The following is a 57,671-nucleotide window of genomic DNA, read 5'->3' as shown; positions in this document are numbered from 1 at the left end:
TGATCGAAAAACTCAAGGCGTATTACCCTTCGTCCCAAATTGATCTCTTGATCCGCAAGGGCCAAGGCCGTATCCTCAAAGGCCATCCACATATTCATCAATTGCTAGAGCTAGATCGCAGCAATAAATGGCGCTCTATTCGGCAACTTTTGGCCCATATTCGGCCCCAAAACTACGATCTGGTCGTCAATTGCCACCGGCATTTTACTGCTGGCCTCTTAGCCAGCCTCTCTAAAGGGAAAAAAGTAGTAGGCTTTAAGAAAAATCCTTTTTCTTGGGCCTTTAACCAAGCAGAGGAGCATATTTGGGCCGAACAAGAGGTCTATAGAAACCATCGTCTAATTGCCGCTTTTACCGATAAAGAAGCCGCCATGCCCAAGCTCTACCCCAGCGCAGAAGATTGGGATTTTGTAGCAGAAAATTATGGGCAAAAGCCTTATATTACGATTTCGCCAGCCTCTTTGTGGGAGACCAAACGCCTGCCTTTAGCCGTTTGGGCCGAATTGATTCAACAATTGCCCAAATCACTCTATGTTTATATTTTAGGTGGCCCAGCCGATCGGGAACATGCTCAGGCTTTGGTCCAATTGGCCAGTCGCCCCAATTTGCACAATTTGGCGGGGCAGCACAGCTTTTTGCAAGATGTGGCCTTAATGAAAGGCGCAAAACTCAATTATGTATTAGATTCTGCGCCCTTGCACATTTGTTCGGCCATAGATGCGCCCGTAGCGGCTGTTTTTTGCTCTACCTCGCCCAGCTATGGTTTTGGCCCTTTGTCCAAAACGCAATTTATTATTCATCAGCAACCGGCTCCGGCCTGCTGGCCTTGTGGCTCGCATGGCTATACCGCCTGTCCCAAAGCCCATTTCAACTGTGGCCAAATTGCAGCAATGCCCCTCTTGGCTCCACTAAAACAGCTAGCCCATGAGTTATTTTAAGCCTTTTCCGATGCTCCAAAACGACCAACTACTTTTGCGTTATATGGAGGAAGAAGATGCCAGAGCGCTGTTTCAGTTGCGCTCCGATGCCGAGCAAATGCGCTATGTCAATCGGCCTTTGCATCAATCTGAAGCCGAAAGCTTGGCCCATATTGAAATGCTCCAAGAGCATATTGAAACGGGAAAAAGTATTAGTTGGGCCATTTCTTTGCCTGGGCACCCCAGAATGCTGGGGGCTATTTGCCTATTTAGCTTTTCGGATGACCGCAAAGAAGCAGAAGTCGGCTATGAACTACACCCCAACGTACAGCGACAAGGCCTAATGAAAGCCGCCTTAAAATTGGTCCTTGAATATGCCAATGAGCAATTGGGCTTGCGCTATGTTCATGCCCACACGCATCGAGATAATGAAGCCTCAAAGCGCTTGCTGGCCCATTATCAGTTTAGAATATTAGGCGCCTCTCCTATTGAGCAAGATAGCTTTTGGTACCGTAAGCAGTTGTAGCTGGCTGGCCTAGCGATGTGCAGCAGTGGCCCGCAGGGCCAGACCGAGCCGCTAAAAGCGGCGAAGGGCCGAGCGAATAGCGAGCTGCGGAACGTAGCGCCTGCCGCAGGCAGGAGGCCCCAAGAAATCAAAAAAAGAGCAAGAGATGAGCTATCAAGTATTAAAATTACCTCCTAGAGAAGAGCTAGAGACTATTCCCTTATTGAAAAAAGCCATTGAGGCCAACCGTGTATTAGCGGAACTAAAGGGAGTAACTGGAACACTGCCCAATGCTAGCATTCTAGTAGATAGTTTGATTTTAACAGAGGCCAAAGAAAGCTCTGCCGTGGAGAATATTGTTACCACTCATGATGCGCTTTATTCGGCTCGTTCTACACAAGAAGTAGCTAATTTGAGCACCAAAGAAGTATTAAATTATGCTTCGGCTCTAAAAATGGGTTTTGCTTTAATACAAGAGCAGGGTTTATTACTCAACCGTCACATCCTACAAATTCAGGAAGAATTGGAAGCCAATAATGCTGGGTTTCGGACACAGGCGGGCACTAGTTTGCGAGATGCTTACGGCAATTTAATCTACATGCCCCCTCAAGATGCAAAAGAGATAAAGGACCTGATGTCTAACTTAGAGGCCTATATCAATGAGCCCGAAATGGATCATTTAGACCCTTTAATAAAGATGGCCGTGATTCACTTTCAGTTTGAAAGTATTCATCCTTTTTATGATGGTAATGGGAGGACTGGGCGGATTATTAACATTTTATATCTATGTACCCAAGGACTTTTAGACTATCCTATTCTTTATCTCAGTAAATATATTATTGCTACAAAAGCTGCTTACTATGAACGCATACAAGCTGTTCGGGATCATGGTGACTGGGATTCTTGGGTGCTTTATATCTTAGAAGGTGTTATTCAAACCGCTAGAAGTACAATCCAAAATATTCAAGCCATATTAGGGCTAATGAAAGACTATAAAAATCAAGTTCAGGCTGCACTACCTAGAATATATAGCAAAGATCTGTTAGAGCATTTGTTTAAACATGTTTATACTAAGGTAGAACATTTACAATTAGCTATTGGAAAAAGTGAATCTACTGCTCGCAGGTACTTAGAGCAACTATTTGAGCTAGGCTTCCTGGAAAAAAGAGAGTATGCAAATAGTCATATTTATATTAACCCTAGACTTTTTAGTCTACTCACTAAGATTTAAACCTTATTTTCAGCCCCCTTCCTTCAAAAAGAGCGTTTTTTGACGGAAGAACAGCCCCCCTCCGTCAAAAAAGGCGTTTTTTGACGGAAGAACAGCCTCTACTTTTCAAAAAGAGCGTTTTTTGAAAGGGCCTATTATATTGACCTCTTAAAGCCGAATGAAATTGGCCAAGTCTAGTAAAAAGACCAAAGTGACGCCTTTAATGGCGCAATACAATGATTTTAAGCAAAAATATCCTGATGCGGTGCTGCTCTTTCGAGTAGGTGATTTTTATGAAACTTTTGGCAGCGATGCAGTGCTTGCCGCCAAAGTTTTGGGCATTACGCTGACGGCAAGGAACAATGGCTCTTCGAAGATTGAGCTAGCGGGTTTTCCGCATCATTCCTTAGATACTTATTTGCCCAAATTGGTGCGGGCAGGTTATCGGGTGGCGGTTTGCGACCAGCTGGAAAAGCCCTCTAAGCAAAATAAGATTGTAAAGCGGGGAGTTGTGGAGCTGGTTACGCCTGGTATTACCACCAACGATAATATTCTGGACCACAAAAGCAACAACTTTTTGGCGGCCCTGCACATTGGGCGCAAAGATCAGTTGGGTTTGGCTCTGCTCGATATTTCTACTGCTGAGTTTTTGGTGGTAGAGGGAAATACGAGCAGTATAGAGAAACTGCTGCAAAATTTTCAGCCCGCCGAGCTCATTTATGCCAAAAACCAGAAGAAAGAACTTTTGGAGCGTTTTGGCGAGCGTTATTATACTTATGGTATAGAAGATTGGGTATTTATGCCTGATTATAGCCGAGAAAAACTGCTGGAGCAATTTGAGGTAAGCTCCTTAAAAGGCTTTGGGATTGAGCAATTGGAAATGGCCCAAATTGCCGCGGGGGCTATTTTGCATTATGTACAAACCACCGAGAACAAAAATCTCAAGCATATTGTGCAGATTGCTCGGATTCCCACCGATCGCTATGTATGGATGGATAGTTTCACCATTCGCAACTTAGAGTTGGTGGGCAGCGCCTATAGTTCTGGCGTAAGTTTATTGGATGTCATGGACAAAACCATTTCGCCGATGGGGAGCCGTTTGCTCCGCAAATGGGTCTTGATGCCTCGTAAAGATATCAAGGCGGTGCAAAGTCGGCATGAGGTGGTCCAAGCCTTTATCGATCAGCCCAACTTGGCCCTAGTGATTGCGGAACAATTGCAGCAACTAGGCGATTTAGAACGCTTGGTGGCCAAAATTCCCCTAGGAAAAATCAACCCTAGAGAGGTACGCCAATTGCAGCGCTCTATTCTTGCTTTGGCCCCAATTAAAGAGGTTTTGGCCCAAGAACAACAGCCCCAATTGCAATCTATTGCCGAGCGCATGCAGCTTTGTCCCCTACTCTGCCAAAGAGTAGAGAATTGGCTAAAAGAAGATCCTGCGGTCAAAACGGATAAGGGCGGTTTTATTAGCCAGGGCGTGTCGGAAGAGCTAGATGAATTGCGCGATCTGATCGCCAATAGCCGCGAACACTTAGAACGCATTCGGGTGAAAGAAGCCAAAGAAACGGGCATCGATAAGCTCAAAATTGGCTTCAATAATGTTTTTGGCTACTACCTAGAAGTAACCAATCGCTATAAAGATAAGGACCTGATTCCCGATCATTGGGTGCGCAAACAAACCCTGACCAATTCTGAGCGCTACATTAGTGAGGAGCTGAAGAAGTTGGAGGGGAAAATCCTTTCTGCCGAAGAGAAAATTATTGCCTTAGAGCAAAAGCTATTTGGAGAATTGGTCTTTTTCCTCAATGATTATATCCGTCCAGTACAAACCAATGCCCAACTAGTGGCCCAATTGGATTGCCTGCATAGCTATCATCTTTTGGCCTTGGAGCAGAATTACTGCCGGCCCGAAATGCATGAGGGGCTCGAAATCGAGATTAAGGCGGGCCGTCATCCCGTGATTGAGCAACAACTCAAAGCGGGAGAACTTTATGTACCCAACGATATCTTTTTAGATAATGAGCGGCAGCAGATTTTAATGATTACTGGCCCAAATATGTCGGGTAAATCGGCCCTTTTGCGACAAACGGCCTTAATTTCCCTGATGGCCCAAATGGGCGCCTTTGTCCCTGCCGATAGCGCTAAATTGGGCATGATTGACCGCATTTTCACCCGAGTAGGCGCCTCCGATAATATCTCTTCGGGCGAGTCAACCTTTATGGTGGAAATGAACGAAACGGCCAGCATTCTCAATAATATCTCGAACCGCAGCCTCATTTTATTGGATGAAATTGGGCGGGGAACCAGCACCTATGACGGCATTTCTATTGCTTGGGCCATTGCCGAATATCTGCATAATAACCCCAATGCGCGGCCCAAAACGCTCTTTGCCACCCATTATCACGAGCTCAATGAGTTGGCCCAACAGTTTGACCGCATCAAGAATTTTCATGTGGCCACCAAAGAAGTCGGCAAAAAGGTCATCTTTTTGCGCAAGCTCAAGGCGGGCGGCTCCGAGCACAGCTTTGGGATTCATGTGGCCAAAATGGCGGGCATGCCGCCTCAGCTCATTTTGCGTGCCAGCGAAATTTTGGCCCAGCTCGAAGAGCAACGCTCGGCCCAAGAGGAAAAAGCCGAAAGTCTAGGCGACAAACTCAAGGCGGTCCAAAATGTACAGGCCATGCAGCTCAATATCTTTGATGCCGCTCCCGATCCCCGTTTCGAGAAAATGCGGGACTATGTAGAGGCCCTAGATCTCAATCGCATGACGCCCATTGAATCTATGCTCAAGCTACTGGAAATTAAAAAAATGCTAGGCGAGGAAGATAATTAGGAGTTGGGGCTGCCCCGCCCTACGGGCGGGTCGGGCCATTGCGCAGCTCGCAGGTCTGCTCGGCCCTTCGCCAGCAAGCTGGCTCGGTCTGGCCTGCGGCCACCCTCTCCATCCCTCAGCCAGCGGCACTATCGGGCCTACTAAACGCAGAAAGGCCCCAAAACCTTAGGTTTTGGGGCCTTTACATTTACTTTTTAGTCTTTAGGGCAAAGGTGGAAAATATCACATCCAGTTTGCGCATTTCGGGCCGTTTCTTTTGGCCAGGGGCATGAATAAAGCCATCGAGCAAAATGATTCGATTATTATCTGGATCGGGAATGAGATAGGTAACAAAAGGTCCTCCCATAAAATCATTGGCCATAAACCAAATCCCTCGAGCTTGTAGGGCTTCTCTTTGTCCAAAATCAATCTTTTCGTAATAAGTGGGCAAGTTCACATCATCAATTTGCATGTAAGAGCCTTCTTGCCAGCTAGAGAAATAATCCTTGGTCAATCGGTTGCGGATGGCCTTTAGGCTATCTGGACTCAAGGTGTTGGCTGCTGGATTTTCAATACTATAAATAAAGATATTGCTACTCACCTTATTGGTTTCTTTGCGCAACCAGCAGGCCACCGAATCTTGATGGGCTATTTTATAGCCTTTAGGAACACTAATACTGAGGTCCAATCCCTTGCTAATATCTGCTTCTATTTCTTCCGATTGGCCTGAAAAATAGATCTGTTTGACCAGTTTTTCGGTATCCTTTTCATGTAAAATATTGATTACCTTTTGGTAATCTCGGCAAACGGTTTCAAATAAGCTTTGGCGATCAGGAGCGAACCAAAAAATAACCGTTTGGTCCTTGGCCCAGCGATCGCGTTGCACGGCAATGCGGTAAGTCGGGTCACTAAATGCTTTTTGGACCTTTTTGTCGCCTAGCGCTTGGCGAACCAAATCAGTTCCAGCCTCATCCTCATCAGAAAGGTCAACTAGAATGACAATAGAGCGATGTGTTTTGAGGACCTTATTAAATTCTCGGCTCTCTACATGCCGCAGGTCCAAAATAGGCTCGGGTTGTGGCGTGATGGGATAAAGCGCCTCAAAATATTGGCGGACGCTATCTCCGATGGGCGATTTATCCCAAAGGTATTCATCACAAACAAAGTACATTTGGTCCACACTACCATAAGCAGTGGGCGTAACTTCCAAACGTTTGAGTTGGTCTTGTGAGCAGGAGCTCAACAAGAAAAGAGGAAGTGAAAGAAGACTGAGAAAGTAAAATATACGCATAGTTAAAGGCTATCTGTTTTAAGCTTATTGAAGATCTTGGCCAAGAGCCATTCACCTCAGTAGATGCAAGTTGGGCTTAGAATGGTTTGCGGCAAAGATAGCTATTCAAAGACAATTTTTGTTGTTGAATAGGAAGAGGCTGATTCGTCTAGGCGTAAAGGCTTAAAGCGGAGCTGCTCCATTTGGCCTAGCGATGCGGCGGGGTGGCCCGTAGGGCCAGACCCAGCCGGCGAAGCGCCGCAGGGCCGAGCAGACCTGCGAGCCCCAAAGCGTAGCGCCCGCCGCAGGCGGGAGGCCCAAAAAAATAGTCTGCAAAAGCAGACTATCATTATCGAATTAAGTTTTGCGTTTTTTCTTTTTAGCGGCAGGAAAAAGCACATTATTGAGGATCAATCGGTAGCCCTCTGAGTTGGGGTGTAGATTGAGGTCGGTGGCGGGATCATGCACAAAATGGCGGTAATCCTCGGGATCGTGGCCGCCATAAAAGCTAAAAAAGCCTTTTTGGAAAGTGCCGTGAATGTAGCGGGCCTCATTGGCTGCCTTATTTTCGCCAAGGACCAGCACATTTGACTTCAATTGTGTTTTTCGGAAGGCCGTCGTTTGGCCCATAAAGCCCTTAACGGTGCGGTTGTGGCATTGCGTGAGCATGCTGGGAACCGGGTCCCATTTGGCCGAGAACTCAAAGAGATTGAAGTAATCTTGTTTGTCTTGCACTCGGCGGGCGGGGGCCGTCATGGGCGAGGCATCGATAGTAGAATACTCGTATTTATAGGGATCTCGGACCAATTGAAAATCTTTGAAGGCAAAGGTTTTGCTAAAATCGAGTTTAGATTGGGCCTGAGGATCTGCGGGATCGCCATCATACATATGGTCGCAAATATCGACTCCCTCGGCGGCCAAAGCGATATCATAGGTATCGGTAGCCGAGCACATGGCAAACATAAAGCCGCCGCCAGCCACAAACTCTTGGATGCGTTTTACTACGGCCAATTTGAGTTGAGAAACCTTATTAAAGCCGTGTTTTTGGGCGAGATTTTCCATATTTCGGACATATTCTCGGTACCATTGCTGATTGTTATAGCTGGCGTAGAATTTTCCGTATTGGCCCGTAAAATCCTCGTGGTGGAGGTGCAGCCAATCGTATTCGGGCAATTTCATATCGAGCACCTCATCATCATAGACCAAATCGTAGGGGATTTCGGCATAAGTGAGGACCAAGGTCACCGCATCATCCCAGGGCTGAATTTCTTTTCCACGGGCATTTACGGTAGGGCTATAAACGGCAATTTTTGGGGGAACCTCTAGCTTCATGGCCTCCATATTGACCTCTGGATCGGCAATTTGGTTGAGGATATTATTGAATTTGGCTTCGGCCAAAATCTCAAAGCGCACCCCACGGGTAATGCACTCCTTTTTGAAGACATCAGAATAGGGAAAAGCAAAACTTCCGCCCCGATAGTTGAGCAGCCACCAAGCCTCCTGTTTTAGTTCTAAAACCTTATAGGTAATTCCATAGGCTTTTAGGTGATTGCTTTGGGCCTCATCCATAGGGAGCAGGATGTAACCTTGGGCCCGAAGGCCAAGGGCAGTGAGCCAAAAGCAAAGAATAAAAATGCTAGTACGCATAAGCAATTGTTTTTTAGAAAATACGACTTTTAGCAAGCTAAAAAAAGACCAAAGGGAGGCTTAACCTCCCTTTAAGAACTACAGCCAAGCTCGAATTTGATCGAGTGCGGCCTCTAAACTATCCACTTGGGGAATCCCATAGCGTTGGCAGACGATATCGACATTGCCTTTTCGCCAAAAGTCTTTGGGGCAATGAACAATGCTGCCCTTTTTTGGTCCAAACAAACCCAATTCCATTAAGGTAATTGGCGATTGGGTATGCGGCTCAAAGTGAAAAAGTCTAAAATCAGCCTCTTCTAAGCCCTTGAGTTCCCAATCTACCTGCGCCTTGAATTTAGGATGTTCAATGCTTTGTTCCCAACTGTTGTCCCAACCATCTCTGCGGGGATTCAGAATGAGCAAATCTTCTTTTAGCAGTTGATAGCCCACCCAAGATTGCCAATCTTGAGCTTTTCCCATATCTATACTCCCCGCCAAAAAAAGTAGCTTTTCCTGAGGTCCTTTTTCAAAGGAATAAGGCGGTTTAATAATTCTCATCTCTTAATTTTTGATATCAATGGGCGTAAGTTGATAGCCCTCTTTGCGCAATAAACGAATAACCCCATGTGGGCCACCCAAATGGGCCGCTCCCACCGCATAAAAACAAGCTTCTTTTTTAGAAAACTCTTTGATGAGGGGAATCCAGTTGTTGTTGCGCTTAATCAAAAGCTCTTCTTCAGAGTTTTCCATTTCTTCCATCTGCTCGCTGCTGCTCTCAATCAAACCATCTACATCGGCTTTTTTATAGAGTTCTACCAATTGAGCAAATTCTGTTTTTCCCGATTCATCGCCATTTTTCAAGCCTTTTACGCCTTCCAACAAAGCCTGAGCTTGATCTTTATACGGAATCTTTTCAAAGACATTCATTTGGTCCGCAATGGTCTCCAATCCCCCAAAACTCATGTTGCGTTTTTTGGCCATGGCCATCAATTCCATCTCATAGGCTTTGGTCGCGCCCTCAATCATATCTTGATACAGAAATGATTGCAACAACATCGGTTTCCAGCCCTCAATCATCGAAAAAGGCATCATCTTCAATTCTGGATTCGTCGCCTCTTCCGTAAAATAGGTTTTGATCAGTTCATAGTCTTCCGCAGGCAACAAATCTTTTAGCTTTTTGCCATCTTGCATGGGCGCCAAGCTCAACATTTGCATCCCCATTTGCATCATATTCGACATATCAATTTCTAAAACTAAGCGCTTGCTTTTATCCAAAGCCGCCTCCGCTTTTTCACTGAAACTATAGTCTTTTTCGCCAATCATGTGAATGGTCCCAAACAAATAAGAGGTTTTGATGCCCTTGCCCTTGATCTCCCAAAGCAAGGAGTTTTCTAGGCGCTGACTAGGATCAATTTGTACTTTTTCGGCCGTTTTGCAAGCCGTAGACAATAAAAATAGAAGGCTCAAACTCCAACTGAGCCATAATGCTGATGTTCTGTTTTGCATGAATGTTTTTTTTCTGTTGTTTTTGGGGCCTCCGCAGCAAAGCTGCGGCGCTACGCTTTGGGGCTCGCAGGTCTGCTCGGCCCTGCGCCGGCTTCGCCCGCTGGGTCTGGCCTTACGGCCACCCCGCCGCATCGCTAGGCCGGCGGGCGCTTCGCGCCCTTCTGGACCAAGCCCTTTATTTTCGGCCAAAATCGGCGGGGATTTCGCCCCAGTTTTCAGTATCCCATTTCAAAATAGGATTTTCATAGCTGTTGTTTTTTAGCCAATTTTCTGCCCGCTGAATGAGGACAAAAAGTTGTTTGGTTCTGGCATTTTGGACCAAATTCGTTTTCACTTTTTTGTTCCGCAACCAGCTCATTGCCGTTCGAGAATCAGTATAAATTGGCAAATTGGGCAATTCTTCTTTTTGCAGATAGGCCAAGCCATGCACTAGGGCCAAAAACTCCCCAATGTTGTTGGTCCCCAAAGCAAACTTCTGATGAAAAATGCGACGGCCCGTCTGCGTGTCTACGCCTTGGTATTCCATGACGCCAGGGTTGCCACTACAGGCCGCATCTACCGAAAGGCTATGCCAGACCACCTCCTTTTCCATCTCTGTAGAAGGTTGGCTGCTGCTCTTCTTTTTTCCGCTGCCTACTGCCGCCCAATAGTTTCCCGCCAAGGCTTCTTGGGCTTCGCTCAAACTCGTATAGCTTTTATACTTTGCTTGGGGATAGCCCTTGATTTGCGCTTCGCAATCAGCCCAAGAATTAAAAATTCCCGTTTCATGGCCTTCCCAAACGACATAATATTTCTTCTTGGCCATTTCCCCTTATTTTGAACGCAATTTGATAATGGGACAAATGATTTCCTCTAGAGAAATTCCCCCATGCTGAAAAGTATTGCTGTAATAATTATTGTAGTGGTTATAATTATTGGGATACAAGAAAAAGCGGTCGTTTTTGGCAAAGATAAAGGTAGAGCTCACATTCGGGCGAGGCAACTTACCATCTTCAGGTCGACGGATATCAAAGACATCTTTGCGGTCGTATTGTAAATTACGGCCCACCTTATAGCGCAGATTTGTAGTGGTTTCTCGGTCGCCCACCACCTTAGAAGGTTGATGCACCCGAATACTTCCGTGATCTGTGGCAATAAAGAGCTGCACATCTTGTTGGGCAATAGATTTGAGCGCCTCCCAAAGTGGAGAATGTTCAAACCAAGAGACCGTGAGCGAGCGGTAGGCTTTTTCATCTGCGGCCAACTCCTTGAGGATGTCCATTTCGGTCCGTGCATGCGATAGCATGTCGATGAAGTTATAGACAATACAGAAGAGGTCGTTATTTTGGATATAGTTGTGGATATTATCCACCAAATGTTTGCCGCCATCCATATTGGTCACCTTATAGTAGCCATATTGAATCGGCTTGCGAAACACCCGTTGAATTTGATGGCCCAAAAGCTCTGCTTCATGTAGGTTTTTGCCGCCTTTTTCGTTGTCATTTAGCCAAAGATCGGGATGGCGTTTGGCAATTTCACCAGGCATCATCCCACTGAAAATAGCATTGCGGCTATATTGAGTGGTCGTGGGCAAAATGCTGTAAAAGTAATCCTCTTCTTCTACCTTGAAATAGCGAGAAATAATGGGTTCAATCATTTTCCATTGATCAAAGCGGAGATTATCGAGCAGCAGGAAAACCGTAGGTCGGCTGCGGTCCACATCTGGAAAAACCATAGAGCGGAGCAGATCATGCGACATGACGGGAGGATTTTGCTCATTGTTGAGCCAATCCACATAATTGCGATCGATAAACTTAGAAAACTCCGCATTGGCCGAGTCTTTTTGCGAGGCCAAAATATCGGCCATGCTAGCCGTTTTAGAGGCATCTAGCTTGAGCTCCCAATAAATGATTTTTTTATAGACTTCGGCCCATTCGTGGGCATCCATGCTATTGTTAATCGCCATGAGGATATTGCGAAACTCCTGTTGGTATTTCATGCGAGTTTCTTCTTGGACTAGGCGGTCGCCATCTACCAATTTGCGTAGAGTAGACAGCACTTGCAATGGATTTACGGGTTTGAGCAGATAATCGCTAATTTTGGACCCAATAGCCTGTTCCATTACGTCTTCTGCTTCATTTTTAGTAATCATCACAACGGGCAGATGAGGAGCCATCTCCTTAATGCGGTCTAGGGTTTCTAGGCCAGTAAGGCCAGGCATACTCTCATCTAGAAAGACGATATCAAAATGGCCCATATTTTCAGAAATCTCTTCAATGGCATCATGGCCATTGGTCACGGGAACGACCTCGTAGCCCTTTTTTTCTAAAAACATGATTTGGGGCTTGAGCAATTTTTGCTCATCATCGGCCCAAAGGATTCTTATTGTACTCATAAATATGGAATGGCTTAATTTGTTGAACTCCAATAAAGGAAAATGGGGAAAGAAAGGAGCAATTGGCCTAGCGATGTGCAGCAGTGGCCCAAAGGGCCAGACCAAGGCGGCAAAGCCGCCGCAGGGCCGAGCGAATAGCGAGCTGCGAAACGTAGCGCCCGCCAAAGGCGGGAGGCCCCAAAACAGCAGCGAGCTGCGACAACTAGCCTCAAAGAGGCGCCAGTTCGACGAAGTAAACGACAACAAGGCCTTTAGGCCGCAGTTCGATGACCGAAGGGAATAAACGCCCGCCAAAAGCGGGAGCCCCCTCCTTATTTACCTTCTAACGGCCCCTAAGATAAGGAAGTTAGGAGAGTAGTCCGAAAAGAAGCGAAAAAAATAAAGGATATGTTTGTCTTTTATTAGAAAAGGTTTTAGATTTGAGCAGTCAAAAAAATAAGGATGGGCATTTTTTCTAAAAGTTGTGAATATGGTTTGCGGGCGGTAGTTTATGTTGCCGATGCCTCTGCGGAGGGCCGCAAAGTGGGAGTAAAAGAAGTGGCAGAAGAAATTGATTCTCCTGTGCATTTTTTGGCTAAGATTTTACAAAACCTTAGTAAACAAGGTATTTTATCTTCTACTAAGGGACCTGGAGGTGGTTTTTACATTGAAAAATCGGCTTTGGACCTCAGTTTGGCCAAGGTAGTAGAGGCCATAGATGGACGCAGTTTATTTGAGGGTTGTGCCATGGGGTTGAAAAAATGCTCGGCCAAAAAGCCTTGCCCCTTGCACAATGATTTTGGTTTTATTCGGAACAAAATTACTAAAATGCTGGAAAATCAGACCATTGGCGATTTTCGAGACAATTTATTAAAAATAGACTATTTTCTGGATACCTAGAAAATTGGCCGCTAGCCTTAGCGGTTTTTTTTGATCCAGTCTAAATAAGAGAGAAAAATATCTTTTTATCCTTTAACAATATAAGAAATGATGAATCAGGAAGATATCCGCTTAGTTCAGTCTTCTGTGCCTATTTTGGAGGCGCATGCTGAAGATTTGACTCGTTTGTTTTATAAAAACATGTTGGGGGCTCATCCCGAGCTCAAGAACATCTTTAACTTGGCCAATCAGGCTTTGGGGCAGCAGCAAAAAAGTTTGGCTTTATCGGTTTTGGCTTATGCCAAACACATTGAGCATCCAGAGGTTTTGTTGCCTGCATTGGAGTTGATTGGGCACAAACACCGCAGTTTGCAGGTATTGCCTGAGCAATATCCTATTGTGGGGGAGCATTTGTTGGGGGCCTTGCAAGAATTGCTCGATTTGCCTGATGATGCGCCTATTTTAGGGGCTTGGGGACGGGCTTATCAGCAATTAGCGGATATATTGATTGATATGGAGGCCAAAATGTATGCAGCTGCGGAAGAGCCCGATGCGGCTTGGAGTGGTTGGCGAAAATTCAAATTGCTCAAAAAAGAAGAGTTGGCGCCCAACGTCTATCATTTTTACTTGGCTCCAGCCGATGGGGGACAAATCCCCTTGCACCGTCCTGGCCAATATGTTTCTTTGCGTTTGTTCTTCAAGGAATTGGGCTTTCATCAGGCGCGGCAATACAGCCTCAACTCTCGGCCCAATAGCGATTATTACCGCATTACTGTAAAGGCTCAAAAAGCGGCGGCTGGCTGTCCTATGGGCCGTTTGAGCAATGCCTTGCACCAATCGCTACAAGCTGGAGATGAAGTAGAATTGACGGTGCCTGCGGGTAATTTTCATCTAGAACAAAGTCCGAGACCCAGCGTATTTTTGGGCGCAGGCGTGGGCGTGAGTCCACTTTGGGGCTTACTCCAAGCCCTAATTGAAAGCAAAACGGAGCAGCCCATTCTTTGGATGGATGCTTATCGTTCGGCTCAGGAGCAGCTTTTTGCCGAAGAGTTAGCCAGTCTAAAAACGGAGCTTCAGCAAATTCATTTTTATGAAGACCAAAACGGGCAGATGCAACTCGAAAAAGCCTTGGCAGCGCCCTTTGGTTTGGCCGCCAATTATTACCTCTGTGGCCCAGCGGGCTTCATGGAAGCCCAAAGAAAACAGCTTCGTGAAGCAGGCATTCCCGATGCACAAATTCACTTAGAAGAATTTAACCCTGTTCAACTACAGCTCAGTTAAGTATTGCGGAAAAAAATTCTGTTTAAATGGAAAAGTCAGTTAAATCATTGGCTTTTCCATTTTTTTTTAAAATATTTACAAAAAGTACTCATCCAAAATTTATTTTGGGCCGTTTACAATAACAAATAAAGCTCCTCCCGTCCATATAGGAGCAGAATATCGTCAGTTTTATGATTGTTGAAGGTCCTTGTCTCGTCCACAAGGACCTTTTTTATTTTGATTGCGTTAAGAATTTCCAAAATAAGGGAACTCTCCGTATCTTTGCTATAGTTTAAAGCCACAGATTACCGCTAATAAAAAATGAAAATTAACCCCTTTCAAAGGGGCTTTTGTTTTTTATAGCTATATAACTGTAGACAACAAGAATTTTTAAAAGTTTCGTACACAAGAGGGATTAGCCTCCAAAACTGCAAAAGCATCATGACCGTAGCTGAAGAAAAAATTCCATTTATCGAGAAGGCCGTAGAATGGGTAGAGAAAAAAGGATATAGCAACATTAAAGCTGCTGTAGAGGGATACGAAGACCCCAAGTCTTTTACCCAAAGCTCTACAAATGACTCTATTGCTCCTGATATCACTGCTGTTTCAATGGGCCGCAAATGTTACTTTGAGATTGCGCTCAAGTCTTCTGATAAGCGACAAGTTATCAACAAATGGAAGTTGCTATCGCATCTGAGCAGCGCCAAACAAGGTCGTTTGTTTATTTTTGCTCCTCACGGCCATAAGGCTTTTGCCAAACGCTTGATTGAGACAAACCAAATTCCTGCAGAAATCTTGCCTTTGTAAGCTATACTTCTCGCTATTAAAACGCCTTATTCTAGTTCGCTAGAGTAGGGCGTTTTCTTTTTATTTTGGGGCCCGCGGCCGGCTAGGCTTCGCCTAGGTCGGCCGCCGCTATGCTTCGCCGCTCGCAAGCCTGCTCGGCCCTGCGGCGGCTTTGCCGCCTGGGTCTGGCCCTTCGGGCCACGGCTGCGCAGCGCTGGGCCACCCCCCTCCCCTTCTTTAGCCGATAAGCAGGCAAAATTTGATAAAAACAATTAAATCCTTAGCTTTGGTTGCTAGCTAAAAACAGCCTAGTCCATGAACTAAAAATAATCTACCAATATGTCGCACTACAACCAACTCAAAGGCCTTATCCAAGAGCTAGATTGCGAAATCCTAACTGAAATCCCCGAAGAGGAAATCCTCATCATCTCTAATGAAGACCGAGGTATCCACCAAATGATTTTAGACTGCGAAGATGATTTGCTCATCATCGAACAAAAACTCTTAGCACTAAAATCACTCTCGGCCCAAGAATGCCAAGAGCTCCTAAAAGCTAATCGCTACCTGCTTTTTGGCGCCTTTGTCCTAGACGAATCTGGCGAGCAACTCATTTATCGCGATACCCTAGAACTTGAAAACTTGGACCTTAATGAGTTAGAAGGATCAATCAACTCGCTGACCCTCGCCCTAGTCGAAAATTTTGAACTCCTCGAACGCCTATCCAAAAAGGCTTAATTTCTATTTTAAAATTGAACTAATTCTAAAATAGAACTAACTTTGCCCTATTATTGGGGCTTTGAGCTGTCTGTCCTATTTTTGAATAAACTTGAAAAGCACATCTACTGTTCTTTTTAAAACTGGCCAACAATGGCTTAGTTTGTTATCATTCTTCAAAATTAGACTCCTATGCTATCTAAAAAAATAACTACTGCACTCAATGCCCAAATTGCTCAGGAATCCGCTGCCTCTGCAGCCTATCTAGCAATGGCCTCTTGGTGCGACCGCGAAGGCCTCGGTAATTGTGCCCAATTTTTCTACGCTCAATCAGATGAAGAGCGGATGCATATGCTCAAAATTGTGCACTACATTAACGAAATGGACGGCCATGCTATCGTGCCTGCTTTGGAGCAACCCGAAACCGAATTCGAATCGGTCCAAAAGGTCTTCAAAAAGTCTTATAAGCAAGAAAAGGCGGTTACCGCTTCTATCAATGAGCTTATGAGCCTTAGCCAAGAAGAAAAAGATCATTCAACTATGGTATTTTTGCAATGGTATGTAGCCGAGCAAAGAGAAGAAGAGGCAATGGTCCGCGATATTTTAGACAAAATCAAACTCATTGGCGATGGCCCTCAAAGCCTTTATTATATCGACAAGGAGTTACAACAGATTAATGAAAGCCGGCCCGCTGATGCCGCCGATGCTTAATTAATTATGAACTTATCTAATAGATGAATTTACCTTTTTGCAAGCTAGCTCCAATTTGGGGCTGGCTTTTTATTTTCCTGCTTTCGGCTCCCGCTCTTTGGGGCCAAGAATTGCGCATTGCTTTTGCGCCTACATCTGATGCCCTACCCGAACAAGCTTGGGTAGACAGTATTCGCACATTGGTCCAAAATGCACAGCAAATAGATAGCAGCTGGATTGTAGTAGAACGCCAAATGAACTACTTTGAAGAAAAGCAATCCTACTACGATTTGGTCCGTAAGCGCAGCTATCTACTACAGCAAATTTTGGATCGCTGCCAATGGCCCAAAGAGCGGATACGCTTTGAGAGCAAAGCCTTGACTCAAGCTAATTTGCCCAAAACAGAGGGACATATTATCCATTTGCGTATAGGTCAGCGCGCGGCAGAAAATATACCTATAGATACCTTAAGCTTAGAAGATGGGCCCGCCCCCAACTTTTTTCAGAGCCGCCGCGCCATTTTGGCCCAATGGATGGCTAGTTTACAAGACCAAAGCTTTTTGTTTTATCCGGGACAGGCCGCTAGTTTTAGTACCAAAGAAGGAGCATTAATCTTTATTCCTGCCCAAGCTTTTGGTCCAACTGGCGATCCCATTCAGATTAAACTAAAGTTGGCTTTGCGCAAATCTGAGCTCTTACCCTATTGGCTGGCGAGTCAAAACCAAAACTTGGCCCTTGGTCCTATTGTAGAAGTGCAAGCAGAGCGGGCTGGACAAGCCCTCAAATTGGCCCCCAACCAAAGTATTTCCTTTTTCTTACCAACGGTCCAGCATCAAGAAAACTTGGGGCTTTATGCCGCTAGTGACCAAGAAGAAGGCTTAAAGTGGGGACGTTTGGAGCTTGGCAGCTGGCCCAATAGCCAAGCCATTTCTCTGCCCTTGCATTTGGCCCAAAATGATAGCCTTTTTGTTTATCGAGATTTGGCTTTGCCGGCCAAACCCAGCCCGCCTAGTTTTCCAGTAGCGCCCAATAAACCGCAATACCCCAAGCTAGATAGCCAAACTTTGCGGCCCTTGCTCAAAGAAGCCGAGTTATATGCAGGCCTCATCAAAGATTGCAAGGCTCGTTATGCAGAAAAAGAAAAAAAGCGTTGGCGGGGGAAAAAGAAAAAGGCCCAAGAAAAAATGGAATTCCAAAGGGAGTTAGAGATTTTGCTCAAGCGCCAAAAGAAAAATGAGGCCCAACAAGCAGCCATTTTGCAAAGCTTTTCGGATAGTTTGGCCCAAATCAAAGGTGCTTATGAGCAGCGGTACTTGGCTTATAGTAAAGAGCGAGATAGTTTGCAACAAATCTACCTCAAAGCCCTGCGGCGTTGGCAAGACGCTAGAGACAGCCTCCCTAAGGTCCAAAACTACGAGGCGGAGCACTTGCGCAAAGCTTGGCAGCAATACGCTCCCCAAGAGCAAAAGCAATTGGCCAAAGCCCTAAAAGCGTTAAATCCGCAACTGGCGGCTAGGGCCTTTCAGCCCGATCTTTTTGGGCAAGATGTTCATTATTTGTGGTGGCCGAGCAAGCGATTGGGCCTATTGGCCTTGGGTGAAAAAGCAGCGCCCAAAGCGCCGCTGACCTACAAAGCCTTTACCTTTGGGCAAGAGCTGCCCACCTACAAAATGCAAGGCATCGCCATAGAGCGGGCGAGTCAATATGCGGTGCGCAGTCAGACCACAGATATCGAAAACCTCAATTTTCCGAATTTGCAGGCAGAAGCGCCCATTTGGCTCTTTGCATTTTATGAGGAAGAAGGCAAAATCTACCTCAACTTATCGGCCGAGCGGGCCAACAAACTGCCCTATAAATTGAGATTTAAGCCCTTAGATAATTTGGCTGAGCTGCGCAAGGCGGTCGAGAAACTCAATGAAATAGAGCCAATTAAAGAAAAATAGCCTAAAAATAACTTTAAAAAACTTTATTACTCAAAGATTTAGCTGTACTTTTGCGGCAGCTTAGGCGGCTCCCCGAGGGGCTGCTTTTTTTATTCATTTAGAGCGACTTATGACTAGAGGGTCATTGGGAAAGCCAAAAGTTGGCGGCTCCCAATTGGCCTAGCGATGTGCAGGGGTGGCCCCTAGGGCCAGACCGAGGCGGCTTTGCCGCCGAAGGGCCGAGCGAATAGCGAGCCCCGAAACGTAGCGCCGCAGCTTTGCTGCGGAGGCCCCAAAAAAATAAGCGGGTCCATAGTCTTATGAGTTTGTTCTTACAGATCTTTTTCAACTTAGCTGTATGCAAAAGCAGAACCTACGGAACATCGCTATCATTGCGCACGTAGACCACGGAAAAACCACCCTGGTAGACAAAATTCTTCACCATTGCCGCCTTTTTCATGCTCATCAAGAAACAGGAGAGCTGATTTTGGACAATAACGACCAAGAGCGGGAGCGGGGAATTACCATTTTGGCCAAAAACGTTTCGGTCAATTACAAAGGAACCAAGATTAACATTATTGACACTCCTGGTCACGCCGACTTTGGTGGTGAGGTAGAGCGAGTACTCAATATGGCCGATGGCGTATTGCTTTTGGTGGATGCCTTTGAAGGTCCTATGCCTCAGACTCGTTATGTATTAAGCAAAGCTATTGAGCTCGGTAAGGCGATTGTGGTAGTGGTGAACAAAGTAGATAAGGACAACTGCCGCCCTGATGAGGTGCAAGAGGATGTCTTTGACTTGATGTTCAACTTGGATGCTAGCGAAGAGCAGCTTGACTTTAATACCGTTTATGGATCGGCCAAGAACGATTGGATGGGTCCTGACTGGAAAACGCAAACGGAGGATGTTTCTTACCTACTCGATCGCGTACTAGAAGATATTCCTGCTCCTGCCCAAAATGAGGGTAGCTTGCAGATGCAAATTACGAGCTTGGACTACTCTCAGTATGTAGGCCGTATGGCGATTGGCCGCGTTCACCGTGGTAGCCTTTCGGTTAACCAACCCGTTTCTGTAGTGAAACGCGATGGCAGCATCGAGAAGTCAAGAGTACGTAAACTCTATACTTTTGATGGTTTGGGCAAAGCCGAAACCGAAACTGTAATCAATGGTGACCTTTGTGCCGTTGTAGGGATTGAAAACTTTGAGATTGGAGATACTATCGCCGATTTTGAAGCGCCCGAAGGCCTTACGCCCATGAAAATTGACGAGCCTACCATGAGTATGCTCTTCACGATTAACGATTCGCCTTTCTTTGGTAAAGAAGGTAAATTTGTTACTTCTCGCCACCTTCGCGATCGCCTACACAAAGAGCTAGAGAAAAACTTGGCCCTTCGTGTTCAAGAAACCGAAAGCCCCGATTCTTACATGGTCTTTGGCCGTGGTGTAATGCACCTTTCTGTATTGATTGAGAGCATGCGCCGTGAGGGTTATGAGTTCCAAGTAGGTAAACCTCAGGTAATCGTAAAAGTAATTGACGACCAAAAAATGGAGCCCGTCGAATTGCTTTCTGTTGATGTACCCGATGAGTTTTCTGGTAAAATTATCGAGTTGGTGACTCAGCGCAAAGGCGATATGACGATCATGGAGCCCAAAGGCGATTTGATGCACCTCGAATTTATGATTCCTTCTCGCGGAATTATCGGTTTGCGTACCTTGGTCCTCAACTCTACTGCTGGCCAAGCAATCATGAACCACCGCTTTGTAGAATACGCTCCTTGGAAAGGCGAATTGCCTTCTCGTAACAAGGGTTCATTAATCGTTTTGGAAAATGGTACGGCCATTCCTTACGCTATGGACAAACTAAAAGATCGCGGTGTTTTCTTCATTTCTCCCGGTGTAGATATCTACGAAGGCCAAATCATTGGCGAACACAGCCGTGAAAATGACCTCGTTATCAACATTACCAAAACGAAGAAGCTCACGAACATGCGCTCTTCTGGTGCCGATGATAAAGCCAAGTTGCCTCCCCCCTTGCAGTTCTCTTTGGAGCAATACATGGAGTATGTTGGGGAAGATGAGTACCTAGAAATTACGCCCGAAAGCCTTCGCCTACGCAAAATCTTCTTGAAAGAGCATGAGCGTAAACGCGCAAGCAATGCCGCCAATGTGGTGATTAAATAAGCCAATAACGGCCTTTATATAACGTCCTTTTCAGTTTGCTGAAAGGGACGTTTTTTTTTGGGGCTGCCCCAGCCTTTGGCTGGGTCGGGCCATTGCGCAGCTCGCAGGTCTGCTCGGCCCTTCGGCGCAAAGCGCCTCGGTCTGCCGCCTTCGGCGGCCCTGCTACAGCCCCTCAGCCTGCGGCGGCTTCGCCGCCTGCTATCTGTATCTCTGCCTGTAGGTGGAACCCCTCAACCAACAAAGGGGCCTAGCTTTATCATCTGATTAAAGGCCCCTCCAATAAATTTTAACCCAAAAAACAAGCAAAGCCCTTGAAGTTTGCTAGTTTTGCTAGCAGAATCACCCCCAAAGGCCAAGAGGCCAAAATTTGTACACAAAACAAACTTGATTCTATGCTTTTGAAAGGAAAAAAAGGAATCATTTTCGGCGCACTCAATGAGCAATCGATTGCCTGGAAAGTAGCCCAGCAGGCCAAGGCCGCCGGGGCAGATATTGTATTGACCAATGCGCCCATTGCATTCAGAATGGGCCAAATTGATGAACTAGCCAAGGAGCTAGACTGCCAGGCTATTCCTGCCGATGCCACCAAATTGGAAGACCTAGAAGCCTTGGTAGAAAAAAGCCAAGAAATCTTGGGCGGCAAAATTGATTTCGTTTTGCACTCTATCGGTATGTCGGTCAATATTCGTAAGAACAAAGCCTATACAGACCTCAAATACGACTGGATGCAGAAGACCTTTGATATCTCTGCTATCTCTTTCCACAAACTCATGCAAACCCTTTGGCAAAAAGATGCTATGGCAGAATGGGGCTCTATTCTCGCCCTTAGCTATATCGGCGCCCAAAGAGTATTTCCTCACTATAGCGAAATGTCAGAATCTAAGGCCCTACTCGAGTCTTTTGCCCGCAGTTTTGGCTACCATTTTGGCGTTCGCAATAAGGTCCGTGTAAACACGATTTCACAATCTCCCACGCCAACTACCGCAGGTACCGGCGTAAAAGGCTTTGACAAATTCCTAGATTATGCCGACAAAATGTCGCCCCTAGGCAACGCCCCCGCAGAAGCTTGCGCAGATTACTGTCTCTCGCTTTTCTCTGATCAAACCCGCTATGTGACCCTACAAAACCTCTATCATGATGGCGGTTTTTCTAATATGGGCATGAGCGAAATCATGATGGGCGAAGAACCTCAATAAAGGCGATTAGCCAAAAAGGCGCAGGAATCCTGCGCCTTTTTTAGGTCCTAAATCAAACTTTCAATAAAAATTGAAAGTTCTGAAACTAATTTGCTTTTCTTCCGTAAAAATAGAAAATCATTGCGCTAGTTTTGCTCAAAAAGGCCTAACTTATATGACTTTAGCCCATTAAGGATAAAATCTATCGCTCATCTCAACCCTATGCTTATGAAAACGCCAACAAAAGGCATGCTGCAATTTGACCTTATTATGCAGTCATTGGTCTACATTCCGACGGTTTTGCTTTATGCCCTTTCTATTTTGCACGAGTTTTCTCCATTTGCCGATGGATTCGAAGAAGTCTTTATTTTGGGCCTCCTCATGCAAATTCCGTTAGGAGTAACACAAGTATTGAGTGGCTTGGTCCGCAGTATTCGACATGGCAGCCCCATCCGCAAAAAATACCTGCTCCTTTGTGTGGTCTATTTTGCCGTCCTTTTTGCCGTGGCAAGTATAGCCGCTGCTGATTTTATACTTGTTGGGGTCCTCATTATCCCTCCCATGATTATTGCCAGTTGGTACTATTGGCTCACCTACCGCCAACTTACTGGCCGCTTTGAAGAAGAAGGAAGCCCCCACCTCTTCCCCGAAAGAGATAGCCTTGTTTTAGACGAATTGGATGAGGATGAGCGCACTTTATTAGAGATTCAACAAAGACAAAGAGCCCGCAGCACCAACTTCTAAACTTTCTCCCTAACTTTGCCCCAAACTAATCCCTTTTGCCTTATGAATGCCCGTCAACATCTCTATCTCGACTGCTTTATTCAGTTTGTCTTGCTCCTCTATTTTGGCTTTTTAATGGGAAAGGCCGAAAACTTTTTTGAGCTCTTAGCGGTCATTCCCTTTGTCTTTTTGGCTTGGCAACTGCCCAATGGACTGATCTACGATCGCTTTTTTGAACAGCATAGCCGTCGAACTTTTTTGAAGTATAGTTTTTATACTATTATACTGATTGCCGCTTTTTGGGGCCTAATCTGGATGGCTTTCCACATTCCAGGATTATACAGTTTTTTACTGCCTGTTGTTACGGCCGCCATCCCGCTCACAGTAACCATTTTGCCTTTTTTGGCGGGCATTATTGCCCTTGGTTATTTGGGCCTTTGTTTCCGAGACCTCTATTTTGCGGTTTACAAAACGATTTAATGTATGCTTCGCATTACCAAATACCGCCTACTCCTCGATTTATCTATCCAATTGATTCTTTTTATCCTTTGGGCGGTTCAAGCTGCCCTACACTTTAGCTATTTTGGGGTACTTTACTACAGCAGTATTTTTGTCCTTTTACTCAGCGCCTGGCAACTTCTACACGCCTTTTATGTGGTCCGCAAGCACCAAGATTGGCACCGCAAACAATATTTACAAAATATGCGGCAATTGCTAGCCTATAGCCTAATTACGATCGGCATTGGCCTGTTTATGCTGCTGGCTAGCTTTGGCTTTTTGGCCCCCTTCTTCATCTTCAGTTTGCATATTTTGCATTGGGTGATTTGCTTGGTGGCCCTCTATTTTGCTGGGCATTATTTCTGGACCAGCATCCGACAACTCCAAGATTATATCAACCGCCCAAAATCTTTTTGGGACCTTTAGTGTTTTTTTGGGGCCCGCGGCCAGCAATGCTGGCCGCCGCTATGCTGCGGGGCTCGCTATTCGCTCGGCCCTTCGGGCTTCACTGCGTTTCGCCCTCGGTCTGCGGCTATGCCGCCCCCCTTCGCAGCGCTGGGCCAAAGGGGGCTTCGCCCCCTCTCTAGAGAGCAAAAGATGGACTTTGCTCTCTTTTTTATTGCCCCCAAAAGACAAAATCAATTTAAAACTTGCGTTTATTTTGTTGTAGGCTTATTTTTGAACTACAGCAAGTTGGTCCAAAGACGTTTAGCAGGCGGCTAAGCCGCCGCAAAGGAGCGAAGCGACTGGCCTAGCTGCCTGTAGTGGTGCCGCAAAGCGGCAGACCGAGGCAGCTTTGCTGCCGAAGGGCCGAGCAGACCTGCGAGCCACGAAAGGGAGCGCCGCAAGGCGTAGCCGCAGCGGAGGCCCCAAAAAAAATAGAAAAGCAGCGCTTTATGTTAGAAAAATCTATAGAATACGTCAAGGGAGTTGGGCCACAAAAGGCCGATTTACTCAAAAAGGAGCTGGGGATTTTCACCCTAGAGCAACTGCTCATGAACTACCCTTTTCGCTATATTGACCGTAGCGTTTTTCATAAAATTGGGGAGTTGGAGGCCAATGAAACCCCGGTGCAAATTCGAGGAATTTTGCGCCGAATTGATAGCCATGGCGAGGGCGCAAAAAAGCGGATGGTCGGCATTTTTAGAGATGATACGGGCCAAATTGAGCTGGTTTGGTTTAGGGGCCTAAATTGGGTGAAACAACTGCAAACGGGCATTGAATACGTGATTTATGGCAAGGTGCAGCAGTTTGGCCGCAACCTAAGCATTACTCATCCCGAATTGGAGCCGCTAACCACCAAAAATAGTAGCCTAGCGCCTCGGATGGATGCCGTTTATCGGGTGACGGAAAAAATGGCCAGCAAGCGGATTAAGTCTAAGGACCTGCATAAAATTATCCGCAATGCCCTGATTCCAATTTATAAGGAACCTGAGCATTTGCCCGAAACCCTGCCCCAATATTTGCTCGATAGCATGAAGCTGCCCAGCCGTATGGATGCGCTGATTGGCATTCATTTTCCTAAAACCCTGGCCCAAAAAGACCTTGCTCGCAAACGCTTTATTTTTGAGGAACTCTTCTTTTTGCAATTGCGCATTTTGCAACGCAAAAGCCTCAAACAACTGGAGACCAAAGGGCATTTGTTTCCCCTTATTGGCGACTTTTTCAATGGCTTTTACCAAAACAACCTCAAATTTGAGCTGACTGGCGCTCAAAAGCGAGTGCTTCGAGAAATCCGCAAGGACCTTGGCTCGGGCCAGCAGATGAACCGCCTTTTGCAAGGCGATGTGGGCAGTGGAAAAACCGTGGTCGGCTTTATGTCGATGCTTATGGCGCTAGACAACGACTTTCAGGCGGCATTAATGGCGCCTACCGAAATTTTGGCCCAGCAGCACTTTGAGTCCCTGCTCAAAATGGCCGAGGGACTTGATATTCGGATTGAGTTGCTCACGGGTTCTATCAAGGGCGTTCAGCGCAGAGAATTGCTAGAAGATTTGGCCGAGGGGCGCATCCATATTCTCATTGGCACCCACGCATTAATTGAGGATGCTGTAGTATTTAAGAACTTGGGTCTTGTCATTATTGATGAGCAACACCGTTTTGGGGTGATGCAAAGGGCCAAAATGTGGAAAAAAAATGCGGCTGGACCGCCTCATATTTTGGTCATGACCGCCACGCCCATTCCTCGCACCTTGGCCATGACGGTTTATGGCGACTTAGAGGTTTCGGCTATTGATGAAATGCCTCCGGGCCGTTTGCCTATTCAGACCTCCCACAAATTTGAGAGTAGTCGACTTTGGGTATTTGGGCAAATAAAAGAGCAAATTGCCAAGGGCCATCAGGTCTATATCGTTTATCCATTAATTGAAGAATCGGAATCAGATGCCTTGGCCGAAATTAAAAACTTGATGGAGGGTTATGAGAGCATTTTAAGAGAATTTCCCCAGCCGCAATATCAAATTAGTGTGGTACATGGCCGCCAAAAAGCGGAGGACAAAGATTATGAGATGCAGCGTTTTGCTAAGGGCGAAACACAGATCCTCATGGCCACTACGGTAATTGAAGTTGGGGTAAATGTGCCCAATGCGACCCTAATGGTCATTGAAAATGCCGAGCGTTTTGGTTTGGCCCAGCTACATCAGCTTCGGGGAAGAGTAGGCCGAGGAGGTGGAGAGGCCTATTGTATTTTGATGACGGGCTATAAATTGTCAAAAGAAGGCCGTTTTCGCATGAAAACCATGTGCAAAACGACAGATGGTTTTGAAATTGCGGAAGCAGACCTTAAATTGAGAGGACCGGGAAGTATTGACGGCACTCAGCAGTCGGGTATCTTGAGTTTGCGCCTAGCCGATTTGGCCAAAGATGGCCGAATTTTGCAAACAGCCAGAAACTTAGCCAAAGAAATTGTGGCCCAAGATCCCCTCTTTGAAAAGCCCGAAAACCTGCCGCTCAAACGCGAGCTTTTGCATGCCCAAAAGCAAAGAACCTTTAGTAAAATCTCTTAATCCCCAGTTTTATGGAAGAGCTTATCGGCTTGGTCTCCGTAGTTATGGTTTTCTCTATTCCGCTATTGGCCATCTTTTTATCCTATAGAAGTAAGATGCGAAAAATGGAACTAAACAGCGGTGGCAAACAAGAAGAAATTGACCAACTCAAACGGCAAATTGGCCACCTTTTTCAACAGCAAGAATTGTTAGAAGAGCGCATTGCAGAACTAGAAAATGCTGGAGAAAAAGACAAAATCTCGCTTTCAGTAGAAGAGCTAGATATTTTGCGCAAAGCCGATAAAAAGTAATCTTATGCCTACTATTCTACTCTTAGCCTTTGTGGTGGCAGTCATTATTTTTGTCTTCATTATCATAGTAGTTCCAGCCTCTAAGAAAGAAAAAGAACGCGAAGAGCAAGTCGACCTCTTTGCTCGCTTAGACGAAAAGCTAGAACAGCTAGAAAAAGCCCAAAAAGAATATGAACAACGATTGGCCAATTTGGAGCATATTGTCATGGACGACCGCTTCAGTGAACAAGACTGGGCGCCCAAACAACCTATTGCCCTCAAACAGGAGATTGACCAATTACGCATTATAATAGAAGAGCTCAAAAAGAAGTAGATGCAAAAATGCTTAACTACTTTGGCCCTTTTTGGGGCGCTATTAGGCCTAGGGGGATTTGCCCTTTTGGCCTATTTATTTTGGGGGCTAGACTATGAGGCCTTTGCTCAATTACTTTTGGCTTGGGCCGGTAAAAGTGATTGGCTAGATCGTTTTAAGCAAGATTATTTTCCCAAAAGCCGCTGGCTGTTTGTAGGCTATAGTTTACCCTTTTTGGTTCTTGGCTATCTTACTTTTTTGGTTTATGCCTACAAAAAACGAGCAATTTGGCGGCCTGCTTCTGTACAGCAGCTGAGTCTTTGGGGCCAACTTATTCGCCAAGAGTTTAGGCAAACGAAGCCCATAGAATGGGCCTTTTTCTTGCCCATTTTATGCTTTTGGTCCCTCAGTACGCTCTACCAAATTCAGCAACTGCCCATAGAATACGATGAAGCCTGGAGCTTTTTGCATTTTAGTAGCCGCTCGCCGCTCTTTAGTTTGATTAGTCCCAACAACAACCACATCCTCTATACCTTTTGCAGTAGTCTGTTGCATCAGTTGGGTGTAGCGGGTCCTTGGGACCTTCGACTGCCTTCTTTTTGGGCTATTTTTGGGCTGTTGTTCTTTAGTTATTGGTATTATCGGCGCTTGTTTGGCTGGCGCTGGGGGCTGGCTATTTTAGCGCTTTTGGCCCTAGCTCCTCCAATTTATATTTATGGCATTTTGGGCCGTGGTTACGGCATCTTACTCTTTTTTCTGGGGACTTATCTTTGGGCTGATGGGCAAGACAAGCAGCAACTTTGGCCGCTTTTGCTCCTTTTGGCTTGGGGCGGTATTTACAGCAATCCCATTTTTGTTTTGCCTTATTTGGGCCTGGCCCTTTCTCGCTTTGGGCAGGCCAATTGGTGGCGCCAACAGCTTTTGTTTGCCTTGGGCAGCCTCCTTTTATACAGTCCTTTTATCTTGGCCAATGGGGCTCAGATTTTGGCGGGGGCCGCGGCGGATTCTGGACAAAGTCTAGGCTCTACCTACTTCTATCTCTACCGCCTGATTGATTGGCAATTTTGGGGCCGTGGCCTGCCGCTTTTTTGGCCCTATTTACTGCTTGTTTTGGGCCTTTTGCCCTTAGTAAACAAAAGAGGCTATTGGCTAGCTTTTTCTCTGCTTTGGCCCATTTTGCTGCCTTTTTTGGACCAACAATGGCCCTACCGCATTTTTTGCTATCTCTATTTGTTTTTTTTGCCCTATTTGGGCTTGGCCTTGGCCAAAAGGCCCTTTAAAAAAGCATTTATTCTCCCCCTTGGGTTAGTTCTAGGGCTACAATTTTGGGCTAGTCGGGGACATTATTTTTTGCATTGGAGCCGCCCCCTCGATGCCGAGGCCCAAAAGATTGCCCAACTCCTTTTGGCCGACCCTCAAGCTAAAGTTTGCTATAGTTTTGCCCGTTATGACAAGCCCCTTTTGCAATACTATTTTTTGCGGGCCAAACGCAAATTGGCCTGCCCCATGCCCTTTGCTGGCAGTCAGGAGCAGGCCAATTTTGGTCCTCATTTTCCCTATGTTTTGCTCGATACAGAAGATTATGAAGTCTCTAGCCCCATTGCCGATAGCCTAGCTAAGCACTATCAAGTCATTTATCGCAATGAACGGCTGATTCTCTACAAATTGAACTAGTGTTTTTTGGGGCTGCCCCGCCCTGCGGGCGGGTCGGGCCATTGCGCAGCTCGCAGGTCTGCTCGGCCCTGCAGCGGCAAAGCCGCTTTGGTCTGCCGCCTGCGGCGGCCCTGCTACAGCCCCTCAGCCGATGTTGCGGGAAAGCCCGCAGCAAGGACCTTTCGCTTAGTAAAACAGCAACTAGTGAACCTGCAAAATTTGACTATAGGCTCCTTTAGCCGTTTGCAGTACTAGCAAATACTGACCTGCCGCCAAACCTGATATATCTAGTTCTTGGCTGTTTTTGGTCCAAGAGCGAATTAGCTGCCCTTGCAAACTGTATAAACGGGGCTCAAAATCGAGCTGCTCGATCTCCTTGAGCCAGATTCTGTCTTGGGCGGGGCGTGGATAAAAAGAAAATGTATTTTCTACAAAAGAGCGAATGCTACTAGCCTGAGACAAACGAATATCATCAATATAGCAGCTTGCATAGCCTTCATAGCCAAAGCCTGTTTGGAACGTTTTTGCAATAAACTCTAGACGAAAACTATCCATAGTTTGCGGAGGAATATTGATATAGCGTCTGGACCAATTCGTTTGCAAGCGATTAAACTGAATGGTATCTGTATAAACGAGCTGCCCTTGCTGATAAGCCTGTATGTTTAGCTCAATATAGGCCCCATCTCGGAGACTGTCTACTTGCAAATCAAAAGATAAGCCTTGCAGGGCTTGGTTTAGGCTAAAGCTAGTATATAAATGCCCCGGCGCTCGCCCTTCTGGGGGAAAAGCATTTGAGGAAAGATGAACGCTATACTGTCCCTCGCTAGCTAGACTACTTTTATTGACTGAAATTAAGGGAACATATACATTATTGGTCTGCCAGCCCAGCGGTTGTTCTATACCTTGGCTATCTAGGGCCCAATCCTCAAAGCTGAGGTTTTGCTGGGCGGAAAGTCCCAGAGGCAAGAACAAAGAGCAAAAAATTAGTAAAAAACAGTCCTTCATATCATATTCTATTTTTAGAAAAAAGTTTTTTTCTTACGATCAGGGCATAAAAAAAGGGAACTTCCAAACTTGTTTTGGAAACTCCCTTAGACCTAACTTAACTAACTTATCAGAACTTTTACTGCCTCTTTATGGCCATTTTTCTGATTTTGTTACCCTGCAAAAGCAATTTTTTGAAAAAAAATTCAATTTGTCTTGACTTTTATCTTAAACGGCTGTTAAAACTGCGGATTTGAGGCCGCTGTTTTTGGTCCAAAAAAGCTGCAGCTCAACGACCGAAGGGAGTAACTGAATGGCCTAGCGATGTGCAGCAGTGGCCCGCAGGGCCAGACCGAGCCGCAAGCGGCGAAGGGCCGAGCGAACAGCGAGCTGCGACAACAAGGACTTTAGTCCGCAGTTCGACGACCAAAGGGAGTAAACGTAGCGCCTGCCGCAGGCAGGAGGCCCCAAATCCTTCAAAAAAGACACTAACAACTATTCTATGTATATTCGTTATCCAAAAATTATCATTAGCGGTTTTTTGGTCCTCTCGCTATTGGGGGCTTGGGCGGCTAGTAGTCGTTTAGGCTTTAGTTTTAACTTTGAGGACTTTTTTCCGAAGGGCGACCCCGACCTTGAATTTTACAATGAATTTAAGCAGCGTTTTGAGCCAGACGACAACTTTTTATTGGTGGCTTTGCATCGGCCAGAGGGGGTATTTGAGCAAGAATTTTTGACCAAAGTGCGGGAGTTTTCGCTTTCGGCCAGATCGATAGAATTTGAGCTACCCAAAATTGGTTTGAGTCGTTGGGAGGAGGGCAAAACCCTTTTCACGCAAGAAGACGGTCATTATAAAGTGCGGCCCATTGTAGAGAGCAACTCTCTTTTGCAGCTTGAATTTCCGTTAAAAACGCCTTTTTCCTTTACCAGTATTCCCGCTATTCATTTGGAGGATACGGCTCGTTATGCTGCTGATAAAGAGAAAATATTGGCTGACCCTCGTTTGGTCAACAACTTCATTTCGGCTGATGCCAACACCTTGGTGGTCATCCTCAAAACGGTGGATAACATTCAGCAGCCACCGGCTGAAAAATTGATGGCTGCTTTGCGGGCCAAGTTAGCGGAAATGGGCTTTTCGGACTATCATTTTTTAGGTCGGGCCAATTTTCAGACCGAGTTGGTTCAGATGCAAATTAAGGAGTTTATCCTCTCTACGGTGGTCTCTTTTTTCTTGGTTCTTCTGATCATGTGGCTCATTTTTCGGCGATTTTGGGGCGTTTTCATCTCCCTTACTTCTATTGCTTTGGGGCTATTGCTCTTTGTGGGGGTTTTGGGCGTTTTGGGCCGAGAGCTAGACACTATGGCCCTGCTCTATCCTATTATCATGATTATCGTTGGGACCTCCGATGTTATTCACGTCATGTCCAAATATGTAGATGAATTATCGGCGGGCAAGGGCAAAACGGAAGCCATACAAACCACCATCAAGGAGATTGGGATGTCTGTTTTTCTGACCTCTTTTACTACCTCTGTGGGTTTTTTGTCCCTACTCAGTTCTCGTTTGGGGCCCATTCAGAATTTTGGGGTCAATGCGGCCATTGGAGTGATGTTAGCCTATGGGACCGTCATGCTGTTTAGCTGTACACTTTTGGTCCTTTTTGATAAGGATCAGATCATCAAATTGCGGCCATTGGGAGAAAGCAACAAACAATGGCATGGTCTCTTTGATTGGGTGCATGCTACTAGCAAAAACTATCCTTGGCGGGTGGTGGCAGGCATTGCCGCAGTGGCTATTGTGGCGGGAATTGGGGTAGCGCAGGTCAATACCAACACCCAGATTAAGCAGATTTTGCCCAAGGGGGCGCAGGTAACCCAAGACTTCCATTTCTTTGAGCAAAACTTTAGTGGGTTTCGGCCTTTTGAGTTGGCCGTAATGGCTCAGGGCGATCATAGTTTAGAAGATTTTGAGGTCATTCAGGCCATGGACAAGGTGGAGCAGCGTCTGATGGAATCTCCAGCCATTCGATCCACGTCTTCTATTAGTTGGTTATATAAGAGCTTACATCAGGCCTTTCATTCGGGTCGATCGGCTTATTTTAAGTTCCCTGAAAAGGAGAAAGACTTTCTCAAATACCAGAAGTTGGCGGGGCAATTGGGGAACAACAACAATCTGGGCATGTTGGTCAGTGAGGACCAAAAATACGGTCGGATTTCGGCCCGTTTACTCGATGTTGGGGGCGATAGCATTCGGGCCTTTATGGCCGATATGCAAACCTTTATGGAAACGGAAATTGATACGAATGTGGTTAAATTTCGGCAAACGGGAACAGGAGTTATTGTAGACAAAAACTCGATTTATGTGCGCGACTCCTTACTCAAGGGTTTGGGATTTGCCATTTTGGTCATTAGTTTATTGATGGCTTTATTGTATCGCAACCTCAAGATGATTGTGGTGGCCTTGGTCCCCAACATTTTGCCATTATTGATTGCTGGGGCTATTTTGGGCTATTTACAGATTCCTTTAGAGGCTGGAGTAGCCATTGTTTTTGCCATTATTTTCGGCATTGCGGTCGATGACACCATTCATATTTTGGGTCGTTATCAGTTGATGAAAAGGAGGGGGTTAAGCACTGATGAGGCCTTAAAGCTGACCTTAAGGGAGACGGGCAAAGCGGTTACCTTAACTTCGGTCATTTTATTTTTTGGCTTTTTGATTCTGCTCTTTTCTTCCAATCCGCCGGCGGTCACCATTGGTTTATTGATTAGCTCGACGCTATTTTCGGCCCTCATTTGCGATGTCTTTATCATTCCTGTCATGTTGCGGGCCATTCATAAGGATTAGGATTTGGGGCCTGCCGCCTTCGGCGGCCGGGCTGTGCACTGGCTCGCAGGTCTGCTCGGCCCTGCGGGCCTTTCGCTGCGCTTCAGCCCCTGGGTCTGCGGCTGCGCCGCCCCAGTTTCCATCCCTAGGCCAGTCGCTTCGCTCCTTTGCGGCGGCTTCGCCGCCTGCTAATCTGGACTTCTTCGTCCTACAGGCCCGGAGGGCCGCAGGCTGAGGGGCTGTAGCAGGGCCGCCGCAGGCGGCAGACCAAAGCCCGAAGGGCTGCAGGGCCGAGCGAACAGCGAGCTGCGCAATGGCCCGACCCGCCCAAAGGGCGGGGCAGCCCCAAAACAGCTCTATTTGGGCAAAAAAATAGCATTATCCGCCCCTTTTGTAAACAGATAATGCCAAGCAAAATTACACTACACCCTAATCCTCATAGCAAAAGCTAATTGGATTATTGTCAGGCACAATAACCGTCCTTTTTGTTCACTTTCAAAAAAACTGGAGTAGACAAGAAGTGGACAATAGTAGGTTATATATTTTTCAGGTACTTATCTAAGCTATCATGGGTAGCTAAATTTAATTTTTTCCGTATTCTATAACGGCTTTTTTTCACGCCATGCGGGCTAATATTGAGTAATTGAGCAATACTTTTGCTATCGAGATCGGCCCGAATAAGTACAGCCAATCGAAGTTCTGCGGGAGAGATATCTGGGGCAATTTGCATTAGCTTTTGTTGGTAGTCGGGTTCCATTTGTTGGAACTGTTGGAGGAAAGGCAGCCAATAATCCTCTGCCTCGATGAGTTGATTAACTTCGCGTAGGAGGCGGGGGCGTTGAATAGACTGGTCTTCTATTTTAGTTTTCAGTTGGAGTAATAGCTCATTTTTGTGGGCTAACACCAGCAGCGACTGTTGTAAGTCTTTTTGGAGTTGCTTGAGTTGTAGGGTTTTCACTTCGGCCTCTGCGGCCTTCATTTGTTGTTGCCATTCTTTTTGTTTGAGGATTGACTTAATTCGGGCCAACAACTCGATAGGGGGAGCGGGTTTTCTGAGAAAATCTACGGCTCCGTATTCTAGTGCTTTGGCCAAATGCAGACTTTCTGTCATGGCACCAGTATAGACCACAATCGGAATACTTTTATAGGGCAGATATTTTTCTTTTTGGAGTTCTTGCAGCAATTCGAGGCCGTTCATTCGGGGCATATCCCAATCGAGTAAGATTAGGTCTACGGATCTTTGGGCCATGATATCTAGGCACTGTTGGCCATCTAGGGCCATTAGGATTTCGGTAGTTGGCGACCAATTGGCAAAAAGTTGAATAATTGCGCGCCGATTTCGGGGATCATCTTCAGCAATTAGTATTGTTTTTTCGGCAAGAATTTGATGGTTATTAGCGAGCATGTTCAATAATTTCGTAAAGTTCTTCTAGTTTTTGGCGGTCTCCTTCATAGATGGCATCTTCCAAGAGTTGAAACAATCGTTGATCGGCGGGATTGGCTTGTTCTTGTTGTACCTTTTGCAAAGCGGCATAGAGCGGTTGGGCCTCATAGATTTCGAATTGCAATAGATTTTGCTGCTGTAAAGTACTTAAAAACCTTGGAGAGTAGGTTTCTTTTGAGTCTTCAAGTTGATGCGCTTGACGGGCCGCCTCTTCTAACTTAATGGGCGTGTGAGGAGGCCAACGAAGGCTAGCGGCCACATAGCCTCTTTCGCCTTGACTGATTTCAAATGTTAGCCCTAGTTGTTGGCTTAGCTGCTTTATAATTCTCAGGCCAAGGCCTTCTCCCTTAAACACCCGTTCGAGCTGTTCTTCTTTGCGCAGATTCTCTACCGTTTGGCTAGGTAATAAGCCTGGGTTTTGGATAGCGACCTGAAGTTGATTATTCTCTAAGCCTGCCTTGAGGCGAATTTGCTCATGGGCCTGGCTATGTTTAGCGGCATTCATCAGCATATTTCGGAAAATAATTTTGAGCAGATTAGCATCTGTTTCTAGATAAATCGCTTTTGGCAACTCAATATTTAGATTAAAGGCCGATTGCTTGAGCAAGTCATCTTCTTGCTCAAGCACATCTAAGAGCAACTGGCTCAGGTTTTCTGTTTGGTAGTGAGCGCTAAGGTCTCGATCTTCTAAGCGAACCCATTGGAGCAACTCCTCCATCATCAGGTAAATTTGCTTACTACTTTGCTCTAGCTGTTGTAAGTCAGCATAAGTGACCAGCCCCTCCTCATTTTGGAAGCGCTCGAGCAAGATATGGCTTTGATGGAGCAAGTAATTGAAGGGGGTTCTGAGGTCGTGCCCAATCACTGACAACAAGGTTTTTTTATTCTCATTGGATCGGCTAATAATTTGAGCGTAATTGCTGAGTATTTTATTTTTTGTCTTGATTTTCCAAAGAAATACACTAGTCAACAGCAAAACCAACAAGCTAATTAGCAGAATGGCCAAGAAGTAATACCCTTGCTGCGTTGCATTTTGTAACTCTTGCTTTTGCAGCTGGATCATATGATCTTTCTCCTGTTGGAGCAACAGCTCACTCAGCGAAAGCGAGTGGCTGTCCTGTTTGCGCATTTCCTTCATTTGATTGAAGTTGTCCTGCCACTTTTTAGCCGCCAACTTATCCTCCCCAGAAAGATGATAGTATTTGGCCCAGGCCTGATCTAGACTCAGACGCAAATAATTGCTCCCCTCTCCCTTCAACAAACTTTCCGCCTGCTGCAAACTTAAATAGGCCTTCGCTAAGTCGTTTCCCTCCATATACGTATCCGCAATAGAGATATAGTAATCGATATTTTCTACCCCTATAGTCTTTTGCTCCATACGGGGCAAAACGTCCTCTAAAATATAAAGGACCTTTTTGCTTTTGCCCTGCTTCTCATAAATTCCCATCAGGTAGGCATAAGCTATTAAATGATAGGCTCTAAACTGTTGATACTCGCTAATGTCCTGATGCTTCTCAAAGGTTTTAATACCATTATTAAGCGCTTTTTCGGCCTTCTCATAGTCCCCCGATTTCTCATACATCTTTCCCAAAATAGTATAGGCATGGGCCAGCTGCATAGGAATCGTATCGGCCTGCAACTGATAATAAATGGCTTGCTTGGTGTAGGCGATGGCTGCCTGCAAACTATCTTGTTTATAGGCCAACAATCCATAGTTGCCATAAACAGTAGACAAGCCCTTTTGATGCTGCGCCTCCCTAAAAATTTTCTCGGCCCGCTCATAGAGTTTCCGCGCCAAGGGATCTAAGTTGAAATTATAATAAATATTGCCCACATCTATAAGGAAGTAGCCTCCACTCCAACTACTAATCTCGGCCGAATCTATATAGGTCCGATAATATTTAAGTGCCTGCAGTTTTTGCCCCAAGGCCGCATAATAGCTTCCCCGAATTCGATAGTTGGCATCCATGCACTGCTGAAAACTCCCATATTTACACTGTATAGCCGTTAAACTGTCAATTTGCCGAAGGGCCAGAGCAGGATGCCTATAGGTTTCCTGATTGATAATCTGTCCCAATAATTGAGTCTTATGCTCTCGATCCTTTAAGCTAAAAGACAGCTGATTATATTCCTGATACAAGCTATCCAAACCTTTTTGCGCCATTAAACCCGCCTCAAAAGAACAACTAAACAACAGAAATAGGGCAATATAGATTGATTTCATCCTTGCTCTTCGATTAGAAAATCATAAAAAGAAAATGGCTGTAATAATTTTTTGGGGCTGCCCCGCCCTGCGGCGGGTCGGGCCATTGCGCAGCTCGCAGTTCTGCTCGGCCCTGCAGGCCTTCGGCCTTTGGTCTGCCGCCTTCGGCGGCCCTGCTACAGCCCCTCAGCCAGTCGCTGCGCTCCTCTACATCCTAGTATATATTATCAAATAACCTAAGCTGCTTATTCAGGCAAGACTACTTAACTAATGAGCAAACTATTAACTTTTCATTTAAAAAGTATAGGGCATCTAGCTTTCCCCAAAAACTCCCAACCATGACTTATTGAAAAATGCTTGCTACGCAAGCAACGACTTCAAATTAAACATAAAAGGAGATTCATAACATAGATTATTTCACAAAAGTCTGCCTTGTCTACCTTTTGTCATATAACAGAATTACTAATGACAAAAAACGGAAGCTATTTTTGACCAAAATAAAGTCTGCAAAGCAATAAATATCAATAATCTATGAGAACGAAAAACTACTCTTATCTCTTCTCCTCCCCGCAGGTCTCTGCTGGGGAACCCTCAAGGCTCAAGTTAAAATTGGTACCAATCCCAACAACATTCAACAAAGCTCTTTACTCGAGTTAGAAAGCCAACAAAAGGGTATTCTTATCCCTCGCATGAACTCTGCTCAACGAGACGCAATTAGCAATGCAGCGGGCTTTGACCCCCAAAATGCAAACTCACTCCTCATCTTCAACGCTGAGCTCGATCAGTTCCAATATTGGAATACTGTGACCAATAGCTGGTTAACTATTGAAGATGCTCAAACGCTAACACTTAACAATGGCCTGCTCTCTATCTCAGGCGGAAATGCCGTTACCCTACCCGCTGGTAGCGATAACCAAAACCTTAGCCTGGCCGGAAATACACTCTCTATCCAAAATGCTAACTCGGTAGATCTCACACCCTATTTGGATAATACCGATGCCCAAACAATTACCCTTAGCGGAAATACACTCACTCTCTCTAATGGTGGTAGCATTGATCTCACGCCCTATCTAGACAATACCGATGCCCAAACATTAAGTATCAACGGCCAAGATATTAGCATTACTAACGGGAATACAATTACACTCCACGCCGATAATGACCAACAAACTATTAGCATTACGGGAAATACACTCTCTATCCAAAATGCTAACTCGGTAGACCTTACACCTTATTTGGATAATACCGATAACCAAACGGTTACCCTTACAGGAAACACCCTCTCTATTTCTAATGGAAACAACATCGACCTTAGCCCTTATCTAGACAATACCGATGCCCAAACAATTACCCTTAGCGGAAATACCCTTACGGTTTCTAATGGCGGTAGCATTGACCTCACGCCCTATCTAGATAATACCGATAACCAAACTATCGCACTTTCTGGAAACACCCTTTCTATCCAAAATGCTAACTCGGTTGACCTTAGTACTTACCTAGACAATACCGATGCCCAAACGCTTTCTGTTTCTGGGAACAGCCTCTCCATTGCGGGAGGAAATACGGTCACTTTGCCTACTGCTTGGGGCCTAAATGGTAATACAGGAACCAATAGCTCCAACTATCTGGGAACAGCAGATAACACAGGCTTTCAAATTGGCACCAATGGAACGCCTAGAGTCTATGTATCGCCTAGCTCCTACTTTACGGCAATTGGCCCTAACCGTACAGAAAACTGGTCTACAGTAGAAATTAGTGACAGTACCGCTAATGGCTTTGCAGGTATCCTTGTTAATGCGAATGGCGGCGGAAGCTCTCAGGCAGGCTATAGCTTCTATACCAACACCGCAGCTGAAGATGCCTCTATTTTTATGGATGAAGGCGATCAAAATAAACTCAAATTTGCCTTAGGCAATCTTATCAATACTGCATCGGGTCGTACAGCCGCCACTCGCATGGTACTGACTCAGGCTGGCGACCTAGGACTTGGCACCACAGTTCCCACAGCCCGCCTAGATGTCGATGGCCAAATTCGCATGCGCACAGGGGCCGCCGCAGGACTCGTTTTAACCTCTGATGCCAACGGTTTGGCTAGCTGGCAATCACCTGCTGCAACTGCTTCTATTTGGACCACAACTACAGCTGGTTCTCACTACGCAATTTCTGCCTTTCCTTTGGCTGCCGAAATTAAGCATGGAGATTCTGACTTGAATGGAGACAGCTTTGGTTTCGGTAATGGGGTATTCTGGGGAACCAACCCATTTGAAGACACGGGAATGTTCACTGATGGCGACCAATTGATTTTGATCTCTCCCGGTGACAACGATCTCATTCAGTTCTGGGAAGAAGATAACCATATCAAGAGAGCCTATATTGAGCAAACTGGTGGACAATATTTTCAGACCTCAGACCGCAATCTCAAACAAAATATTCAACCTATTACTAATGCGGTTTCTATGCTCATGCAACTAAATGGTTACCGTTATGAGCATAAATTATCAGAAGCCGATTTGGCCAAAGGAGAAAAGCCCGTTCCTACTATTGGTATCATGGCCCAAGAAGTAGCTGCTGTAGCTCCTGAATTGGCCAAAAAATGTGAACAAGGACATTTCCTTGTTAACTACACGGGCTTGATTCCCATCTTGATTGAAGTAAGTAAAGAACAACAACTCATTATTGATGAGCAAGCAGCTACTATTGAGGCCCAAAGCAAAAAGCTTTCTGATTTGGAAGCGCGTATGCAGCGCCTAGAGCAATTGCTCAACGACAAAAAGTAGTGGTTCAGCTAGCGGGGGCAAGCCCCCGCTAGGGCCAAAAGGGCCCTGGCCTAGCGATGTGCAGCAGTGCGGCGAAGCCGCAGACCTAGCCGCCGAAGGCGGCGCAGGGCCGAGCGAACAGCGAGCTGCGGAACGTAGCGCCGCAAGGCGAAGCCGCAGCGGAGGCCCCAAAACAGCAGCGAGCTGCGACAACAAGGACTTTAGTCTACAGTTCGACGACCAACGGGAGTAAACGTAGCGCCCGCCGAAGGCGGACAACAAGGCTGCAAGCCGCAGTTCGACGACTGTAAGGAGTAACGCCCCAAAACTTTAATGAGATTATTCTTTCTAAGACCTAAGGGGGCTGAGTATAGATTCATCCCCCTTTTTAAGATAAAATGATATGCGATTACGATCTTATCTTTTTTCGGCCTTATTGAGCCTGCCGGCTGCAATTTGGGCACAAGAGGCCATTTATGTGGCGGATAATGCCCAGATGAGTATTGGTTCGGCAGATAAAATGGCCGTTTTTGGCAATATGCAACTAGATGGGCAATTGCATTCTGCGGCTCAGGGAGAGCTGCAGTTTTATGGCCAAAACTGGCAGCAGGGTCCTGCTGCTCAACTGCCCGGAGAGGGCGAAATACAGTTTATTCAGCCCAATACACTTTATAACCAACAGCAGAGCCAACAATTGGCGGCGGCCTCGGCCTCTTTGCCCAAATTAATGCTCAACAATAACGATGGCCTCTATTTATTGGGAGAAGATGCCCATGTGCGCCAACAACTCGACCTTCAGGCGGGCTTGCTCTTTTTGGATGGGCAAAACCTGCGTTTGGGCGATAATGGCCAAGCCCCTAGTCTACGGAGCTATGGCGATAACAGCTTTGTGGTGAGTCAAGGCATTGCAGGCTCTACCGATGGCGACTTCCTCATTATTGAGGGCCTAGGTCATGGCGAAAGCAAAGATTTCCCCTTAGGTCTAGCCGCTGGCGAATATAGTCCCGCGCAAATTAGCAACCAAGGCGAGGTAGACGCCTATTGGGTCCGTCTCTTTGCCAATGTCTATGAAAATGGCGAGATGGGGGCCCTGCGCAATGATGCCTCTGTTGGCCGAACTTGGGAAATCCGAGAAGAGCAAATGGGCGGCAGCGACCTTAGCCTACAACTGCAATCGAATAGCGGCATGCTAGGGCCCGACTTTAATGCCAACGAACAGCAAATTGTCCGCTATATTGGGACTTGGCCCAATGATTTGGGAGGGGCCCCCTCTATGGAGGAAATTGGCGCTTGGGATAATACGGGCAACTGCCAGCCCTTTATTAGTGGCGGGTTGGGCAACTCTAACGGCCAATTGAGCCTGCGAGAGGGGCTAGACAATTTTACCGATTATACCTTCTATACGGTCTATAATTGTCAGGCTGACTTTGAGTTTGTCGTCCCTTCTGCTTTTAGCCCCAATGATGACGGCATTAATGACCTTTGGGTCATTGATTTGATTAGCCTACAAGAAAAACGACAGGTCCAAGTCTTTAACCGCTGGGGCGATATCGTTTTTGAATCAGACGATTACCAAAATAACTGGAACGGGAAATTTGGCGGACAAAGCCTGCCCGATGGTACCTATTATTATGTGATCAACCTTGGGGGCAGCCTTGGCCGCCTTACAGGCCCCGTCACTATTGTTCGCAACTAAAATCTACTCCTATGAAGTTTCTTTATTTTTTCTTGGGAGTGGCCTTCTTGACCAACTCTCTACAGGCTCAACAGCTACCTCTTTTCAATGAGTATAGCGAAAACTCTTTTGTGATCAACCCCGCTATGGCGGGCTGGGATGGACAGCAAATTCTAAGTGCTAGCTATCGCCAACAGTGGACACAGATTGAGGAAGCCCCGCAAACCTTTGCCCTAGGCTACCGACAGTTTTTGGAAAAGAAAAATATGGGCCTAGCTGGCCATATTCTTCGCGATCAGACTGGCCCTAGCGCCTATACCGCTATTTCGGCTAGCTATGCCTACCAAATCCAAATTGGCGATGAGGATAAACGCGCCAAGTTTAGCCGAAACCGCATTGCGCTGGGCCTCTCTCTTTCAGCCCAACAATATGAGCTGGATGGCGCTAAACTAAGCTTTAATGATGCTGGCGACCCCGTCGATTTGGGCCAAAAGGACCAGCTTATCCTGCCCGATGCTAGCGCTGGCCTGCTCTACATTGGCGATAATGTCTATTTTGGCGTCTCGGCCAACCAATTGCTACAACTGCAAAGCAAATTTGAAACAGCCAATCAAAATCAGTTCTCTATTATTCAAAGAGCTACACATGTTCAACTCCAAATGGGCGGAAGAATCCCATTGCATAAGGAAAAACAAACCCCTTCGGTCCTCTTTCCTTCTGTTTGGGTAAAATATGCCGCCAACGCCCCTATGCAGATAAACTTAGGCCTGCGCTATATCTGGAACAATATGCTGGGCATTTCAGCCAATTATGTAAGTAATGGCAGCTTCCTCACCCACTTTAGCTTCCGATACAACCGCCAAGTCCAAGTCGGCTACACCTTTACACAGCCCTTTGGCCAATATAGCTACCAACTTGGCCAAAGCCATGAGCTGGGCCTCTCCTTTACCTTTAATAAAAATAAGGATAGCTGGCACTACCGCCACTAATTAGCGCCTTGGAAAGACGCACACTATAAGTTCACCCCCAACTAAAAGGTTGGCTACTTTGGTAGCCAGCCTTTTTTTATGCAATTCTTCTTATCTTTGCCCCCTATTTAGCAGACACCCACTATTATGGCTATACAAACTGTTTCTTCTCGCTGGACCTTTCTGTCCAAAATTATTTTGCCCTTCCTTTGGTGCATTCTCTTCGGCGGCTTTACCCTTGTGGTTTGGCTCTCGCCCCTAGAACAACTGCAAGAGCCCTTTTCGCCCCTAACGGCCAAGCTCATTCTCAGCTCCTTTTTTCTCTCAATGCTGGGCCTGTTCTACCTCTTTTTTATGCGCAACCTCTGGGTGGGCCTAGATGAAGAACATATCTATGTTTCCAATTATTTCAAATCAGTAAAATATAGCTACGGCAGCCTCGAGCATTTTGAGGAGAGCAACCTTTTCCTCTTTAGCCGAGTTACCCTGCACTTTAAAGAAAAAGGCCAGTTCGGCCAATCGGTCTCTTTTATCCGTAGCCACTACTGGAAATATTACCTAGAAAAACATCCCGACCTTCTGCAGTTTTTACTCCAACTCAATGAGGCCAAGGCCAAAAAATAAATCCACCCTGCCAGTCTGCTCTATGCTTGACTGGCTTTTTTTATGCCTTTTTGGGGCTGCCCCGCCCTTCGGGCGGGTCGGGCTGTCTCGCAGCTCGCTCTTCGCTCGGCCCTGCGCCGCCTTCGGCGGCTGGGTCTGGCCCTTCGGGCCACTGCTGCCCATCCCTCAGCCAAGTCGCTTCGCTCCTTTATAAATAGCTGGGCTGCCTAGCCTACCCAAAATAAAATCAAAAATTATTTGCGTTTACCAAATAGTTTACTACCTTTATTGTACACAATAAAAAGAAAGCTGATTTTTATTCGATCCCAGCTTGTTTTTTGGGCAGAAGTAATGCATAAACCGTATATTATAAGAAATTATTTTTTGATCTTTTAGCTTGTAGGAGAAGGGAAATAGGTTCTTTATTTTATGAATCTAAGTCTTTGCGCTATGGCTTTTCCTTTAGGAGAAGGTCAATTCATTTATTCAATCCATAGATTTATGCTCAAGCGTATTTTTTTCATGGCTCTATTGATGGTCCTTGCGGTCACGGCCACCCAAGCTCAATCTGTTTATTACAAAGGCTCTAAAGTTGGAGAAATTGAATCAGATGGAGATGTGTACTACAAGGGGTCCAAAGTGGCCGAATTTGAGTCAGATGGAGACATTTATTACAAAGGCTCTCGAGTTGGCGAGGTAGAATCAGATGGAGATGTCTACTACAAAGGCTCCAAGATTGGAGAAATTGAGTCAGATGGAGATGTCTATTACAAGGGCTCTAAAATTGGAGAAGTAGAGTCAGACGGCGATGTCTATTATAAGGGCTCTAAGGTGGGCAATGCTCGTGGAGCTGCCAGATGGCGAATTGCGGCCTTTTACTTTTTCTATATTTTAGAATTGCATTAGGCTTTGCAACAGCAGAACTATTTTAATTGTGTTATGCCAATTATGTGTTTAGAGCGTTTCTAGTCAGCCACTAGAGAGCTCTTCCAGCAACCGTCTCAGCAGGGCGGTTGTTGTTGTTTAGGCCCAGTGGCTAAGGCTTAAACAAAGGAGGAATTTGGCCTAGCGATGCGGCGGGGTGGCCGAAGGCCAGACCAAGTTTTTTGAGCGCAGCGAAAAAAACGCAGGGCCGAGCAGAGCGCGAGCGGCGAAGCATAGCGGCGGCCAATCTAGGCCAAAGGCCTAGCTGGCCGCGGGCCCCAAAAACCTAAAAAAAGAATTGGTCACTGATTTTCAGGCCTTAGAAAGGGGCAAAAACCAGATTTAGTCCTTAGGTCCTCTAGTTTTAACACAAGTTCATTATCTTCGCAAGAAGTAACCAAATACCAGAAAAAATGCAAATCGAGGCTTTTGAAAAGGCCAATCTGCTGGCCCAAGAAGTGGCCGCAGCAGCGCCTCAGAATAAAGAAGAACTAGAGCAGTTTCGTTTAAAATTTTTAGGGACCAAAAATCAGCTCAAGCCCCTTTTTGGCGAGATGCGCAATGTCCCCAACGAACGCAAAAAAGAATATGGCCAATTGCTGAATGAGATCAAGCAGGCGGCAGAGGCTAAGTTTTATGCTAAAAAAGAAGAGCTAGAACGGGCCGAATTGAAAAACTATGAGCGCATTGACCTGACGGCTCCTGCCCAGCCCGAAAACTGGGGTAGCCGCCATCCTGTGGCCTTGGTCATGGAAGAAATGTTGCAAATTTTTGAGCGCATTGGCTTTTCGGTAGCCGAAGAGCGTGAAATTGAGGACGATTGGACCAATTTTACGGCTTTGGGCACGCCAGAGGATCATCCCGCTCGCGATATGCAGGATACTTTTTATGTGAAAGACCCTGAAAAAATGGTTTTACGCACCCATACTTCACCTGTACAGATTCGGAGCATGCTCAAACAAAAGCCCCCTTTGCGCATTGTTGCGCCTGGCCGAGTGTACCGTAACGAAACTGTTTCGGCTCGTTCGCATTGCCAGTTCCATCAGATTGAGGGACTTTATGTGGCCAAGGATGTCAGCTTTGCCGACCTTCGTCAGACCCTTTACTATTTTGCCAAAGAAATGTTTGGCGCCACCAATATCCGCCTTCGCCCCTCTTATTTTCCATTTACAGAGCCTAGTGCCGAAATGGATGTTTATTTGGGTCTAGAGACAGAGCGCGACCGCCGCCTGACTAAGGGCACAGGTTGGCTAGAAGTATTGGGTTGTGGTATGGTAGACCCCAAAGTATTGGAAAACTGTGGCATTGACCCCGAAGAATACACGGGTTTTGCCTTTGGTATTGGAATTGAACGCATTGCGCTATTCAAATATGAGGTAGATGATATTCGCCTATTTTTTGAAAATGACCAACGCTTTCTCAAGCAATTTAACCCTGTGCTCAATGCCTAATTGGACGCCTATTTTGCTATTTATTTTGGGCCTTTCTCTCTTGACCGCCTGTCAGGAGGAAGGCCCAAACTATAGCCAAGAACAACAAGATCCTCAAACGGCTATCAAAGCCTTTTATACCGCTGTGGCAGCAGAAGATTTTGCCAAAGCGGAGGCTTTTTGTGAGCCCTCTAGCCAAGAACAACTGCGCTATTTTGCCACAGAGCTTCAACTCAAGGCCTCAAAACCTGATAAAAAAGAAGCCCTGCTCGATAAAATCCGTTTTGATTTTAGCCAACTTGACTGCCAAGAAAAAGACGGCAGTACCTTCTGCAAACTTTGCTGCAATAGCAAGCAAGAAGAGGTAGAAATTGAAATGGTCCAAAGAGAAGGCAAATGGCTAGTTATTGCAAAATTGGACAACTACTAACCCCTCACTCATCAATCCAATCGCTTATGCAGGCTTTTCAACGCCTCCAAAATGCTTATAGAGCCTATGCGGCTCAAGAACAATTTGGCCAAGGTCAACCTCAGGAGCTTTACCAGCCCCTAGATTATATTCTTTCTCTGGGCGGCAAACAAATGCGGCCCATTTTGCTATTAATGGCCGCCGAACTCTATCTAGGGCAAGACATTGAGGCAGCCTTGCCTGCAGCCTATGCCATAGAGCTTTTCCATAATTTCTCATTAATGCATGATGACATCATGGACCAAGCCGATTTGCGCAGAGGAAAAGCCACGGTACACAAAAAGTTTGATACCAATACGGCTATTCTTTCTGGAGATGTGATGTTGGTCTATAGCTATAAGTATTTAGCCCAATCGGCAGCAGGAAATTTGCCCGCTTTGCTCGATTGCTACAATGAAACAGCTATTGGCGTTTGTGAAGGCCAGCAAATGGATATGAACTTTGAGCAAATGCAGAGCGTAGCCCTAGAAAGCTATATCAAAATGATTGAGCTCAAAACATCGGTCTTGCTCTATGGCGCTATGAAAATGGGGGCACTCATTGGCCAAGCTCCAGCCGAAGAGGCAGAACTGCTAGGCGAATTTGGCCGAAATATGGGCATCGCCTTCCAACTCCAAGACGATTATCTCGATAGCTTTGGCGATGCTGCCACCTTTGGCAAACGCATCGGCGGAGATATTTTGCAGAATAAGAAAACGGTGCTTTATATCAAGGCCCTTGAGCTAGCCGAAGAAGCAGACAAACAGCAGTTGTTAGCCCTTTATCAGCAAGCTTGTCCAAACGAAAAAGAAGAGGAGAAAATCGAAACGGTTAAGGCTATTTTTGAGCGCTCTGGCGCTAAGGCAGCCTTAGGCCAGGCGGTAGAGACTTACCGCCTCAAAGCCATTTCTTTCTTGGACCAACTCCCCAAAAGCTCAACCGATAAAGCCCCGCTTTATCAGTTCCTCAATTTTATCATGCAACGCCAACACTAATGCGCCATGAAGTCCCTTGCTTTTTTTCTTTGCCTTTTTTCCTTTGCTACTAGCTGGGCCAAACCTTTTTCTATTGAGGACCTAGACCCCGCCAAAACGCAGGCTTACATCTTGCAGTTTCAGCATATCGCCATTGCTGAAATGGACCGAGCGGGTATTCCCGCCAGTATCAAAATGGCCCAAGGTATTCTAGAATCAGGTTCTGGCGCTAGCCAACTGGCCATCCAAGCCAACAACCATTTTGGAATCAAATGCGGCGGAAAAAAGCATTGGGACGGCCCTAGCTTTTACCTCTGGGACGATGAGACGGTCAAGTCTTGCTTTCGAGTTTATGACCAAGCCGAGAAATCTTATATCGCCCATAGCGAGTTTTTACGCAACCCCAAAAAGGCCTGGCGCTACGGTTTTCTGTTCGATCTCGATAAAACAGATTATAAAGCTTGGGCCAAAGGCTTGCAAAAGGCAGGTTACGCTACCGCAAAAACCTATAGCAAAAACCTCATTAGTATCATTGAACGCTATGAGCTCTACCGCCTAGACCATCTCTCTTTTCAAGATTTACAACTGGCGCCAGGCGAATTAGACAGCATTTTCAATCTGCAACCACCACCCAAAGATAGCATCAAAGGACCAGAGGAACGCTTGGCGATTCGCATTCCCGACCCCTTCGGAGAAGTTAAGGATACCGTGGAGCTCGAATTGCCCAAGGGCATTATTGAGGTCAATGGCCGCAAAGCCATGGTCCTGCAAGTCGGCGAAAGCCTAAACGAACTGGCCCAAAGAGCCAATATTAAACTCAAAAAGCTAGAACGCTACAACGATTTTGCCGAGCAAGGCTGCCCCAGAGCAGGGCAATATGTCTTTCTCCAACGCAAAAAGAAACGCTATACGGGCGATCAACATTTTCATATCCTCCGAAAAGGACAAGATTTGAGGGCCGTTTCTCAGTATTATGGCATCCGCCTAAAATCACTCGAAAAACTGAATAAGATCTACCGCGAAACCCTTCCCAAAACGGGTAATAAAATCAGATTGAAGAAGGAGTAATAGCTGCTAGTTTTGGGGCCTCCGCCTCGCTTCGCTCGTCGGCGGTTACTCCCTTCGGTCGTCGAACTGCGCCCTAAAGGGCTTGTTGTCGCTTTGGGGCTCGCAAGTATGCTCGGCCCTGCGGCGGCTTTGCCGCCTCGGTCTGGCCTGACGGCCACCCCGCCGCATCGCTAGGCCATTTACGGCCTTCGGCCGTATAAAGCGGACCGATTTGCCAAAAAGAAATTTGTACTATGCAATTTAAGGACGTATTGGGCCAAGAGGCCGCTATAGAGCAACTCAAAGTTTCTTATGAACATGAGCGCACCGCTCATGCTCAAATTTTTGTTGGACCAGAAGGTGCAGGTGGACTTGCGCTCGCCCTCGCCTATAGTCAATACCTCCTTTGCGAAAAAAATGAAAACGGCATTGCCGATGCCTGTGGGCAATGCAATGCCTGCAAAAAGGTCCAGAAAAATATTCATCCAGATCTCCACTTTTCCTACCCCAATATTGATAGCAAGGCCGTAAGTAGCGACCATATTAAGGAATGGCGCAAAATGCTAGAAGAAAAAGGCCCTTATGTCAATATGAACGATTGGCTCTTTTATTTGGGAGCCAACAATCAAAGGGGCAATATCAATAAGCGGGAGTGTGTGGATATTGTGCGCAAGTTTAGCTTTACTCGAGTAGAGGGCCGCTTTAAAATCCTTTTACTCTGGATGCCCGAATATTTGGACAAGGAGGGGAACCGCCTGCTCAAACTCATTGAAGAACCCGAACCCAATACTGTCTTTCTATTAGTCGCCGAACGAGCGGAGCTTATTCTCAATACTATTCTATCTCGCTGTCAGTTGCTCAAACTGCCCGCCTTACAAGATGAGCAAATTACAGCTGCCTTGGTCCAAGAAGGCCTTCCCACTCAAAATGCACAGGAAATTGCCTACCTCTCAGAGGGGAACTTCCGCAAGGCCAAACAATTGGCCCATGGACAAGATCAGGGAGAACAACAACTCGGACAAGCTTTTGCGGGCTGGCTCCGCGCCTGTTATCAGGGGCGTGCTCCTATGGTCTATTGGGTAGAGCAATTTGTAACGGGGAGCCACCCTAAAGAAGGAAAAAAAGGCAGTAAAACTGGCCGCAAAGAACAATTGCTCTTTTTAGAATATGGTCTCTTTTTTCTTAGAGAATTGAGCCTATTGCAAACAGGTTTTCCCGCTAATAGTTTGCGCCTGTCGGCGCAGGACCAAAAGGCGGCCCAAGGCTTAGCAAAATTGCTTCCCTTGCCTGCTATTGACGAGTTACAGCAGCTCTTTAACGATCATCTTTATTTTATTGAGCGGAATGCTCACCCCAAAGTTTTATTTTTGGACCTCTCCATTAAAATTCATCGCATTTTTAAGCCGCTCTAATATGTTGCCTATTGCCTTTTCCCCTTACCTATTAGCTAGCTTTTTGGGGTTGGGCTTATTCCTTTGGTTTTGGGTAGTAAAAACAGAAGTAAATAAGTTAAAGCTTTGTTTACTCTTTTTTTTGGCCCTTGGAATAAGACTTTACATGATTCAAATTGATCCCTTTTTGCAAGATTGGGATGAACGCTTTCATGCCCTTGTTGCTAGAAATATGATTGAGCAACCTTTTACTCCTTTACTACATAAAACAGCTCTACTCCCTTATGATCCAGCAGCTTGGTGTTGTAATCATATTTGGCTGCATAAACAACCTTTGTTTTTATGGCAGATGGCACTTTCTATGAAAGTTTTTGGGGTTTCTGTTTGGGCGATGCGTCTTCCCTCTGCCTTGATGGGCGCTATAGCTGTGCTATTGAGCTATGACTTTATGCGCATTTGGAGTCAGAAAAAAAAGTGGGCCTTCTTAGTCGCTCTATTCAGCTGCTTTTCTTTTGTTCAGCTAGAGTTGAGCTCTGGCCGTCTTAATTTGGACCAAAATGACGTTAGTTTTGCCTTTTATGTGGGGGCTAGCTTTTGGGCCTTTAGCCGATATAGCATAAGTCAAAAAAAGTGGCCTTGGGCTATTGCCATTGGACTATTCGCAGGAGCTGGCGTTTTGGTCAAATGGTTAACTGGAATTTTAGTATTTGGCAGTTGGGGACTATATATTTTGGGCCAAAAAGAAAAGCGTTTTCAGCTCAAATATTGGGGACATATTGCCCTTGGGGCCGCTAGTTGTCTAGCCACTTTTGGCCCTTGGCAAGTTTACATAATTAAGCGTTTTCCTCTAGAAAGTAGCTTAAGTTATGCCTTTAACCGAGAACATATATTTACTGCCCTAGAAGGGCATAGTGGCAATTTCTTATTTCATTTCAGGGAATTGTGGACCATTTATGGCAGTAGTTTTCATCTCATCTTTTTGGCCCTTGGTATACTACTGAGCTTAATCATCAGCCCAAAAAAAGCCTTTGGATTTGGACTTTTTGCTGCCTTTGGAGTGCTTTACCTTTTCTTTTCTCTGGTTAAGACCAAGATGCCCGCCTTTTGTTTTCCAGTTCATTTTTTGGGCCTCTCTTATATTGTTTGGGGCTTAGCTGGAAGCTTGCAGTATGTTAAGTTTCCAGCTCTAAGAAAGTGGGGCTTAGCAATATTGGGGGCCATCCTTTGCTTTGGGATTTTCCAACCTCAAAAGATTCTTCAAGCGCGACAAATAGACAATCATCTCCGAAATGCCAAGCTCCACAACACAGCCATTTACAAAAGTATGGGGACTGAACTTCAAGAGGTTGATGTTGTCTTTAATTGCAAACCTTTTGAGCAAACAGAGCTGATGTTTTTTCAAGATGTAGCGGCCTATCATTGGTATCCAGAAGAGGCCAAAATTGACTCACTACTTCAATTGGGGTATCGCATTGCAGCTTTTAAAAGTCATCATGATCAACATCTACCCGCCTATTTTTATCGGGAAGAGATTAAAATTATAGACGTAGATATTCATTAGATTTTTAGGCTGCCCATACCACCATCTAAGCCTAGAACTTGGCCCGTCATCCATTGGCTATTTTGGTCCAGAAGGTAATAAGCCAAGCTAGCGATATCTTGGGGCTGGCCGATGCGGCCCAAAGGGTGCCGTTTGGCGGCAGATTCCTGTTTGGCCTCCGTATTGAGTAAGCGCTCCGCCAAATCGGTATTAGTCAGAGAAGGGGCAATAGCATTGAGGCGAATATTATGGCTGGCCCATTCGGCCGCCAAGGATTTAGTGAGGCCTTCTAGGGCCCCTTTGGCCATAGCAATAGCGCTATGAAAGGGCATGCCCAGCTTTACCGCCACCGTACTGAAAAGGACCACAGAAGCGCCTGCTTCAGCCTTTTTGAGTTGGGGCAAAGCCGCTTGTAGCAGACGAACCGCCCCCATCACATTCAGCTCAAACTCTTGATTAAACTGTTCTTCTTTGATGCGGTGGAAGGGACGTAAATTGATACTTCCAGGGCAATAGACCAAGCCATCTAGTTGGTCTGGCAATTGGGCCAAAAGCGCCTTGGGGTCATCGGTTAAAGCATCATAAGAAAGGGATTGGCCCAAAGTGGTTGCAGAGCGGCTGGCATTATAAACTTGGGCTCCTTCGGCTAAGAGTTTTTGGGCCAAGGCGGCGCCGATACCGCGGCTACCGCCGACAATGAGTATTGTTTTTCCTTGCATAGTTTGTTGTTATTTTGTCCCTTATCTAACAACAGCTCCATCAAATGGTTGCGCTTTAGGCGGCTTGCCGCCTTTGGCCGCAGGCCAAATTGGCCTAGCGATGCGGCGGGGTGGCCGAAGGCCAGACCGAGCAGGCGAAGCCTGCGAAGGGCCGAGCAGACCTGCGAGCCCCAAAGCGTAGCGCCGCAAGGCGAAGCCGCAGCGGAGGCCCCAAAAAAAACGTCTCTTCCCGAAATTGGAAAGAGACGTTTAGCGTAGACATCAAGCTAATTATTTAGCCCAATTTACCGGCTTTAATATCGGCCACATAGCGTTTTACTTCTTTGCGAACCGTGGGAGCCAAAATGATCAGGCCGATCATATTGGGGAACACCATGGCAAAAATCATGGCATCGGAAAATCCGACCACAGAGCCGAGGCTAGCCGAAGCGCCCACCACTACAAAAATGCAGAAAAGCACCTTATAGGTGAGATCCATCGCCTTAGATTTCCCGAAGAGGAATTTCCAGGCTTGGAGGCCATAATACGACCAAGACAACATGGTAGAAAAGGCGAAAAGGGCTACAGCCAAAGTGAGGATATAAGGGAACCAAGGAATAGCTGTAGCGAAGGCGTTAGAAGTCATACTCACGCCATCGATACCGTCTAGGTTTTCGTATTGGCCCGTAATGATGATGACCAAAGCGGTAATGGTACAGATAATCACGGTATCAATAAAAGGCTCTAGGAGAGCGACCACCCCTTCACTAGCGGGATAAGCTGTTTTTACGGCAGAGTGGGCAATAGCGGCAGAACCTACGCCTGCTTCATTGGAGAAAGCGGCCCGTTGGAAACCAGTAATAAGTACGCCAACAAAACCACCAAACATAGCGGGGGGATTGAGCGCTTCATCGAGGATAAGTCCGAAAGCAGTAGGAATTTGGCCAGCGTTCATCGCAATCACGATTAGTGCGCTACCGACATAAAGAACGGCCATAAAAGGAACGATTGTTTCGGCTACTTTACCGATTCGTTTAATTCCACCAATGATAACCACAGCCACTAGTGCAGCGGTAATTAGACCAAAGATAAAGCCACCGGCACCACCTTCGATGCCTAGAGTGCCCAGTACTTGAGAGGCGGCTTGGTTGGCTTGGAACATATTTCCGCCACCAAAAGAGCCTCCTACACACATAATTGCAAAGAAAATGGCGAATACTTTTCCGAGGCCAGCTAAGCCTTTATCGGCTAGACCTTTAGAGAGGTAATACATAGGACCGCCGTGAATGGTCCCTTCCTCATCAATTTCTCTATATTTTACGCCGAGGGTACATTCGGTAAACTTAGAGGCCATACCGAGCAAGCCAGCGATAATCATCCAAAGCGTAGCGCCAGGTCCACCCAAAGAAATGGCAATAGCCACCCCAGCGATATTTCCGAGTCCTACCGTAGCCGAAAGAGCGGCCGAAAGGGCTTGAAAAGGCGTTACCTCTCCTTCTGCGGCTTCATCCTTAATGGTATCGGGATTATCCTCTGACATCTGATCGTCGGGATTATAATATTTCCCTCTGACGGTATTGATGGCTAGGCCAAGGCGGGTAATATTGGGAAACTTGAAATAGATCGTAAAAAAGAGCGCACCCAAAAGCAAAATCAAAAGCACAAAAGGCATATTGATGCTACTCGCGAGTAAAATGATGGGCTCTGTTTGTTGAGCAGCTAATTCTTTATTCGTCAATTTCAGGCTAAAATCAGCGCCAGGGTCATCTTCCTTAACTTTCACCTTATAGGTTTCGCCAAAATTCATATCCTGACTAATGCTATAGGTTTTCCCGTTTTCTGTTTGCTGATAAGTCAGGTTAAAGCTCTTTTCATTGAGGTACTTAATGCTAAACTCTGTGCCATCGGCTAGCTCGGTAGTCACCTCATAAGGCGACTGATCCATATAGCTGCGTTTGCGTTTAAGCTGTTGAACGGCTTCTTTGCCTTCCTTTTTGGCGGCGGCAAACTTATCGGCAGCTTTTTTTCCACTTAGGGCCACAAAATACTGCTTTCCCTCTGCAGTCATTTCAATAAAACCTCCACCTCCTGCGGCCTTTTGGCTATGGTAGCTTGTAGAATCTTCTACCTTGACAAAATACTTATACTTATTGCCATCTACCCGCTCTTTTTGAGCATAATAATCGTAGCGATTTTTTACTTTAAAAGAGGCAAAGACAATGCTTTGAATAAAATTAGATGTGGGCGTAAAGCGCAAATCAATCTGCTTATCTACGGGATAGAAGGAGATATCGGTATCTTCATCTACCAGCGTTTTTTGCAAGGATTGCGCAATACTCATCTGGGCCAAAAAGGCAAAGAGGAATAGTAAGGCGTATTTTCTCATACTCTTTAAAAATTTCGTTTTTTAACGGGCGGCTAAAAGAGGATGCCAACCGTTGTTTCTATAAAATTGAAAGGATAGCCTTTGGCCATCCTGAATAGTTGGGGATTCCTTCCCTAAATTTTACTTTCTCTGCTTAAGATACTGCATTCTATGTTTGGAGCCGCTAAGCGATCGCCTTTTTTTATTTCTTGAGCGGCTCAAAAAGTACTATTTTGTTTAAAATTGACAAAAATGCACGCATATATTTTTAGTTTTTTCAGACAGATAGGCCTATTTCTTCTATGCCTTTCGCTTCCTTTTTTCCTAACTGCTCAGACTCAGACCGATTGGGTGGGCGATTGGAGCGGAACGATTGAGGTTCAGGGAATGGAAATTCCTATTGTTTTTCATATTCAAGAAGAAAATGGGACTTTGCTACTCTTGATGGACAGTCCCAAACAGGGGCAATTTAATCTCAAATTTGATAAAATAGAGGTCTATGGACCAGAACTTAAAGCTAGCTGGGCGCTAGCCAATATCACTTATATGGGCCAATGGGCCGCCGAAGAGGGCATCAAAGGGCAATGGATGCAAAATGGCCTTATTCTGCCTCTCAACTTGAAAAAAGTAGACGCAGACGAGCTGCCCCAAGCCCCCAAACGCCCCCAAACACCTCAGCCGCCATTTCCCTATATCGAGGAGCAACATTATGTGATTACGCCCAAAACGAATATCCGCTTGGAAGGAACGCTAACGCTTCCACCCAATGCCACAGATAGCACCCCTGTCCCCGCCATTTTACTCATTTCGGGCAGTGGACCACAAGATCGAAATTCAGAAATTTTTGGCCATCAATCTTTTGCTGTTATTGCCGATCATTTTAGCCGCCGTGGCTTTGCCGTTTTTCGCTATGATGACCGAGGCACTGGAAAATCAGAGGGCCAATTTGCAGGCAGCACAACCCATGATTTAGCCAAAGATGCCGATGCTTGCTTGCATTACCTCAGTCAAGATCCCAGAATCAATAAAAAACAGTTGGTCGTTATGGGCCATAGCGAAGGCGGACTAATTAGCTTTATGCTAGGCGCCAAATGGGGCAAAAAACTAGGCGCAGTGGTCTCGCTGGCAGGTCCTGCACTTCCAATTACGGAGCTGATGTTGCAACAAAATTATGACTTGGGCAAACAGGCTGGCATTGCCGAAGCAACCCTACAAACTCAACGCAATTTCCTAATAAGTTGCTATGCTAGAGCAGTCAAAAAAGACCACAAAAGCAAGGATAAATTCGTGACCGATATTCTCGATGTCTGGCGCGCCTTGCCCCAAAAAGAACGACTACAATTGGCCGAAATTGGCCTCGTAGAGGCTGGCGTAAAACAACTGGGCCAAGCCTTACACGATCCTTGGTTCCGCAGTTTTCTACGTATAGACCCCAAAAAATATCTCAAACGCATCCGCTGCCCTTTGCTGGCCCTCAATGGCGGAGAAGATGTTCAGGTGGCAGGGCCCGAAAACCTCGATCGCATCTCTCAACTGCTACTGCAAAAAGAGAAATATCCCACGGCGGTGGTCTTACTCCCCCGCCTCAACCACCTTTTTCAACATTGCGAGAGCTGTACGATCACCGAATATCAACTACTTGAGGAAACTTTTGCCCCTGAGGTCCTTAAAGCCATGCAAGAATGGCTAGAGGAGCGCTTTGAGCTCCACGAAGAACATCTACATTAAAGTATTTAGCCCTTTTATCTAGTTTGTTTTTTCTGATGAACTTGTATTTTGGGGCCCGCGGCCGGCTAGCCTTTGGCTAGGTCGGCCGCCGCTATGCTGCGGGGCTCGCAGGTCTGCTCGGCCCTTCGCAGGCTTCGCCTGCTCGGTCTGGCCTTCGGCCACCCCTCCGCAGCGCTGGGCCAATCCCCTTCCTCTCCCTTGATTATTTTTAGACCTTAAACTAATTGGAACGATGAACTGGAAACAGCATGGGCCAAAATGGCTACTCTTTTTCCTTTTGTTTATACTGGGCCTAGCCCTTTCTTTTAAATCTATCCGCGAGCCCGACTTGTGGTGGATGTACCGCACTGGAGAATGGATTTGGGAAAATGGCGCAGTAACTTATTCCGACCCCTTTTCCTATACTCAAGAGGGCCGAGACTGGATTAACGTTAAATGGCTGTTTGAAGCCATTATTGTCTTGTTCAAAAAAATGGGTGGACCAGAAATGGTCTTTTTACTCCAAGCGCTCATCAGCTTGGGCCTTATGTATTTTTCTGCCGCTTCTGCTCGCCTACTCGACCCCAACCGCAATGGATTAAGTATGGCTTGGGCTTTCGCTATCGGCTTGCCCATCTTGCTTTTTGGCCTAGATTTCCGCCTCATTGGCCGGCCAGAAATGAGCTCGCATCTGCTAGTAGCCATTTACCTCTTCCTCTTTTTGCGCCAAAGCCAAAAACCAGAACATAATGGTATCTTTTGGCTGATCCCCTTACAACTGCTTTGGACCAATTTACATGAAGCCTTCGGTATCGGTATGGTCCTGATGTTTGCCGTTTTGGGCAGCAGTTGGGCCCAATATTTTTTAATGGGTAAAACAACGGCTCTGCCTAAAAAACAAACCCTAGCCATTTTAGGCGCTCTACTGGTTATTCCAATCAACCCCAGAGGTATAGCTATGTGGGCCCATCCTTTCAATATTTTTGGACAGCTTCAAAATAATAAATATACCAGCGAACTCAATTCTTATTTAGAAGCTAGTTACTGGATGAAAGAAGCCTATATCAATTTATTTTTTCTGGGCGCCGCCTTGCTCTTTTTGGGCCTTTTGCTCTTTGGCTCAAAAGAAGGCCGGCCCAAACTTGGGCAGTTGCTCGGCTGGCCCAATTTGGTCCTGCCTGCCCTGCTCTTTTACCTCAGTTTGACGGCCTACAGAAATATTCCTTTCTTTCTTTTGGCCTCGGCCCCTTTTCTTTTGGCCTTAGTAGAACGCTTAATCCGTCCCTTGGTCCAAAAAAGCTGGCAAATAGGAGTTAGTCTGGGCCTCTCTTTGGTTCTTGCTGGGAGCTATAGCCTAGTCGTTTCAGGCAACTACCACAAATGGACAGAGAGCCGCGACCAATTTGGCTTGCAAGTTCTCCATAGCCATAACCCAGTCAAAGCAGCCGAATTTATGGCCCAACAGCAGATCAATGGCCGCGGCTTTGCCGATTATTTGAGCTCTGCTTATCTGCTTTGGCGACTACAGCCCGATTTCAAGACGTATATCGACCTTAGAGACCTCGATATTTTCCCCGCCGATTTTTTTGCCCAATACGAAAAGCTCTTGCAAAACCCAGCTCTTTTTGATGCAGAGGACCAAAAATACAATTTTGAATATGTGGTCTTGCTCCGCCGCCCTATTGAGCAAATTCCCACCCTTTATGTGCATCTACACGATAGCCCAAATTATGTTTTGGTCTATGCCGACCCCGTGGCTATGGTTTATGTAAAACGCTTGCCCAAATATGAACAGCTAATTGCTGAAAAGGGCTTGACGAAAACCACTAAAAAGGACATTTTTGAAACTTGGGGAAAATCAACTTCTTCAACCATACCACTAGTTCTCACAAAAATGCTTTACCCATTTTTTGAAAATGAGGAGAATCCCGAAGTGAATCAATGGGCCATTGGCGCTCATCTCTATTATGCATTGGATGAACAGGAATTGGCCCAGCAAGCCCTAGAAAAAGCTTTACAACATCCAGATAAAGCTATGGCATATAGCGTACAGGGCCGTTTGGCCGCCCGCCAATACCTAGACCCCAAAAGTACAGCAGAACAAAAAGCCCAAGCTTTTAAAACAGGAAAAATGGCTTTTGAGCAAGCACTAGCCCTAGCGCCTGAAAACTTGGAGTCGCTCTTTGGTATTGGGGTGCTTTTGGCCGAAGAGAAGCAGTATGCTGTAGCCATTCAATATTTTCAGGCAGCGAAAAAGCTGGCCCCAGAAAATCCTGCTATTACTGGCCGTTTGAATGCTTGCTATGAAGCGCTAGGGCAGTAAATAAATTGGCCCAGCCCCCCTGGGATTCCTTAAGGAATCCCGCAGAGGGGTGGGTGGGCGGGTAAATAACTAGGCATGAGGAGCGCAGCGACGAATACCATTTTTGCGGTTTGCAGGCGGCAAAGCCGCCGCAAAGGGCCGCAGGCCCGCGGCTGAGGGATGGACAGCAGTGGCCGCAGGCCAGACCAAGGCGGCAAAGCCGCCGCAGGGCCGAGCGATCAGCGAGCTGCGACACAGCCCGACCCGACCGATAATTCATGAGGGTTTTAACCCTCATTTTGTATCGCTTTACGCTGGGTTTCAACCCGGCGGAAGGGGCAGCCCCAAATAAAAACCTTAAGGGAACTCGTTGGGATCGGGATATTGCCAGATATAATCAGGTAAAAACTGCTGAAGGGCCGCTGTAGCAATATAGCTGGCCTCTTCTTTTTCATGGGGAGCGGGCGGCAAAAAGCTAGGGGGCTCCAAGCCCAACAATTTGGCCCGTTTGGGATAAAAATCTTGGGCAAAAGGGTGTTTGGGCGCACAAACATTTAGCAAAGCGGGGCAATTTTCTTTGGCCAAAAGAGCCGAAAAAATGCCTAGACAATCGCTGCGATGAATCAAATTCAGATGCCGAAAAGGCTGAGGAACCTCCTTTTTGCCCGCCAAGAAACGGCCCGCCTTTCGGGGCCCGCCAATGAGTCCACCAAAACGCAAAATGCTCAAATCGAGCTTTGAGCGATAAGGGGCCAAAGCCTCCTCTGCAGCCAATACGGCCTGAGAACGAGCATGAGCTGGACGACAATTATTCGTCTCTAAAACAGCTCCTTTTTGTGGGCCATAGACCCCAGTGCTAGACACAAAAAAGAGCTTTGCGCCCCGAGGCATTCGCTCCGCCAATAGAGCCATACTTTGGGCATAAGCCAAAGGGCCGAACTCCATAAAAGGAGTGGGAGGCAAATTGACAATATAATAAGGCAGCTGCCAAATGGGATCAGCTGCAGCGGGAAGCGTTTCAGGCAATTCCATGCGAAAGGGCTTCAGGCCTAAAGCCTGAAGCCCTTCTAAATTGGCCAAAGATCGGCTGCTACCGTAAACCTCCCAGCCTTCGGCCAAAAGT

At 46.2% G+C, this 57,671-nt stretch carries 45 protein-coding genes (2 of these 45 cut by a window edge); 33 read left to right on the top strand and 12 right to left on the bottom strand.

Features of this window, described 5'->3' with window-relative positions:
• The 4 genes from PPO43_RS08025 to mutS all read left to right on the top strand — a co-directional run.
• Positions 1-938 carry the 3' portion of a glycosyltransferase family 9 protein gene (locus tag PPO43_RS08025; protein ID WP_272621295.1) on the top strand. The gene continues 61 nt to the left of window position 1, outside the view, so 938 of the gene's 999 nt are visible here — the last part of the coding sequence; the start codon falls outside the window, past its left edge; it ends in the stop codon at positions 936-938.
• On the top strand, positions 925-1,443 hold the full coding sequence (locus tag PPO43_RS08020; protein ID WP_272621294.1) for a GNAT family N-acetyltransferase: 519 nt from the start codon (positions 925-927) through the stop codon (positions 1,441-1,443). The genes PPO43_RS08025 and PPO43_RS08020 overlap by 14 nt, the downstream gene beginning before the upstream one ends.
• A gap of 145 nt (positions 1,444-1,588) precedes the next feature.
• Complete coding sequence (locus PPO43_RS08015) at positions 1,589-2,653, top strand: Fic family protein (RefSeq protein WP_272621292.1); 1,065 nt, start codon at positions 1,589-1,591, stop codon at positions 2,651-2,653.
• Between the two features lie 157 nt (positions 2,654-2,810).
• The gene (mutS, locus tag PPO43_RS08010; RefSeq protein ID WP_272621291.1) at positions 2,811-5,465 is read left to right on the top strand and encodes a DNA mismatch repair protein MutS; all 2,655 of its coding nucleotides are present in this window, start codon (positions 2,811-2,813) and stop codon (positions 5,463-5,465) included.
• A 187-nt stretch (positions 5,466-5,652) separates the two neighbouring features.
• Here the strand turns inward: mutS and PPO43_RS08005 are convergent, their stop codons facing one another.
• The 6 genes from PPO43_RS08005 to porX all read right to left on the bottom strand — a co-directional run bounded on the left by PPO43_RS08005 (position 5,653) and on the right by porX (position 12,220).
• Positions 5,653-6,735, bottom strand: coding sequence for a DUF4837 family protein (locus PPO43_RS08005; RefSeq protein WP_272621290.1), 1,083 nt, complete (start codon positions 6,733-6,735; stop codon positions 5,653-5,655).
• Between the two features lie 336 nt (positions 6,736-7,071).
• Positions 7,072-8,361, bottom strand: coding sequence for an asparagine synthetase B (locus tag PPO43_RS08000; protein ID WP_272621289.1), 1,290 nt, complete (start codon positions 8,359-8,361; stop codon positions 7,072-7,074).
• A 78-nt stretch (positions 8,362-8,439) separates the two neighbouring features.
• The gene (locus PPO43_RS07995; protein WP_272621288.1) at positions 8,440-8,898 is read right to left on the bottom strand and encodes a nucleoside 2-deoxyribosyltransferase domain-containing protein; all 459 of its coding nucleotides are present in this window, start codon (positions 8,896-8,898) and stop codon (positions 8,440-8,442) included.
• Positions 8,899-8,901: 3 nt separating this feature from the next.
• A complete protein-coding gene (locus PPO43_RS07990; RefSeq protein ID WP_272621286.1) occupies positions 8,902-9,846 on the bottom strand; it encodes a TraB/GumN family protein in 945 nt (314 codons plus the stop codon).
• A gap of 175 nt (positions 9,847-10,021) precedes the next feature.
• The gene (locus PPO43_RS07985) at positions 10,022-10,651 is read right to left on the bottom strand and encodes a ribonuclease H family protein (protein ID WP_272621285.1); all 630 of its coding nucleotides are present in this window, start codon (positions 10,649-10,651) and stop codon (positions 10,022-10,024) included.
• 6 nt (positions 10,652-10,657) lie between these two features.
• On the bottom strand, positions 10,658-12,220 hold the full coding sequence (gene porX, locus PPO43_RS07980) for a T9SS response regulator signal transducer PorX (protein ID WP_272621284.1): 1,563 nt from the start codon (positions 12,218-12,220) through the stop codon (positions 10,658-10,660).
• Between the two features lie 441 nt (positions 12,221-12,661).
• Between porX and PPO43_RS07975 the strand changes: the two genes are divergently transcribed.
• The 15 genes from PPO43_RS07975 (at position 12,662) to PPO43_RS07905 (ending at position 28,289) form a co-directional block, all read left to right on the top strand.
• Positions 12,662-13,099: an RrF2 family transcriptional regulator gene (locus tag PPO43_RS07975; protein WP_272621283.1), complete on the top strand. Its 438-nt coding sequence runs from the start codon at positions 12,662-12,664 to the stop codon at positions 13,097-13,099.
• Between the two features lie 87 nt (positions 13,100-13,186).
• Positions 13,187-14,359, top strand: coding sequence for a globin domain-containing protein (locus tag PPO43_RS07970; protein WP_272621282.1), 1,173 nt, complete (start codon positions 13,187-13,189; stop codon positions 14,357-14,359).
• A 420-nt stretch (positions 14,360-14,779) separates the two neighbouring features.
• Entirely contained in the window at positions 14,780-15,145 is a 366-nt protein-coding gene (locus PPO43_RS07965; RefSeq protein WP_272621281.1) for a hypothetical protein, read from the top strand.
• Between the two features lie 318 nt (positions 15,146-15,463).
• Positions 15,464-15,859: a YbjN domain-containing protein gene (locus tag PPO43_RS07960; RefSeq protein WP_272621280.1), complete on the top strand. Its 396-nt coding sequence runs from the start codon at positions 15,464-15,466 to the stop codon at positions 15,857-15,859.
• Between the two features lie 171 nt (positions 15,860-16,030).
• Entirely contained in the window at positions 16,031-16,549 is a 519-nt protein-coding gene (locus PPO43_RS07955; RefSeq protein WP_272621279.1) for a ferritin, read from the top strand.
• 23 nt (positions 16,550-16,572) lie between these two features.
• A complete protein-coding gene (locus tag PPO43_RS07950; protein ID WP_272621278.1) occupies positions 16,573-18,471 on the top strand; it encodes a hypothetical protein in 1,899 nt (632 codons plus the stop codon).
• Between the two features lie 337 nt (positions 18,472-18,808).
• Positions 18,809-20,632: a translational GTPase TypA gene (gene typA, locus PPO43_RS07945; RefSeq protein WP_272621277.1), complete on the top strand. Its 1,824-nt coding sequence runs from the start codon at positions 18,809-18,811 to the stop codon at positions 20,630-20,632.
• A gap of 392 nt (positions 20,633-21,024) precedes the next feature.
• On the top strand, positions 21,025-21,828 hold the full coding sequence (locus PPO43_RS07940; protein WP_442985449.1) for an enoyl-ACP reductase FabI: 804 nt from the start codon (positions 21,025-21,027) through the stop codon (positions 21,826-21,828).
• A 207-nt stretch (positions 21,829-22,035) separates the two neighbouring features.
• Positions 22,036-22,551, top strand: a complete 516-nt coding sequence (locus tag PPO43_RS07935) for a hypothetical protein (RefSeq protein ID WP_272621275.1) — start codon at positions 22,036-22,038, stop codon at positions 22,549-22,551.
• Positions 22,552-22,593: 42 nt separating this feature from the next.
• Positions 22,594-23,010 (top strand): hypothetical protein, encoded by a 417-nt coding sequence (locus tag PPO43_RS07930; RefSeq protein WP_272621274.1) that lies wholly within the window; start codon positions 22,594-22,596, stop codon positions 23,008-23,010.
• A 3-nt stretch (positions 23,011-23,013) separates the two neighbouring features.
• Positions 23,014-23,454 carry a hypothetical protein gene (locus PPO43_RS07925; RefSeq protein WP_272621273.1) on the top strand — a complete coding sequence of 147 codons (441 nt, stop codon included), beginning with the start codon at positions 23,014-23,016 and terminating at the stop codon, positions 23,452-23,454.
• A 470-nt stretch (positions 23,455-23,924) separates the two neighbouring features.
• Complete coding sequence (recG, locus tag PPO43_RS07920; protein WP_272621272.1) at positions 23,925-26,033, top strand: ATP-dependent DNA helicase RecG; 2,109 nt, start codon at positions 23,925-23,927, stop codon at positions 26,031-26,033.
• Positions 26,034-26,044: 11 nt separating this feature from the next.
• Positions 26,045-26,323: a hypothetical protein gene (locus PPO43_RS07915; RefSeq protein ID WP_272621271.1), complete on the top strand. Its 279-nt coding sequence runs from the start codon at positions 26,045-26,047 to the stop codon at positions 26,321-26,323.
• A 4-nt stretch (positions 26,324-26,327) separates the two neighbouring features.
• Positions 26,328-26,636, top strand: coding sequence for a hypothetical protein (locus PPO43_RS07910; RefSeq protein WP_272621270.1), 309 nt, complete (start codon positions 26,328-26,330; stop codon positions 26,634-26,636).
• Entirely contained in the window at positions 26,637-28,289 is a 1,653-nt protein-coding gene (locus PPO43_RS07905) for a hypothetical protein (protein WP_272621269.1), read from the top strand. It begins immediately after the preceding gene.
• A gap of 180 nt (positions 28,290-28,469) precedes the next feature.
• Here the strand turns inward: PPO43_RS07905 and PPO43_RS07900 are convergent, their stop codons facing one another.
• Positions 28,470-29,273, bottom strand: a complete 804-nt coding sequence (locus PPO43_RS07900; protein ID WP_272621268.1) for a T9SS type A sorting domain-containing protein — start codon at positions 29,271-29,273, stop codon at positions 28,470-28,472.
• Positions 29,274-29,754: 481 nt separating this feature from the next.
• Between PPO43_RS07900 and PPO43_RS07895 the strand changes: the two genes are divergently transcribed.
• Positions 29,755-32,094 carry an efflux RND transporter permease subunit gene (locus tag PPO43_RS07895; RefSeq protein ID WP_272621267.1) on the top strand — a complete coding sequence of 780 codons (2,340 nt, stop codon included), beginning with the start codon at positions 29,755-29,757 and terminating at the stop codon, positions 32,092-32,094.
• A gap of 514 nt (positions 32,095-32,608) precedes the next feature.
• Here PPO43_RS07895 and PPO43_RS07890 read toward each other — a convergent pair.
• Together PPO43_RS07890 and PPO43_RS07885 are read right to left on the bottom strand one after the other, a co-directional pair.
• A complete protein-coding gene (locus tag PPO43_RS07890; RefSeq protein WP_272621265.1) occupies positions 32,609-33,478 on the bottom strand; it encodes a response regulator in 870 nt (289 codons plus the stop codon).
• Positions 33,468-35,741 carry an ATP-binding protein gene (locus PPO43_RS07885; RefSeq protein WP_272621264.1) on the bottom strand — a complete coding sequence of 758 codons (2,274 nt, stop codon included), beginning with the start codon at positions 35,739-35,741 and terminating at the stop codon, positions 33,468-33,470. Before PPO43_RS07885 ends, PPO43_RS07890 begins: the two co-directional genes overlap by 11 nt.
• Before the next feature lie 668 nt (positions 35,742-36,409).
• Between PPO43_RS07885 and PPO43_RS07880 the strand changes: the two genes are divergently transcribed.
• The 11 genes from PPO43_RS07880 to PPO43_RS07830 all read left to right on the top strand — a co-directional run bounded on the left by PPO43_RS07880 (position 36,410) and on the right by PPO43_RS07830 (position 49,497).
• On the top strand, positions 36,410-38,497 hold the full coding sequence (locus tag PPO43_RS07880) for a tail fiber domain-containing protein (protein WP_272621263.1): 2,088 nt from the start codon (positions 36,410-36,412) through the stop codon (positions 38,495-38,497).
• A gap of 382 nt (positions 38,498-38,879) precedes the next feature.
• Positions 38,880-40,172 (top strand): gliding motility-associated C-terminal domain-containing protein, encoded by a 1,293-nt coding sequence (locus PPO43_RS07875; protein ID WP_272621262.1) that lies wholly within the window; start codon positions 38,880-38,882, stop codon positions 40,170-40,172.
• Between the two features lie 11 nt (positions 40,173-40,183).
• A complete protein-coding gene (locus PPO43_RS07870; RefSeq protein WP_272621260.1) occupies positions 40,184-41,140 on the top strand; it encodes a PorP/SprF family type IX secretion system membrane protein in 957 nt (318 codons plus the stop codon).
• A 126-nt stretch (positions 41,141-41,266) separates the two neighbouring features.
• Entirely contained in the window at positions 41,267-41,743 is a 477-nt protein-coding gene (locus tag PPO43_RS07865) for a hypothetical protein (RefSeq protein WP_272621259.1), read from the top strand.
• A gap of 429 nt (positions 41,744-42,172) precedes the next feature.
• The gene (locus tag PPO43_RS07860; RefSeq protein ID WP_272621258.1) at positions 42,173-42,628 is read left to right on the top strand and encodes a hypothetical protein; all 456 of its coding nucleotides are present in this window, start codon (positions 42,173-42,175) and stop codon (positions 42,626-42,628) included.
• Between the two features lie 431 nt (positions 42,629-43,059).
• Positions 43,060-44,097 carry a phenylalanine--tRNA ligase subunit alpha gene (gene pheS, locus PPO43_RS07855; protein ID WP_272621257.1) on the top strand — a complete coding sequence of 346 codons (1,038 nt, stop codon included), beginning with the start codon at positions 43,060-43,062 and terminating at the stop codon, positions 44,095-44,097.
• On the top strand, positions 44,090-44,506 hold the full coding sequence (locus PPO43_RS07850; protein ID WP_272621256.1) for a hypothetical protein: 417 nt from the start codon (positions 44,090-44,092) through the stop codon (positions 44,504-44,506). The genes pheS and PPO43_RS07850 overlap by 8 nt, the downstream gene beginning before the upstream one ends.
• 26 nt (positions 44,507-44,532) lie before the next feature.
• Positions 44,533-45,519: a polyprenyl synthetase family protein gene (locus PPO43_RS07845; protein WP_442985448.1), complete on the top strand. Its 987-nt coding sequence runs from the start codon at positions 44,533-44,535 to the stop codon at positions 45,517-45,519.
• Positions 45,520-45,525: 6 nt separating this feature from the next.
• Positions 45,526-46,566 (top strand): glycoside hydrolase family 73 protein, encoded by a 1,041-nt coding sequence (locus PPO43_RS07840; protein ID WP_272621254.1) that lies wholly within the window; start codon positions 45,526-45,528, stop codon positions 46,564-46,566.
• A 233-nt stretch (positions 46,567-46,799) separates the two neighbouring features.
• Positions 46,800-47,957, top strand: coding sequence for a DNA polymerase III subunit (locus PPO43_RS07835; RefSeq protein WP_272621252.1), 1,158 nt, complete (start codon positions 46,800-46,802; stop codon positions 47,955-47,957).
• 1 nt (position 47,958) lies between these two features.
• Complete coding sequence (locus PPO43_RS07830; protein WP_272621251.1) at positions 47,959-49,497, top strand: ArnT family glycosyltransferase; 1,539 nt, start codon at positions 47,959-47,961, stop codon at positions 49,495-49,497.
• On the opposite strand, the gene PPO43_RS07825 is transcribed toward PPO43_RS07830, so the two are convergent.
• Both PPO43_RS07825 and PPO43_RS07820 read right to left on the bottom strand, forming a co-directional pair.
• Positions 49,494-50,195, bottom strand: a complete 702-nt coding sequence (locus tag PPO43_RS07825) for an SDR family NAD(P)-dependent oxidoreductase (RefSeq protein WP_272621250.1) — start codon at positions 50,193-50,195, stop codon at positions 49,494-49,496. The genes PPO43_RS07830 and PPO43_RS07825 overlap by 4 nt on opposite strands.
• Positions 50,196-50,469: 274 nt before the next feature.
• A complete protein-coding gene (locus tag PPO43_RS07820; protein WP_272621249.1) occupies positions 50,470-52,560 on the bottom strand; it encodes an alanine/glycine:cation symporter family protein in 2,091 nt (696 codons plus the stop codon).
• Between the two features lie 231 nt (positions 52,561-52,791).
• Here PPO43_RS07820 and PPO43_RS07815 point away from each other — a divergent pair, with 231 nt between their 5' ends.
• Both PPO43_RS07815 and PPO43_RS07810 read left to right on the top strand, forming a co-directional pair.
• Positions 52,792-54,267: an alpha/beta hydrolase family protein gene (locus PPO43_RS07815; RefSeq protein ID WP_272621248.1), complete on the top strand. Its 1,476-nt coding sequence runs from the start codon at positions 52,792-52,794 to the stop codon at positions 54,265-54,267.
• A 232-nt stretch (positions 54,268-54,499) separates the two neighbouring features.
• A complete protein-coding gene (locus tag PPO43_RS07810) occupies positions 54,500-56,569 on the top strand; it encodes a tetratricopeptide repeat protein (RefSeq protein WP_272621247.1) in 2,070 nt (689 codons plus the stop codon).
• A 336-nt stretch (positions 56,570-56,905) separates the two neighbouring features.
• Here the strand turns inward: PPO43_RS07810 and PPO43_RS07805 are convergent, their stop codons facing one another.
• A protein-coding gene (locus PPO43_RS07805; protein WP_272621246.1) for an epimerase crosses the window boundary here: on the bottom strand, positions 56,906-57,671 show its 3' portion. 62 nt of this gene lie beyond the right edge of the window; only the last 766 of its 828 coding nucleotides appear in the window; the start codon falls outside the window, past its right edge; the stop codon is at positions 56,906-56,908.

Origin of the sequence: Saprospira sp. CCB-QB6 (assembly GCF_028464065.1) — a bacterium.
Lineage (GTDB): Bacteria > Bacteroidota > Bacteroidia > Chitinophagales > Saprospiraceae > Saprospira.
The sequence above is the reverse complement of the archived record's forward strand: the minus strand, read 5'-3'. Positions and strand labels throughout refer to the sequence as shown.

Excerpts from the sequence above, each read along its gene's own strand:
- PPO43_RS07840 (WP_272621254.1), top strand. The coding sequence starts at position 45,526 with ATGAAGTCCCTTGCTTTTTTTCTTTGCCTTTTTTCCTTTGCTACTAGC.
- PPO43_RS07910 (WP_272621270.1), top strand. The coding sequence starts at position 26,328 with ATGCCTACTATTCTACTCTTAGCCTTTGTGGTGGCAGTCATTATTTTT.
- PPO43_RS08000 (WP_272621289.1), bottom strand. The coding sequence starts at position 8,361 with ATGCGTACTAGCATTTTTATTCTTTGCTTTTGGCTCACTGCCCTTGGC.
- PPO43_RS07955 (WP_272621279.1), top strand. The coding sequence starts at position 16,031 with ATGCTATCTAAAAAAATAACTACTGCACTCAATGCCCAAATTGCTCAG.
- PPO43_RS07965 (WP_272621281.1), top strand. The coding sequence starts at position 14,780 with ATGACCGTAGCTGAAGAAAAAATTCCATTTATCGAGAAGGCCGTAGAA.
- PPO43_RS07930 (WP_272621274.1), top strand. The coding sequence starts at position 22,594 with ATGAATGCCCGTCAACATCTCTATCTCGACTGCTTTATTCAGTTTGTC.
- PPO43_RS07975 (WP_272621283.1), top strand. The coding sequence starts at position 12,662 with ATGGGCATTTTTTCTAAAAGTTGTGAATATGGTTTGCGGGCGGTAGTT.
- mutS (WP_272621291.1), top strand. The coding sequence starts at position 2,811 with ATGAAATTGGCCAAGTCTAGTAAAAAGACCAAAGTGACGCCTTTAATG.
- PPO43_RS07865 (WP_272621259.1), top strand. The coding sequence starts at position 41,267 with ATGGCTATACAAACTGTTTCTTCTCGCTGGACCTTTCTGTCCAAAATT.
- PPO43_RS07815 (WP_272621248.1), top strand. The coding sequence starts at position 52,792 with ATGCACGCATATATTTTTAGTTTTTTCAGACAGATAGGCCTATTTCTT.
- typA (WP_272621277.1), top strand. The coding sequence starts at position 18,809 with ATGCAAAAGCAGAACCTACGGAACATCGCTATCATTGCGCACGTAGAC.
- PPO43_RS07870 (WP_272621260.1), top strand. The coding sequence starts at position 40,184 with ATGAAGTTTCTTTATTTTTTCTTGGGAGTGGCCTTCTTGACCAACTCT.
- recG (WP_272621272.1), top strand. The coding sequence starts at position 23,925 with ATGTTAGAAAAATCTATAGAATACGTCAAGGGAGTTGGGCCACAAAAG.
- PPO43_RS07850 (WP_272621256.1), top strand. The coding sequence starts at position 44,090 with ATGCCTAATTGGACGCCTATTTTGCTATTTATTTTGGGCCTTTCTCTC.
- PPO43_RS07950 (WP_272621278.1), top strand. The coding sequence starts at position 16,573 with ATGAATTTACCTTTTTGCAAGCTAGCTCCAATTTGGGGCTGGCTTTTT.
- PPO43_RS07810 (WP_272621247.1), top strand. The coding sequence starts at position 54,500 with ATGAACTGGAAACAGCATGGGCCAAAATGGCTACTCTTTTTCCTTTTG.
- PPO43_RS07830 (WP_272621251.1), top strand. The coding sequence starts at position 47,959 with ATGTTGCCTATTGCCTTTTCCCCTTACCTATTAGCTAGCTTTTTGGGG.
- PPO43_RS07970 (WP_272621282.1), top strand. The coding sequence starts at position 13,187 with ATGATGAATCAGGAAGATATCCGCTTAGTTCAGTCTTCTGTGCCTATT.
- PPO43_RS07915 (WP_272621271.1), top strand. The coding sequence starts at position 26,045 with ATGGAAGAGCTTATCGGCTTGGTCTCCGTAGTTATGGTTTTCTCTATT.
- PPO43_RS07835 (WP_272621252.1), top strand. The coding sequence starts at position 46,800 with ATGCAATTTAAGGACGTATTGGGCCAAGAGGCCGCTATAGAGCAACTC.
- PPO43_RS07940 (WP_442985449.1), top strand. The coding sequence starts at position 21,025 with ATGCTTTTGAAAGGAAAAAAAGGAATCATTTTCGGCGCACTCAATGAG.
- PPO43_RS08015 (WP_272621292.1), top strand. The coding sequence starts at position 1,589 with ATGAGCTATCAAGTATTAAAATTACCTCCTAGAGAAGAGCTAGAGACT.
- PPO43_RS07885 (WP_272621264.1), bottom strand. The coding sequence starts at position 35,741 with ATGAAATCAATCTATATTGCCCTATTTCTGTTGTTTAGTTGTTCTTTT.
- PPO43_RS08020 (WP_272621294.1), top strand. The coding sequence starts at position 925 with ATGAGTTATTTTAAGCCTTTTCCGATGCTCCAAAACGACCAACTACTT.
- PPO43_RS07905 (WP_272621269.1), top strand. The coding sequence starts at position 26,637 with ATGCAAAAATGCTTAACTACTTTGGCCCTTTTTGGGGCGCTATTAGGC.
- pheS (WP_272621257.1), top strand. The coding sequence starts at position 43,060 with ATGCAAATCGAGGCTTTTGAAAAGGCCAATCTGCTGGCCCAAGAAGTG.
- PPO43_RS07995 (WP_272621288.1), bottom strand. The coding sequence starts at position 8,898 with ATGAGAATTATTAAACCGCCTTATTCCTTTGAAAAAGGACCTCAGGAA.
- PPO43_RS07890 (WP_272621265.1), bottom strand. The coding sequence starts at position 33,478 with ATGCTCGCTAATAACCATCAAATTCTTGCCGAAAAAACAATACTAATT.
- PPO43_RS07895 (WP_272621267.1), top strand. The coding sequence starts at position 29,755 with ATGTATATTCGTTATCCAAAAATTATCATTAGCGGTTTTTTGGTCCTC.
- PPO43_RS08005 (WP_272621290.1), bottom strand. The coding sequence starts at position 6,735 with ATGCGTATATTTTACTTTCTCAGTCTTCTTTCACTTCCTCTTTTCTTG.
- PPO43_RS07900 (WP_272621268.1), bottom strand. The coding sequence starts at position 29,273 with ATGAAGGACTGTTTTTTACTAATTTTTTGCTCTTTGTTCTTGCCTCTG.
- PPO43_RS07820 (WP_272621249.1), bottom strand. The coding sequence starts at position 52,560 with ATGAGAAAATACGCCTTACTATTCCTCTTTGCCTTTTTGGCCCAGATG.
- PPO43_RS07875 (WP_272621262.1), top strand. The coding sequence starts at position 38,880 with ATGCGATTACGATCTTATCTTTTTTCGGCCTTATTGAGCCTGCCGGCT.
- PPO43_RS07845 (WP_442985448.1), top strand. The coding sequence starts at position 44,533 with ATGCAGGCTTTTCAACGCCTCCAAAATGCTTATAGAGCCTATGCGGCT.
- PPO43_RS07860 (WP_272621258.1), top strand. The coding sequence starts at position 42,173 with ATGGCTTTTCCTTTAGGAGAAGGTCAATTCATTTATTCAATCCATAGA.
- porX (WP_272621284.1), bottom strand. The coding sequence starts at position 12,220 with ATGAGTACAATAAGAATCCTTTGGGCCGATGATGAGCAAAAATTGCTC.
- PPO43_RS07985 (WP_272621285.1), bottom strand. The coding sequence starts at position 10,651 with ATGGCCAAGAAGAAATATTATGTCGTTTGGGAAGGCCATGAAACGGGA.
- PPO43_RS07960 (WP_272621280.1), top strand. The coding sequence starts at position 15,464 with ATGTCGCACTACAACCAACTCAAAGGCCTTATCCAAGAGCTAGATTGC.
- PPO43_RS07935 (WP_272621275.1), top strand. The coding sequence starts at position 22,036 with ATGAAAACGCCAACAAAAGGCATGCTGCAATTTGACCTTATTATGCAG.
- PPO43_RS07825 (WP_272621250.1), bottom strand. The coding sequence starts at position 50,195 with ATGCAAGGAAAAACAATACTCATTGTCGGCGGTAGCCGCGGTATCGGC.
- PPO43_RS07880 (WP_272621263.1), top strand. The coding sequence starts at position 36,410 with ATGAACTCTGCTCAACGAGACGCAATTAGCAATGCAGCGGGCTTTGAC.
- PPO43_RS07925 (WP_272621273.1), top strand. The coding sequence starts at position 23,014 with ATGCTTCGCATTACCAAATACCGCCTACTCCTCGATTTATCTATCCAA.
- PPO43_RS07990 (WP_272621286.1), bottom strand. The coding sequence starts at position 9,846 with ATGCAAAACAGAACATCAGCATTATGGCTCAGTTGGAGTTTGAGCCTT.